At 46.0% G+C, this 57,671-nt stretch carries 54 protein-coding genes and 1 tRNA gene (1 of these 55 running past the window's edge); 34 read left to right on the top strand and 21 right to left on the bottom strand.

All coding sequences use genetic code 11. From position 1 onward, the window contains the following. A protein-coding gene (locus LC073_RS10975) for a hypothetical protein (protein WP_226646946.1) crosses the window boundary here: on the bottom strand, nucleotides 1–296 show its 5' end (the start). Its footprint begins 1,117 nt before the window's first position; the window shows 296 of its 1,413 coding nt (coding positions 1–296); its start codon is at nucleotides 294–296; its stop codon lies off the left edge, out of view. A gap of 175 nt (nucleotides 297–471) precedes the next feature. On the opposite strand from LC073_RS10975, the gene pepB reads away from it, so the two are divergent. From pepB to LC073_RS10950, 5 genes are all read left to right on the top strand, one after another. Next, nucleotides 472–1,749: an aminopeptidase PepB gene (gene pepB, locus LC073_RS10970; protein ID WP_264190514.1), complete on the top strand. Its 1,278-nt coding sequence runs from the start codon at nucleotides 472–474 to the stop codon at nucleotides 1,747–1,749. Between the two features lie 241 nt (nucleotides 1,750–1,990). After that, nucleotides 1,991–3,145 (top strand): DUF3667 domain-containing protein, encoded by a 1,155-nt coding sequence (locus LC073_RS10965; protein WP_226646942.1) that lies wholly within the window; start codon nucleotides 1,991–1,993, stop codon nucleotides 3,143–3,145. 111 nt (nucleotides 3,146–3,256) lie between these two features. Then, nucleotides 3,257–4,399, top strand: coding sequence for a DUF3667 domain-containing protein (locus tag LC073_RS10960; RefSeq protein ID WP_226646940.1), 1,143 nt, complete (start codon nucleotides 3,257–3,259; stop codon nucleotides 4,397–4,399). Nucleotides 4,400–4,477: 78 nt separating this feature from the next. Continuing rightward, nucleotides 4,478–5,563 carry a DUF3667 domain-containing protein gene (locus LC073_RS10955; RefSeq protein ID WP_226646938.1) on the top strand — a complete coding sequence of 362 codons (1,086 nt, stop codon included), beginning with the start codon at nucleotides 4,478–4,480 and terminating at the stop codon, nucleotides 5,561–5,563. A gap of 290 nt (nucleotides 5,564–5,853) precedes the next feature. Further along, nucleotides 5,854–6,045, top strand: coding sequence for a hypothetical protein (locus LC073_RS10950; RefSeq protein ID WP_226646936.1), 192 nt, complete (start codon nucleotides 5,854–5,856; stop codon nucleotides 6,043–6,045). 11 nt (nucleotides 6,046–6,056) lie between these two features. On the opposite strand, the gene LC073_RS10945 is transcribed toward LC073_RS10950, so the two are convergent. Further along, on the bottom strand, nucleotides 6,057–6,332 hold the full coding sequence (locus LC073_RS10945; RefSeq protein ID WP_226646934.1) for a hypothetical protein: 276 nt from the start codon (nucleotides 6,330–6,332) through the stop codon (nucleotides 6,057–6,059). A 487-nt stretch (nucleotides 6,333–6,819) separates the two neighbouring features. On the opposite strand from LC073_RS10945, the gene LC073_RS10940 reads away from it, so the two are divergent. Next, nucleotides 6,820–7,239, top strand: a complete 420-nt coding sequence (locus tag LC073_RS10940) for a DJ-1/PfpI family protein (protein WP_226646932.1) — start codon at nucleotides 6,820–6,822, stop codon at nucleotides 7,237–7,239. A gap of 30 nt (nucleotides 7,240–7,269) precedes the next feature. Here the strand turns inward: LC073_RS10940 and LC073_RS10935 are convergent, their stop codons facing one another. Further along, nucleotides 7,270–7,683: an SRPBCC family protein gene (locus LC073_RS10935; RefSeq protein WP_226646930.1), complete on the bottom strand. Its 414-nt coding sequence runs from the start codon at nucleotides 7,681–7,683 to the stop codon at nucleotides 7,270–7,272. 177 nt (nucleotides 7,684–7,860) lie between these two features. After that, nucleotides 7,861–8,874, bottom strand: coding sequence for a zinc-dependent alcohol dehydrogenase family protein (locus LC073_RS10930; protein ID WP_226646928.1), 1,014 nt, complete (start codon nucleotides 8,872–8,874; stop codon nucleotides 7,861–7,863). Between the two features lie 353 nt (nucleotides 8,875–9,227). On the opposite strand from LC073_RS10930, the gene LC073_RS10925 reads away from it, so the two are divergent. The 6 genes from LC073_RS10925 to LC073_RS10900 all read left to right on the top strand — a co-directional run bounded on the left by LC073_RS10925 (nucleotide 9,228) and on the right by LC073_RS10900 (nucleotide 14,545). Beyond that, nucleotides 9,228–9,719, top strand: a complete 492-nt coding sequence (locus LC073_RS10925) for a hypothetical protein (RefSeq protein ID WP_226646926.1) — start codon at nucleotides 9,228–9,230, stop codon at nucleotides 9,717–9,719. A 258-nt stretch (nucleotides 9,720–9,977) separates the two neighbouring features. Beyond that, complete coding sequence (locus LC073_RS10920) at nucleotides 9,978–10,127, top strand: hypothetical protein (RefSeq protein WP_226646924.1); 150 nt, start codon at nucleotides 9,978–9,980, stop codon at nucleotides 10,125–10,127. A 1,356-nt stretch (nucleotides 10,128–11,483) separates the two neighbouring features. Next, a complete protein-coding gene (locus tag LC073_RS10915; RefSeq protein WP_226646922.1) occupies nucleotides 11,484–12,065 on the top strand; it encodes a restriction endonuclease subunit S in 582 nt (193 codons plus the stop codon). 4 nt (nucleotides 12,066–12,069) lie between these two features. Next, complete coding sequence (locus tag LC073_RS10910) at nucleotides 12,070–13,494, top strand: N-6 DNA methylase (RefSeq protein WP_226646921.1); 1,425 nt, start codon at nucleotides 12,070–12,072, stop codon at nucleotides 13,492–13,494. 81 nt (nucleotides 13,495–13,575) lie between these two features. Next, nucleotides 13,576–14,040, top strand: a complete 465-nt coding sequence (locus tag LC073_RS10905; protein ID WP_226646920.1) for a hypothetical protein — start codon at nucleotides 13,576–13,578, stop codon at nucleotides 14,038–14,040. 43 nt (nucleotides 14,041–14,083) lie between these two features. Beyond that, nucleotides 14,084–14,545 carry a DUF6998 domain-containing protein gene (locus tag LC073_RS10900; protein WP_226646919.1) on the top strand — a complete coding sequence of 154 codons (462 nt, stop codon included), beginning with the start codon at nucleotides 14,084–14,086 and terminating at the stop codon, nucleotides 14,543–14,545. Nucleotides 14,546–14,644: 99 nt separating this feature from the next. Here the strand turns inward: LC073_RS10900 and LC073_RS10895 are convergent, their stop codons facing one another. From LC073_RS10895 to LC073_RS10885, 3 genes are all read right to left on the bottom strand, one after another. Continuing rightward, nucleotides 14,645–15,190 (bottom strand): PIN domain-containing protein, encoded by a 546-nt coding sequence (locus tag LC073_RS10895; RefSeq protein ID WP_226646918.1) that lies wholly within the window; start codon nucleotides 15,188–15,190, stop codon nucleotides 14,645–14,647. A gap of 90 nt (nucleotides 15,191–15,280) precedes the next feature. Then, on the bottom strand, nucleotides 15,281–15,913 hold the full coding sequence (locus LC073_RS10890; protein ID WP_226646917.1) for a hypothetical protein: 633 nt from the start codon (nucleotides 15,911–15,913) through the stop codon (nucleotides 15,281–15,283). A gap of 114 nt (nucleotides 15,914–16,027) precedes the next feature. Then, the gene (locus LC073_RS10885) at nucleotides 16,028–16,711 is read right to left on the bottom strand and encodes a hypothetical protein (RefSeq protein ID WP_226646916.1); all 684 of its coding nucleotides are present in this window, start codon (nucleotides 16,709–16,711) and stop codon (nucleotides 16,028–16,030) included. A gap of 1,243 nt (nucleotides 16,712–17,954) precedes the next feature. Here LC073_RS10885 and LC073_RS10880 point away from each other — a divergent pair. Further along, nucleotides 17,955–19,034 (top strand): tyrosine-type recombinase/integrase, encoded by a 1,080-nt coding sequence (locus LC073_RS10880; RefSeq protein ID WP_226646915.1) that lies wholly within the window; start codon nucleotides 17,955–17,957, stop codon nucleotides 19,032–19,034. A 107-nt stretch (nucleotides 19,035–19,141) separates the two neighbouring features. Here the strand turns inward: LC073_RS10880 and LC073_RS10875 are convergent, their stop codons facing one another. After that, a complete protein-coding gene (locus LC073_RS10875) occupies nucleotides 19,142–21,061 on the bottom strand; it encodes an ankyrin repeat domain-containing protein (protein ID WP_226646914.1) in 1,920 nt (639 codons plus the stop codon). A 140-nt stretch (nucleotides 21,062–21,201) separates the two neighbouring features. Between LC073_RS10875 and LC073_RS10870 the strand changes: the two genes are divergently transcribed. Together LC073_RS10870 and LC073_RS10865 are read left to right on the top strand one after the other, a co-directional pair. After that, nucleotides 21,202–21,435 (top strand): helix-turn-helix domain-containing protein, encoded by a 234-nt coding sequence (locus LC073_RS10870; protein WP_226646913.1) that lies wholly within the window; start codon nucleotides 21,202–21,204, stop codon nucleotides 21,433–21,435. A 510-nt stretch (nucleotides 21,436–21,945) separates the two neighbouring features. Then, complete coding sequence (locus LC073_RS10865; RefSeq protein WP_226646912.1) at nucleotides 21,946–22,227, top strand: hypothetical protein; 282 nt, start codon at nucleotides 21,946–21,948, stop codon at nucleotides 22,225–22,227. Between the two features lie 464 nt (nucleotides 22,228–22,691). On the opposite strand, the gene LC073_RS10860 is transcribed toward LC073_RS10865, so the two are convergent. The 4 genes from LC073_RS10860 to LC073_RS10845 form a co-directional block, all read right to left on the bottom strand. Continuing rightward, nucleotides 22,692–24,530 carry a hypothetical protein gene (locus LC073_RS10860; protein ID WP_226646911.1) on the bottom strand — a complete coding sequence of 613 codons (1,839 nt, stop codon included), beginning with the start codon at nucleotides 24,528–24,530 and terminating at the stop codon, nucleotides 22,692–22,694. Continuing rightward, nucleotides 24,527–25,111, bottom strand: coding sequence for a hypothetical protein (locus tag LC073_RS10855; RefSeq protein ID WP_226646910.1), 585 nt, complete (start codon nucleotides 25,109–25,111; stop codon nucleotides 24,527–24,529). Before LC073_RS10855 ends, LC073_RS10860 begins: the two co-directional genes overlap by 4 nt. A gap of 96 nt (nucleotides 25,112–25,207) precedes the next feature. Then, on the bottom strand, nucleotides 25,208–25,630 hold the full coding sequence (locus tag LC073_RS10850; protein WP_226646909.1) for a hypothetical protein: 423 nt from the start codon (nucleotides 25,628–25,630) through the stop codon (nucleotides 25,208–25,210). 97 nt (nucleotides 25,631–25,727) lie between these two features. Beyond that, a complete protein-coding gene (locus LC073_RS10845) occupies nucleotides 25,728–26,510 on the bottom strand; it encodes a hypothetical protein (protein ID WP_226646908.1) in 783 nt (260 codons plus the stop codon). Nucleotides 26,511–27,314: 804 nt separating this feature from the next. On the opposite strand from LC073_RS10845, the gene LC073_RS10840 reads away from it, so the two are divergent. Genes LC073_RS10840 through LC073_RS10825 form a run of 4 tightly spaced genes read left to right on the top strand, consistent with a single transcriptional unit; the run spans nucleotide 27,315 to nucleotide 35,024 of the window. Then, a complete protein-coding gene (locus tag LC073_RS10840) occupies nucleotides 27,315–33,851 on the top strand; it encodes an RHS repeat-associated core domain-containing protein (protein ID WP_226646907.1) in 6,537 nt (2,178 codons plus the stop codon). Nucleotide 33,852: 1 nt separating this feature from the next. Next, nucleotides 33,853–34,248, top strand: coding sequence for a hypothetical protein (locus LC073_RS10835; RefSeq protein WP_226646905.1), 396 nt, complete (start codon nucleotides 33,853–33,855; stop codon nucleotides 34,246–34,248). 45 nt (nucleotides 34,249–34,293) lie between these two features. Further along, entirely contained in the window at nucleotides 34,294–34,659 is a 366-nt protein-coding gene (locus LC073_RS10830; protein WP_226646903.1) for a hypothetical protein, read from the top strand. Nucleotides 34,660–34,679: 20 nt separating this feature from the next. Beyond that, nucleotides 34,680–35,024, top strand: coding sequence for an Imm50 family immunity protein (locus tag LC073_RS10825; protein WP_226646901.1), 345 nt, complete (start codon nucleotides 34,680–34,682; stop codon nucleotides 35,022–35,024). A gap of 232 nt (nucleotides 35,025–35,256) precedes the next feature. On the opposite strand, the gene LC073_RS10820 is transcribed toward LC073_RS10825, so the two are convergent. Next, nucleotides 35,257–35,622: a helix-turn-helix domain-containing protein gene (locus LC073_RS10820; protein ID WP_226646899.1), complete on the bottom strand. Its 366-nt coding sequence runs from the start codon at nucleotides 35,620–35,622 to the stop codon at nucleotides 35,257–35,259. A gap of 169 nt (nucleotides 35,623–35,791) precedes the next feature. On the opposite strand from LC073_RS10820, the gene LC073_RS10815 reads away from it, so the two are divergent. The 6 genes from LC073_RS10815 (at nucleotide 35,792) to LC073_RS10790 (ending at nucleotide 41,974) form a co-directional block, all read left to right on the top strand. Further along, nucleotides 35,792–38,839, top strand: coding sequence for a CHC2 zinc finger domain-containing protein (locus tag LC073_RS10815; protein ID WP_226646897.1), 3,048 nt, complete (start codon nucleotides 35,792–35,794; stop codon nucleotides 38,837–38,839). A 5-nt stretch (nucleotides 38,840–38,844) separates the two neighbouring features. Then, nucleotides 38,845–39,867: a site-specific tyrosine recombinase XerC gene (gene xerC, locus LC073_RS10810; protein ID WP_226646895.1), complete on the top strand. Its 1,023-nt coding sequence runs from the start codon at nucleotides 38,845–38,847 to the stop codon at nucleotides 39,865–39,867. Nucleotides 39,868–40,672: 805 nt separating this feature from the next. After that, the gene (locus LC073_RS10805) at nucleotides 40,673–40,963 is read left to right on the top strand and encodes a hypothetical protein (RefSeq protein ID WP_226646893.1); all 291 of its coding nucleotides are present in this window, start codon (nucleotides 40,673–40,675) and stop codon (nucleotides 40,961–40,963) included. Beyond that, nucleotides 40,882–41,181, top strand: a complete 300-nt coding sequence (locus LC073_RS10800) for a hypothetical protein (RefSeq protein WP_226646891.1) — start codon at nucleotides 40,882–40,884, stop codon at nucleotides 41,179–41,181. Before LC073_RS10805 ends, LC073_RS10800 begins: the two co-directional genes overlap by 82 nt. A 62-nt stretch (nucleotides 41,182–41,243) precedes the next feature. Further along, nucleotides 41,244–41,609: a hypothetical protein gene (locus LC073_RS10795; protein WP_226646903.1), complete on the top strand. Its 366-nt coding sequence runs from the start codon at nucleotides 41,244–41,246 to the stop codon at nucleotides 41,607–41,609. Nucleotides 41,610–41,629: 20 nt separating this feature from the next. Then, nucleotides 41,630–41,974 carry an Imm50 family immunity protein gene (locus tag LC073_RS10790; protein ID WP_226646901.1) on the top strand — a complete coding sequence of 115 codons (345 nt, stop codon included), beginning with the start codon at nucleotides 41,630–41,632 and terminating at the stop codon, nucleotides 41,972–41,974. Nucleotides 41,975–42,206: 232 nt separating this feature from the next. On the opposite strand, the gene LC073_RS10785 is transcribed toward LC073_RS10790, so the two are convergent. Continuing rightward, nucleotides 42,207–42,572: a helix-turn-helix domain-containing protein gene (locus LC073_RS10785; protein WP_226646899.1), complete on the bottom strand. Its 366-nt coding sequence runs from the start codon at nucleotides 42,570–42,572 to the stop codon at nucleotides 42,207–42,209. A gap of 169 nt (nucleotides 42,573–42,741) precedes the next feature. Between LC073_RS10785 and LC073_RS10780 the strand changes: the two genes are divergently transcribed. The 6 genes from LC073_RS10780 to LC073_RS10755 all read left to right on the top strand — a co-directional run bounded on the left by LC073_RS10780 (nucleotide 42,742) and on the right by LC073_RS10755 (nucleotide 48,962). Beyond that, nucleotides 42,742–45,789 (top strand): CHC2 zinc finger domain-containing protein, encoded by a 3,048-nt coding sequence (locus tag LC073_RS10780; RefSeq protein WP_226646897.1) that lies wholly within the window; start codon nucleotides 42,742–42,744, stop codon nucleotides 45,787–45,789. Nucleotides 45,790–45,794: 5 nt separating this feature from the next. Continuing rightward, the gene (xerC, locus tag LC073_RS10775; RefSeq protein ID WP_226646895.1) at nucleotides 45,795–46,817 is read left to right on the top strand and encodes a site-specific tyrosine recombinase XerC; all 1,023 of its coding nucleotides are present in this window, start codon (nucleotides 45,795–45,797) and stop codon (nucleotides 46,815–46,817) included. 805 nt (nucleotides 46,818–47,622) lie between these two features. Beyond that, on the top strand, nucleotides 47,623–47,913 hold the full coding sequence (locus LC073_RS10770; RefSeq protein WP_226646893.1) for a hypothetical protein: 291 nt from the start codon (nucleotides 47,623–47,625) through the stop codon (nucleotides 47,911–47,913). Further along, on the top strand, nucleotides 47,832–48,131 hold the full coding sequence (locus tag LC073_RS10765) for a hypothetical protein (RefSeq protein WP_226646891.1): 300 nt from the start codon (nucleotides 47,832–47,834) through the stop codon (nucleotides 48,129–48,131). Before LC073_RS10770 ends, LC073_RS10765 begins: the two co-directional genes overlap by 82 nt. Nucleotides 48,132–48,238: 107 nt before the next feature. Then, nucleotides 48,239–48,640 carry a hypothetical protein gene (locus tag LC073_RS10760; protein ID WP_226646889.1) on the top strand — a complete coding sequence of 134 codons (402 nt, stop codon included), beginning with the start codon at nucleotides 48,239–48,241 and terminating at the stop codon, nucleotides 48,638–48,640. Beyond that, nucleotides 48,627–48,962 carry a hypothetical protein gene (locus LC073_RS10755; RefSeq protein WP_226646888.1) on the top strand — a complete coding sequence of 112 codons (336 nt, stop codon included), beginning with the start codon at nucleotides 48,627–48,629 and terminating at the stop codon, nucleotides 48,960–48,962. The genes LC073_RS10760 and LC073_RS10755 overlap by 14 nt, the downstream gene beginning before the upstream one ends. A 105-nt stretch (nucleotides 48,963–49,067) precedes the next feature. On the opposite strand, the gene LC073_RS10750 is transcribed toward LC073_RS10755, so the two are convergent. The 7 genes from LC073_RS10750 to rpsU all read right to left on the bottom strand — a co-directional run bounded on the left by LC073_RS10750 (nucleotide 49,068) and on the right by rpsU (nucleotide 55,339). After that, nucleotides 49,068–49,256: a hypothetical protein gene (locus LC073_RS10750; protein WP_226646886.1), complete on the bottom strand. Its 189-nt coding sequence runs from the start codon at nucleotides 49,254–49,256 to the stop codon at nucleotides 49,068–49,070. A gap of 248 nt (nucleotides 49,257–49,504) precedes the next feature. Continuing rightward, nucleotides 49,505–49,581, bottom strand: a tRNA-Ile gene (locus tag LC073_RS10745). Between the two features lie 307 nt (nucleotides 49,582–49,888). Beyond that, the gene (locus LC073_RS10740; RefSeq protein WP_226646884.1) at nucleotides 49,889–50,308 is read right to left on the bottom strand and encodes a diacylglycerol kinase; all 420 of its coding nucleotides are present in this window, start codon (nucleotides 50,306–50,308) and stop codon (nucleotides 49,889–49,891) included. 89 nt (nucleotides 50,309–50,397) lie between these two features. Further along, the gene (gene rpoD / locus LC073_RS10735) at nucleotides 50,398–52,281 is read right to left on the bottom strand and encodes an RNA polymerase sigma factor RpoD (protein ID WP_226646882.1); all 1,884 of its coding nucleotides are present in this window, start codon (nucleotides 52,279–52,281) and stop codon (nucleotides 50,398–50,400) included. 195 nt (nucleotides 52,282–52,476) lie between these two features. Next, a complete protein-coding gene (dnaG, locus tag LC073_RS10730; RefSeq protein ID WP_226646880.1) occupies nucleotides 52,477–54,453 on the bottom strand; it encodes a DNA primase in 1,977 nt (658 codons plus the stop codon). 24 nt (nucleotides 54,454–54,477) lie between these two features. After that, nucleotides 54,478–54,924: a GatB/YqeY domain-containing protein gene (locus tag LC073_RS10725; protein ID WP_226646878.1), complete on the bottom strand. Its 447-nt coding sequence runs from the start codon at nucleotides 54,922–54,924 to the stop codon at nucleotides 54,478–54,480. Nucleotides 54,925–55,123: 199 nt separating this feature from the next. Then, complete coding sequence (gene rpsU / locus LC073_RS10720) at nucleotides 55,124–55,339, bottom strand: 30S ribosomal protein S21 (protein WP_020411530.1); 216 nt, start codon at nucleotides 55,337–55,339, stop codon at nucleotides 55,124–55,126. A 173-nt stretch (nucleotides 55,340–55,512) separates the two neighbouring features. On the opposite strand from rpsU, the gene tsaD reads away from it, so the two are divergent. Genes tsaD through folK form a run of 3 tightly spaced genes read left to right on the top strand, consistent with a single transcriptional unit; the run spans nucleotide 55,513 to nucleotide 57,481 of the window. Beyond that, on the top strand, nucleotides 55,513–56,547 hold the full coding sequence (gene tsaD, locus LC073_RS10715) for a tRNA (adenosine(37)-N6)-threonylcarbamoyltransferase complex transferase subunit TsaD (RefSeq protein WP_226646876.1): 1,035 nt from the start codon (nucleotides 55,513–55,515) through the stop codon (nucleotides 56,545–56,547). Between the two features lie 50 nt (nucleotides 56,548–56,597). Continuing rightward, nucleotides 56,598–56,987 (top strand): dihydroneopterin aldolase, encoded by a 390-nt coding sequence (gene folB / locus LC073_RS10710; protein ID WP_226646874.1) that lies wholly within the window; start codon nucleotides 56,598–56,600, stop codon nucleotides 56,985–56,987. Between the two features lie 2 nt (nucleotides 56,988–56,989). Continuing rightward, on the top strand, nucleotides 56,990–57,481 hold the full coding sequence (gene folK, locus LC073_RS10705; RefSeq protein WP_226646872.1) for a 2-amino-4-hydroxy-6-hydroxymethyldihydropteridine diphosphokinase: 492 nt from the start codon (nucleotides 56,990–56,992) through the stop codon (nucleotides 57,479–57,481). Nucleotides 57,482–57,671 lie beyond the last annotated feature (190 nt).

Genomic DNA, 57,671 nt, shown 5'->3' with positions numbered 1-57,671 from the left:
GCTAAAAGTCCCAGGCTCGAGATTAATAAACTGGCCGCAGCCGCCAGGGCTATGATCGCCAGGGGCCCCGGTTTTAGGGCATAGAGGAAGTAAAAAATTCCCATCTGCCAAAAAGGCTTGGCGCTGTTACTGGCGCCGATATACTCCACTGGTTCGCGGCACAGTGGGCATTCAGGACCGAGGCCCTGATAATTGGCACTGGAGCCCGGAATGCATTCGCTACAGTATTTGCGCTGACAGGGTTGGCACTGCCAGGATGCATCGGCACTGGAATGGTAGTGGCAGGATTTAGCCATGAATTTTCCCTAAGATCTTCTCTTCCTGAAGGTTTATTGTGTTTCTGCTAACAGTTTATCCGTCGTGTTCGTGGCGGCGCAATCGTCGAGTATTTTTGATGTACTGTTAGAATGCAGCGTGAATCCCAATTAAATTGGCACACAAGTTTCAAAAAGGTTTTGTATGGCAAAGGTTATGCGCGTTCATTTGATGGAAAGCACTGCGGGGGAACCCTGGGGTGAGGCGGCATTGCTCAGTTTTAATGGTGGTGAAGCCCATATCCATATCGGTGCAGCTAAAGGCGATGCATTAGTAGCGGCCCAACGCGCGGCGCGGCGCCTCGATGGTATGGGGATAACTGAGGTGGCGCTTAGTGGTGAGGGCTGGGATATCGAAAGCCGCTGGGCTTTCTGGGCTGGTTATTTTAATCCGCGCATCAGCAATAAAATCGACTGGGCTACCGAGGATGCGGGGGAGCTAAAAGAGCTGGCTGCACGTGAGAAAGCTGCGCGCTGGGTTCGCGAGATTACCAATGGCACGCCGGATGATATTTCCCCTAGGGTGTTGGCGGAGAGCGCTGCGGAAATGTTGCAAACACTTGCACCAGGCGCGGTTAACTATCGCATTGTGGCGGGGGATGATCTGCTGCGCGATGGTTTTGTCGGTATCCACAATGTGGGCCGCGGCAGTGTGCGTGAGCCAGTCATGCTACAGCTCGACTACAACCCCACGGACGATGCGGATGCGGCGGTAGATATCTGCCTGGTGGGCAAGGGCATTACCTTCGATTCCGGTGGCTACAGCATTAAACCCTCCAATAACATGGCCACCATGAAATCCGATATGGGCGGCGCTGCTATGGTGACTGGAGGCCTCGCCCTGGCGATTGCTCGCGGCCTGGAAAAAAGGGTGAAGCTATACCTTTGCTGCGCGGAAAACCTGGTTTCCGGCCATGCCTTTAAACTGGGCGATATTATTAAGTACAAGAATGGTGTCACCGTCGAAGTATTGAATACCGATGCGGAAGGTCGCCTGGTATTGGCAGACGGCCTACTCGCCGCAGGGGAAGATAACCCGCGTTGTCTTTTGGATGCTGCCACCCTGACCGGCGCCGCTAAAATGGCTGTGGGCCGCGATTTTAATTCGGTCTTCAGCTTCGAAGATAAAATGGCTCAAAAAGTCCTGAATGCGGCTGCACAGGAAAGTGAGAGGGCCTGGCGCTTGCCGCTGGAAACCTTCCACCTGGAGCAAATCCCCTCTAATTTTGCCGATATCTCCAATATTGGCCTGGAAGGTACGCCTGGTGCTTCAACTGCAGCTGCGTTTCTTGCCTATTTCGTACCGGAAGAGGGGAGAAACTGGGTACATATGGATCTCTCCGGCTCTTACCAGCCAAGCGCTAATGACCTTTGGGCGGCTGGCGCCAAGGGGCATGGACTGCGGACCATCGCACGCTTTCTGCTGGATAACTGATGCCTAGCAATTACTGCCAAAAGCCTTGCAAAACGCGCCTAAAATAGGCGCGTTTCTGTTTTATCTATCCCTGGACCCGTGAGTCTACAAAAAATTTCTTATTCGAATTGAAAGTCAGGATAATTGGTCGGTTTCTTATAACTGAGGAGTTTTTATTTTTATTCGTTAATTGATGCTTGGGTTCGAGCGTATGTTCTGTGTAAGTCAGATAATAATTTTTAATGTCGATAGGTAATAGGTAATGAGTAATACGGCATCTGCAAATTATACAGCTCAAAAATCAAATTTTTGTGCCAATTGCGAAACCGCGCTTTTGGGCCCTCACTGCTATGCATGTGGCCAGCCGGTAAAAGGTATGGTGCGTCATTTTTCTTCCATCGTTGGAGACCTGTTTGACACTCTTCTGGCACTCGATTCACGCACATGGAAAACAGTGCCCTCGCTGTTTTTTCGACCGGGATTTTTAACTGCTGAGTATTTCTCTGGTCGTCGGGTACGCTATGTAAGTCCCGTTCGGTTGTTTATTTTCCTTTGTATTACCAGTTTTTTTGTTACTCAGATTAATAGTGATTGGGCGATTAACTTCAGCAACTCTGAAACTGTAGCCGTGGATGTTGAGTCTGCTGGAAAGGGTTATGATAATGCCGTAGAAAATATTCGGAAACTTAAGCAAGAGCATGCCAATGAAGACATCGTAATTGTCAACCTGGAAGAGCTTGAATCTGATCTTATTAAAGAGCAAGTTGAACTTAAAACGGACCTCAATGAGCTTAATAATAGCCTGAACGGAATTGAAGGCGAGTCTGTTGATTCCGGTAATTTCACTAAAGATAAAATTGCCTCGGGGCTCAATGAAACCATTGCAGAATTTGATAAAGAGTTTTTACAAGTTAAATGGCTTCCTGATTCTGTGGAAGGCTGGATTAATAGGAAGGTTGATAGTGCCCATAAAAATGTAGAGCGGGTGACTGAGGACCCGAACCGATTTAAAAAGGCATTTCTGGGAGCACTGCCTTCCACTTTGATCATCATGCTGCCATTTTTTGCCATGATGCTGTGGATGCTATACCTTTTTAAACGTAGGCTTTATATGGAGCATTTGATTGTAGCATTGCACAGCCATGCTTTTATATGCTTGGGTATTTTGATAGCCAATCTATTTTACATTTTAGGTGAGCAACTAGCTGGTTATAGTACAATTGCTTCATTTTTCGATGGACTTTTGGTAGCACTAGTTATTTGGGTACCTATCTACCTATTTTGGATGCAAAAGCGTGTTTATCGGCAGGGTTGGATAATAACCCTATGTAAATACTCTTTTTTAGGTTTGGCCTATTTGAGTTTGCTGTCTGTCGGAGCCGCTTTAACAGTATTTTGGAGTTTGGCTGAGTTATAAGAGTAACCAGAAATAAATAATTGCATTTTTTGCGAGTGGTTGCGCACAAGGAATCTGTATTTTTTAATGCTGGTGAAGTAATGCAGAATAAAATGTCGAGGGAAGTGGGTTTTGAGTAGTACGATATCAACGACAGGTTTCGATTGTAAAGACAATGAGTGTGCCAATTGTTCTACAAAGTTACTAGGTTCTCATTGCTATGCTTGCGGTCAGCCAGTGAAAGGTATGGTAAGGCATTTTTCATCTGTAATTGGCGACTTTTTAGATACGCTGTTAGCCTTTGACTCAAGGACATGGAAAACCTTGCCTGCTTTATTCTTCCGGCCAGGGTTCTTAACTGCGGAATACTTTTCTGGCCGCCGGGTACGTTATGTAAGTCCTGTGAGACTCTTTATCTTTCTCTGCATCACTAGTCTTTTTATTGCTCGCCTGAGTGATGATTGGTCAATTACATTTTCTAATAATGATATACCTAAGGAAGCTTCCCTGTCAGGGAGTTCAGAGGTCGATCAGGCCGTAGAGGGAGATCAGTTGGTCGAAATTAAAAACCTCAGTCATGGGGGTTTACTAGTAGAACTAAAAGAGAGTGAGAAAGTTTTAGTTGAGGCTAGAAGAGAGGTTATAAATGAAGTAAATAAAGGGCATGATAAAAGATATATAGACCCACAAAATAATCCAGGATTTACTGGGCAGCCAAGTGTAAATAATAATTTTAGTGATCCAGAGAGTAAGTTGATCCGGATGGATTTAGATGGTTTGCCAAAACCAATGAAAGATTGGATTGATGATAAGATTGAAAGCGCTAATCTAAATATAAAAGAAGTCGCTAAAAATCCAAGCCGGTTAAAAAAGGCATTCCTTAACACTATTCCTTATGCCATGGTAATAATGTTACCAATATTTTCTATAATTCTGTGGTTGCTCTATATTTGTAAGCGTAGACTATATATGGAGCACTTAATTGTAGCCTTGCACAGTCATGCCTTCATATTCTTAAGTATCCTGATTGCCAATGTCTTATATTTGGTGAACAGTAATTTACTTGTTTTTCCGGTTATAGCTTCAATTTATAAATATCTTATGGTGGGGTTAACTATTTGGGTGCTTATCTATCTATTTTTGATGCAAAAACGTATCTATCGACAGAGTTGGTTTATGACCCTGTGTAAATACTCCTTTGTTGGGTTAGCCTATCTGTGTTTATTATCTATGGGTGTGGCTTTCACTATAGTCTGGAGTTTGGCTGAGCTGTAGTGATGGCTTAGTGAACTCCTTACGATATTAATAAGTTGGACATTTAAAAAGTAAAGCTCGCTCTAAAGGAAAAATGGCATGGATGTTCGACGCTCAAAAATAGCTTCAGCAGAAAGAAGCGATTATTGCGCGAATTGCAATACAATTCTCTTAGGGCGTTTCTGCCATGGCTGTGGACAGCCGGTAAAAGGTATTGTAAGAAATTTTTATAGTGTGATTTATGATTTCCTAAATACCCTTGTAGCTTTTGATGCACGTATATGGAGGACGCTTCCGGCTTTATTGCTGTCTCCGGGGTTTCTAACTATAGAGTATCTATCCGGGAAGCGAGCCCGATATGTCAGTCCGGCAAAGCTGTTTATTTTTCTTTGTGTAAGTGCCTTCTTCTTGATTCTTATTAGTAGTGATTGGAGTATCGATACAGAATACTTGGCGACCAGTGAGCAAACCAGAGATGACACTGATTTTCTTAATTCTGGAGGGCAGAATGGCCTTTCCAAAGAATCTATAAGTGGTGAGCCCAAAACTGGAAAACACTTTGAGTGGCCTTTACCTGGGGGGCGCTCAATTGATTTTATAGGTGTGGGAAGCAAGCAGGAAATTTGGGCAATATCGCTGCTTAAGACTTTAGGAACTTTTAGGAATACTGTTTTGTCTTTTGGGTTTCTTCCACAATCCGGGCAGGAATGGTTTGAGGGAGAATTTTCTAAGGCGCGTCAAAATGTTGAAAGAGTCTCTAAAAATCCTACCATTCTTGCTAAGGCCCTTTTTGGCGCCCTGCCGTCTACTCTATTATTTATGTTGCCAATATTTGCAGGTATGCTCTGGCTCTGTTATTTCAGACAGGGAAATCTCTATATGGAGCATATTATTGTATCGATGCACAGTCATGCCTTTCTTTGCTTGATACTTTTATTGGAAACTCTGACTTTTTGGGTTGAGGAATGGCTGGAGCATTACGCCTGGATAGAAGCCTTATGCTATGGTGTTATGCTCATGCTTATTTTCTGGATTCCGATCTATCTACTTAGAATGCAAAAGCGAGTCTATGCCCAAGATTGGGGAGCTACATTAATTAAGTTTTTTAGTTTGGGGATTGTCTATCCGATTCTTTTGATGCTGGGAGCGCTATCCACAGCCTTCTATAGTTTGGCAGAAATATAAGGGCGGCTGGTATACAAATGATTCTCTGGGGTAAAGTCTGCTCACCTATCACAGAGCCTGTTTAATTTGGCTGGGCGTTATTCCAGAATCCGAATTGACAGAGGAATTCGAGCGAACCAAAGCTTATAAAAACACTCGTAAACCAGAGGTTATCGAAAAGCCTATTGATGATCCCCTGATCTCATCTGGGACTCTGGTACCGGTTTATCTCCGATTGCTGTGGATATCACCAGGTTAAATGATAGCTGCGGGCAGTTTTGCTCGCCTGATTGACCCCGGTACTTTGGCTAATGATATTTAAGCTAGCTGCCGGTGCAACAGTTATTCTCGTGTTTACCTTGAATTACTGGGTATTTGACCCAGGTGAGGTTTTGGAAGCAACCGCAGATTATAAAAACATGGTGGAGGGGTGTGATGAAATAATAATCTCCTGGTGTTTGGAAGCAGGTTTAGATTTTCAGTTTATTAATGGCAGACAATAAGATGTATGGAATTAACGAGCCATGTGAACATTAATTACCTCACAATTCTCTTTGTTTACTGTAGCCGTTGGCATACCAATGCCCTTAAGGTTGATATCGGGATTCTTCGGCACAATGATGTACATACGATAGTAGTTATGCAGTAAATAGTCTTTCTCATCCACGCTTAACCAAGGGTATTCTCCCGCAATAGCGGCTACCCCTCTTGCCAGAGCAATGCCATCAGTACAGTTATTTGGTGTGGTGGTGGCCATAACTATGGCGAGTAGTGCGGATGAGAAGATCATAAATCCTGTTCTTTGGCCGAAGTCGGAACTTATTGGTGGTGCTAAGCCATTTAACTGAGAGTATAACGAACTTGGAACCTTACCTGTAGTGGTCCTAATAAGTATTATCTTTACCCCAATCAGCCTTGAAGAGTGATCGTCCTAGGCCGGTCACGCTAATGAAGTTATGTATTTTCCTGATTATTATTCATCAAAGAAAGCCCACTATTGTATTTTTTAGGGGCACTATCTCTATGTAAATACCTTCTTTGATAGCCCCTGGTAGAAATTACAAAAATCAGGTCTATTCAGGAGAATGGGCTCCTGATGCTTAGCAATTGACCTTGAATCGTTACATGACAGCAAAAGATGAAAGGGCGGTTCGCGACTGTTAGCAGTTGATAACAGTAAAACTATCCACACTCGCAGTCTAGCTGTCTGTATTTGTTGTAATTGTGTCTCGTGAGACATATCTTAGGCTGTAGAATGGATGTATAGAGGTGACACTATGGGCTGGAAGAATGGTTTTTTTGCCGATGGATTTCAAGCCCTAGATCTTTGTGGTTCCCTGGATGCCTCTAAGGAAGCCAACGGTTTTGTCAGTGAAGATTATTCGCGGCGCCTGCTCGGCCTTTCTACTGGAACAGTCGATACTGTGTATGGTCAGTCATTCTCGGTAGACTGCGATATTATTGAGGCACCCATAGTCGATTACCTGATAAATTGTGGTGGCATTGGAATACGGCTGCTGGAGTTGAGATCAAAGCAGCTCAACGCCCTGAGGTTAATCGCAGAAAATGCCACCAGAGTGGTGAGTATCTGTATCGGTGCCTTTGTACTGGTAAAGGTGTTTCCAGAGCAGAGTCATAGAGTTACTCCACATTGGCAACATTACCGGCAATTGGCTCAACAGGTGGCCAATTATTAGGAGAAAGGAGTCCCCTTTATATATTGAACGTTATCTCACCTTACTCTCAACATGCTTTTTAAAATTGTTTAATATGTTTTGCCATCCTTGCCGCTGCATTTCTACTGAATGAGAGTCCTCTGCGTCAAATAATTCAATGACCCTTACTCCCTGATCAATTTCACAAAAATCAATCCTTACTTTTCTCTTGTCTGGCATTACAAATTCAATGCGCTTAAATTTTTCGATATTGGTGAATTTTCCTTCAAAATTAAAGCCTATAGTTCCATCTTTGGATTCCATTCGATATACGAAATTACCATTTATTTTTAGGTCAGCTATAGCATCTGGGCAGCACCAGTCATCAGAGGCAAAATTCCATTTCTGAATATCTTCCGGTGTGGTCCAGGAGGACCAAACATTCTCCATGGGTGCATTAACAGTAGTTTCTATTGAAATTTCCATTTATTCTCCTTTTAGAGTTATTGGTAGGGTTTTCGTATTTTTAAGAAAGTTGATATATTATTTATCTTAATGAAGTTGGGTTCATTTCACTTAATTCTCAAGTTAATTATTAATAATAAGCGCTGCAAAACTGTAGGAAACTCATTACGGAATTAATTCGTTAATTTTTTTGATTAATTACCACTCCACACAAATCTTACCAAAATGTGATCCACTAGATTGGTATTCAAAAGCTTTCTCCAGCTCAACAAATGGGAAGGTCTTGTCGACAACCGGATGTACTGCGTTGCTCTCAAGTGCCGCGACATAATCCTGCTGCTCACAGCGGTTGCCTACAACCAACCCTTGTAATCGAGCCTGTTTCCCCATCAATAAGGCCGTTGGAATCTGTCCTTCTCTGCCGGTTAACACCCCAATCAGAGATATATGGCCCCCAACCCTAACTGACTGAATTGATTGTTCCAAAGTGGCGGGACCACCCAGCTCGATAATGTGATCGACCCCTTTGCCATGGGTTAACTCGAGTACTTTTTCTGACCACTGTGTGTGGGTTTTATAGTTAATGCCGTGAGTAGCCCCTAGTTTCTTGGCACGTTCCAGCTTCTCATCAGAGGAAGAGGTAACAATGACTTTGGCGCCCAGCATATTGGCTATTTGAATTACAGCAATGGATACACCACCGGTACCAAGGGTCAATATGGTATCTCCAGGTTTTACCTTGCCATCGCTTACCAAGGCTCTCCAGGCCGTCAGGCCTGCCGTGGTAATGGTTGCAGATTCAGTGTGGCTCCAGCCCTTGGGTGCAAGGGTAAATGCCGTGGAATCACGTACTACATGCTGGGCTGCCATTCCATCAATGCCATCCCCAGGTGTATTGGCAAAACCCCAAACACTGTGACATGCAGGCCCTGCCTGCCATTGAGGGAAAAAGCAGGAAACCACGGAATCACCGATCTTAAATTCGGTGACACCCTCGCCAACGGACTCTACGGTGCCAGCGCCATCTGACATCAATATGCGACCATTCTCTGTGGGTATACTGCCATCGGCGACCAGTAAATCATGGAAGTTGAGTGAGGAGGCGCCAATAGCGACCCGGATTTGCCCTGGTCCCGGTTTGCCGGGGTCATCAATTTCGCTCAGAGTGATGTTCTCCAAGCCTCCGGGCGCATTAAGCGTCAATGCTTTCATAATCCTCACCTTTTTGTTGAATAACACGATCTTTTTAGCCCGACCGATGATGGTCTGTGATCATGGGGTTAAAATTGGCAGTTCTCAAGTAGTATGGGATGACTATTCGAAAGTCCTTACTGAGTTCAGATGCTACTAAGGAGTGCCAAAAACATATTCCGATGCTGATGATCTCATCGAATTTTTATGAAAACGGTATAAATAACTGAGGTTAAAAATCCATGGGGGCACTTGGTATTAAACCAAACCTGCAATCGGTATACTTTATATGCAAATAAAACATCCTGTTGGCTGATCTAAATTAATCTTATGCCCCCCGACAGGGTAGATAATTAATCGAAATGGATAAAGTTATGAAAAAGTCTTTCATATTTTTTATCAGATATTTAGGAACATTAGCTGTATTTATATTGACAGCTTTTAAAGTTTCAGCGGAAGACTGGTCCTACAAGGATGATAGATCCTCCCCTGAAACCCTGATAGAGAGCTATTACTATGCAATTAATCACCGTTATTATGCTCAAGCCTATAGCTACTTAATCAATCCTCCTGCAGATTTTAATCAATGGAAAGATGGCTACGCCGATACTAAATCCGTAAAAGTTAAATTTGGAGAGACGAGTCCAGATCCTGGAGCAGGACAAATTTATTGGGCTTTGCCAGTGGCATTATTAGCTGAGAAAATGGATGGGAAAGAGGTCGTGTATTATGGATGCTATATCATTCATATGATAAACCCTGGGATGCAGGGTGATCCTCCCTATAAGAACATGGGTATTTCCAGAGCCACTTTAAAAGAAACTAACCAGCCTTTTGAAAAAGCTGTTCCAAAAGATTGTGATTGAAAATTTTTAGAAACTATTTCAAAACTTCTAGGGAAAAAAGAAGGAAGAAGATGTAGAAACGTATTTGAATTGGATTTTTAGGCAAAGTGATTGTGGTGTCCTTCTTCACAGTCGATAATTGTTACTAAGAGTTCTAATGATCTCACTAGTAGCAATTTGGTGATATTAATTTAAGTTTTCCTTTGAAAGAAAGTCAACAAGCCCTCAACTATTGTAAATAGAACTGAGATAACTTTATGTCAGTTTATGTAATCCTATTTGGAAAAGGAAAAAGAGTTAAAGGGTGAAGGTAAGGAGCTATTTTCAAAGCCCGACAGTGTAATTTTTTCCGGCGTTGCGCCCGAAAGTGCAAAACTACCTTGGACATTTGATGGCATCGGGCTGATAGCTAAACTGGTTCGGGTTTGAAGAAGCTATAAACTTAAACAATTTAGTTCCAGGTAGGGCTGGCTGTCGTCAACCATCTTAAATGGCCGTATATGTATTTTACTTGAAACCAAGAGGCTTTATCTGATCAGTCGGGCCACTTATTTTATGCGGTGAAAATGATTAGGAGTGGGATTTACTTTGCTGGTGATGAATAGGATTTTGTAAATATTGAATTGCAGGTAGGGGATAGCTAGTTTGAGGGCTCACCTCAGTACTGAACTATCCCTGAGTTTCCAGCACATCAGCATGTATTCTGTGAGTTTTATGAGGTGCTGATCTTTCTCTACTTATTCACAACTTGTCAGCGTACTGGCTGAGTGAAATGATGCAGGCAGTAGGAAGGTAAGGTGGTGGGCCCTCCGGGACTTGAACCCAGGACCTGCCGATTATGAGTCCCCGTTAGCAAGCGCTAACTATTGCAGATCATGCGGGCTGTAAGTTGGCTTGTAGTGTAATACAACGACATTCCTTACGAAGCTAGATCGGTATTGGTACAGCAACAATTAGAACCTTTTAACTGAAAGTTATACAAAGGAAATTTGATTGAGCTATGCCACTGGCGTGAATTTAATCCAAAGTAAATGTTACCTTTGAGCTAGTCCTTATCAAGATGATAAAGATTTTGTGTTATCTGTTATTAACTGATACGTCAACGAATAACCAGTGGTGCTGCATTTTCATACACCAGAAATTGGAAAACAGCAGGTGCCGGCACAGTTTTACTTGTTAGATACAGTAAAATCGGTCAAAAAATAACCAAAAAAAGATTTGTGCGCCATTATTTATGCAGTACGGAGCCCTACTGCTAGAAGATCTTATCTTTTCTGGGTTAGAATCAGCTCTCACCAATGAAGTACGGGCATGTACTGCAAGGTGAGAGTTGAAGGAAGAAGGGGTTGCCTCCCCTTCAGTGTATGAACCCACAAACGACATGAGGGAACGATGAAACTTTACACTAAACGGTCAATACGTAGTAGCTCTATTACGATGACGAAAATGCTAATTTTTTGGATGTTACTGGGGAGTAGTGAAGTAGTACTCAAGTATGAGATAGAGGTCGTATCAACTGAATCAATAAGAGTTCACTCTAATCTACAGGTCACCAGAGATGATGAATAGTGATGTTTAGGTCCTAATATTTTGCTCATAAGGTGTGTTGAGTCACTGCACACCTTATTGTCTGCATGGGGCTTATTTACATATTTGATATCCAATACAGTTAACAAGTTCTGAGTTACATAACTGATACTCTAAGTAGAAATACAATTAAGAAAGCGTTGAGTGAAATAGGTCTGCGATAGATATAAATAATGAAATTCATAATGAGATACTTTGATGGGTAAACAGGTTACTTTGTCAGAAGTTGCTAGTATTACTTTAGGGCAAACTTTCAGACGTAAAGCTGAAGCTGCAGATGGTGAAGTAAAACTAGTGCAGATCAAAGACTTACAAGAAGGGCGTCTTTCGGATATAGATCATTTACCATTTGCGGCCATCGATAAAATGAAGTTGAAAGTAACCCTTGCTAAAGGGGATATACTTTTACCATTGAGAGGTGAAAGAATTGTTGCATCATTAGTTGATTTTAATGATTTAAAAAATAAAGTAACTACCACAAATCAGGTTGCTATTATCAGGGCATCTTCAGCAAAATTGAATATAGAGTACTTATTGTGGTTTTTTAATTCGAAAATAGGTCAGCAATCTATAAAAAAAATAAGATTTGGGAGTACAGTACCAAATATTAGTCTTAGTGTACTGAAAGAGCTTGTGATCCCTTTGCCGAGTTTAAATGAGCAGCACGAAATCATTGAAATATATAAAAATTGGTTTAAACAGAAACAAATAATGCATGAATTAATTTGTAATGGAGAATGTTTAATCGATAAACTATGTCTGAAAATTTTAGGGGTGTAGTACCTTGACTAAAATTGATTTAAGTGGATTGGAAAGTAGAATACTAGGTCTATTAAACCCATTTAAGAGTCGGGTGAGCTCATCTGAAGTTATCCTTCCATTTCTTTCTTTATATGTTTTTCGATATCTTACATCAGAGCAGCACTCATTATTTATTCCAAGCTCAGTTGATTATCTGCAGATACTAAAAAATGATAATAAAAAAGTTACAGATAAACTATATGAAAGTTTAGATAAATTAAGGGAGTGCTACCCGCAAATATGGTTCAATGGTAATTATATATTTGATTTTTCGCCCCCAAAAAATATTTCTGACAATGAGTGGGGTGGGCTTATTTTATGGACATTAAAGCACCTAAAAACAATTGATATCGAGAGTATGTATTATTTGGATGCCGATGTTTATCCAAAACTATTTCAAAATATAATTAATCATTTTTTCCTGGAAGATTTCAACTTTCTTCCTGAACACTTTAGCTCCCCAGAAATAGGCAAGCTTATGGTCGAGTTACTAAAGCCATCTGCAGGCCAAAAAATATATGATCCAGTATGTGGAACAGGGGGATTCCTTACAAGTGTAATCAGCTACTTGAAAAATAAGGGTGAAAATCCTGAAAATATTCAAATCCTAGGGAGGGAAGTAAATGATAAAATATGTAGAATTGCTAGGCTGAACATGATGGTTCATGGGGTAGATATTTCTAGTATTGAATTTGATGACACTTTACATAGTTTCTACTCCGATACAGACAATAGAAAATTTGACGTGATTCTTGCAGATCCACCTTTTTCTTTAAAAACTAAAGATTTAGTTGGTTATCAAAATAATTATGGCTTTAAATATAAAGGGTTGTTACCTTCAAATGGTCGCGCTGACTTCGCATTCATACTTCATGCTTTAGATAGCATAAATGAAAATGGAGTAATTGCGATAATGATTCCAGAAGGAGTTTTGTTTCGAGGTGGAGCAGAAGGCAATTTAAGAAGATTACTGGTTGAAAATGGAAATATAGATGCAGTTATAAGTCTCCCTCAGAACTCTCTACGCGGAACTAGTGTAAAAGCTTATATCCTTATTATGAGAGAATCAAAACCAAAAAGTGATATATTTTTTTTAGATACCGACTCTGTTAGCACAAGAAAAAATGTTAATAATAACCTTTCAAAATCTGTAATAAGTAAAATAGTTTCTGCATATGAATCTAGAGAAAGTGTAGATGGATTTTCAGCTGTGGTTGATGACGCTAAAGTTATTAACCAGCATGGGAAGCTGCTTCCTAGCCTCTACGTAAAAGCAATCGAAAATGATTCAGATGAAAAATCTTTATCTGAAATTTTAAATGGGCAAGAAAAACTGGAAGAGAAGTTATTATCTCTTCAGAAAGAGATGAAGAGACTGATATCTAATTGCACCATCTATGATAAATAATTTACATGTTATAAAGTAGTTTCTATCAAAATTATTTTGGTATATTTAAGATCTGTTAATTTGTTATATGGTTTTGAGAAAATGGAAGAGAGAATTAAAAAAATAGATACCGTAAAAAAATGTGAGATATTTGCTCAGAATGCAAAGGCAAAAGGGCGAGAGGATTTAGCTAAACAGGCTATCGAACGCTCGTTACAAATACGAGCCGAGGAACATGGAGCAAACATGCCTGCAGAAATTGAAGCGCTACAAGCTGTCTATGCATATGAAGAAGTATTGAGTGCAAAAAATGGTAAACGAACGAGAGCATCAAGAACATGGCCGATGATAGAGCGACACGGGATTATTGGCGCTGTCGAGAGAACAGTTAATAGACCTAGAGAGTCAAAAGCCTATCACGCTTTGGTAGAGATGGGTTTAGAAGGGTATGCTTTTGAAGCTGTGATAATTCGCCACCAAACGGTGTTTTCCCAAGAAACTGTAGAAATCTCTAAACAACGTTTAAGTGATTGGACTATGGCTGCGGTGGCAGGCCTAGAAGATTAGGTTCAAAATCCATCGAAAGAATTTATGGGATAAGTAGATCTAGATGAATCACAAAAAATTTCAAAGTCTCGTGCAACAACTGTATTCAACCGTTAGTGAATTGGAAGCTATGTTTCCTGGTAGACACTTTACTCCCGATGGCCATATGGTGGGCAGTATAGGTGAATGTTTGGTAGCAGATGCTTATGATCTAAAATTAATGCCGGCATCAAACAAGGGGTACGATGCTGTTACAGCTACGGGAAAGCAAATAGAAATAAAGGCTACCCAGTCAAAGTCTGCTTCATTTCGTAGTGAACCAGAATACGCAATAGTTATCAAGATCTTATCAAGTGGTGAGTTTGAGGAAATATATAATGGACCAGGTAGATTAATATGGGAAGAGTTCAGTGGAAAACCTCTACCATCAAATGGGCAGTACCAAATTTCACTAAATAAGCTTAAGGTATTAAATAATAAGGTTGATGATTTAAAACGTTTACCAAAGATTCCCAAAAATCCTTAAAAAAATACTAACCTAGGATTTTTCAGTAGTCTGAGTATCTTGCCCAGACCCCATGGCACTAAACAAGCAGAGGGAGTGATGATTGGGTGCATCAATGTGTTAGCACTGGTACTCCACAGATTCTCCATTTAGAATCACTTTTTTCTCTTGAACTAATTTGTTGACTTGCCCCTGAACTGCTATTTCATTGTTCTGTAACTTTAAGCAAACAGCTATGTGGTTTTTCAATGAAGCTAATGTTTTGGGGCGCTTTTCTTTGGGAGATTTTTTAAGCACTGTTAATAACTTTTGAGTAGAATCTTGGGTTATAAAATTATTTATGTGCTTGCAGGATCTACCATTTGATTGCAGATGAGAAATTAATGGTGCGAATCCATTATCATTCGTGACAACTTCAAACGTGACATCTTTACCCGCTTCATGATCATATTTGCCCAGATAATATGCCAAATGGAAATCTAGATTATTTGGTCGAGTATCTTTTATTTGAATAACTGTTAGATTAATAGGGGCCTCGTACTTAGACGTACCAAAATCTAATTTTGGCTGTTTTGCACCAAGGAAAACAATAACTTTTTCATATTGGGACAGGTCTATTTTCTCCATGCTCCCAATGTTTTCATAGTCAATAAATACCCACTTCATTATGAGGCTTCCTCTGAATTAAAGTCGAGCTCTTTGATAACTATTAAATGTAGCGTATGATTTGTCCGACGTGCAACACGTTATGAGATCTTAATTCTTATTCGTTAATGCGAGAAAGAATAGTAAAAACCATAGTATTAATGAGAGCTTGATTGAATCAAACCAACTGGCGCCAGCATGGATTACCCATGAAACATTGCCTGCAATAAAAAATGCCCAAAATATCATTGCCAGTACCGTAAATGCGAAATATTTCACTTCGTTTACGAAAGTAAATCGAATAACTATCGAGCCTATGAAACTTGCTATAAGCTGCGACAGTTTCCAAAAAGGCGCATAGGCTAGAATGCCAAATATGGCGCAAATTGTAGATAAATTCTCTTGGTTTATAATGTAATTTATTGTGAGTTTAGAATCTATGAGATTTACTGTAGGGTTAAAAAGGCCTCCATGTAAAGAAATAGGAATATAGAATGCCATATACATTACGAAGTAAGAAAAGCCGTAAAAATATACCTTACCTATAACAGATTCTAATTTGGCTCGATTTTGAGTTCTCCATTCTTCGATGTCCGAAGGTGGTGGTTCTGGTATTTCCCGCTCAAGCACCTCTGGAACTATAATCGGTTTGATCTTAAATAATCCCTGGAAAAACGGAGTAAGAACATTTGCGATCATGCTTAAGATTATTGCTACGACACCTCCAAGTATTGCTTCTATCATTTAGAAAGATATCCTTGCGTAGTTAAAATTTAGCAGTCTGTATTACAATGATCGTAACAAATTTGGAGTATAAGTTTAGTCCGGAAGTAATGTTAATACATAGTAAGTTTTATCTTAAACAAATTTATCATTCAGAAATTTACCGTCAAGAAAATTCTGTATGTGAATATAGAAATCCCATTTTGCTAGATTATTTTTCTTTTTAGCGGTATTCAGTTCCGGCTGGAAATGGTAAATGAGATGAGATTCCAAAGAATCGATTAATTCTAAGGAAAGTGATTCAGGTTGCATCCAGTCCAAAGATATGTATTCGTCATCATCATGAAACCATGCTGTGCAGCGATATATTTTCTTAACCGTATTGGTATATTTTGGGCTATGTAATTTTAGAGCTGCTGGATGTCCACCTAAAAATCTTGAACTTTTTTTTGTTATACCAATATATGCAAGCTCTTCTTGGTCCTCACTATTAGTATATGTAATTAAATATATTGGTAACGATGGATCTGGAGGCAATCCTAAATAGTTTATTATTAGCTCTTGCTCTTCATGATCTAACCACCCACCTTCAAGTCCATTGATTAGTTCACTTGCCTCATTAAGATAGTCTTGAGTAATTTTCCTGCTTTCTTCAAGGCTTTGCCACTTCATATTTGTTGCCAAGTAAAGGGGGGAAACTTCTTCTATAGAAAGCCATACAGACCATTCATTTTTAGGCTTATCAACGTAGCCAGCGGTATAAAATCTTACAGGAAGAGGATGATTTCTTTTAATCCATGAAGATAGAGGTTTAAACATAACGCTTCCTTAAATACTTAATAGGAGTGTAGAAAACACTAATCTAGTTATTTTTATGTGTTTGCAAGAAAGATTAAAAAAACTCTTAAAAATACTTTGGGCCTCAAACTGATTAGCCCCCTAAGAGGCTGTTTAAGTTACTACGAATGCCAGAAGATTTATAAAAGACCATCTCAATGAAAAATGTATGCTGTCTTTTTGGTCATATACAGCCATGGCGATTCAGCATCGAAATCAAGACTACCATAAAAATCGTTACCTTCAATAACTGGCTGTTCCTTTATTAGATCAATTGATACCATGGTGCAATTAGCGTTCCTCTACGTAACATCTTTTAGATATTTTTTGGTAGTTCGATAAAATACGATCAACAAATATTTCATTTTCTAGTTATGATTCACAGCTATCCAAAGAATTGATGTAAGTTGAAGCTAGTCTAAGGAAACTTGATTATGGTAAGTGTGGAACCCCTTATGTATTGGACTCATACCGTTAGACCTATCTATTCAACAATAAGAAAGTCAATATAAAGTTACTACTATCGTCAGCCGAAGGGAAAGATGAATTAACAATTACAGTCGATCTGCGACTGACACTTATAATGCATAATCTGAGGGCTAGTTAATCAGTTAATGAAGCATGAGAATCGCAAACTGGTGCCAATGAATGGCCATTGGTCGATACCGAAAGCTACGCCACATAGTAAGATTCATACCCACGATTCTGGATTCTGGATTCATGGCTAAATAGTTAACCTGAATTGCATCCAGAGATACGAGTAGAGAGGACTACTGTTCTTGTACACCCCAAGACTAGTACTTCGCGAACAAGGTTGAAGAGTTCTGTGATATCTGACTTTACCACATGGAGTGGTTCGCACTAGGTATTGTCACGGAAAAATTAGACCACTACACACTAACCTTTATATAGCAGATATTACCTTAAATTTATTGTGAAAGGAATTAGATTGCAAGGCGTCAAATTAACGACAGACTTGTTTTTCAATCTAATATAGGTGAGAGGTAGTAATACAATCTTGTTTTTTCCAGGTGGCTAATAACAAGTTAATTTTGGTGCGTCTCTTCTTCTGCTTTAATGACACTTTAGTATTGAATAAATTTATAATAATTTTGAAGAACTAAAAAGTTTCTCCTAGATCAGGTAAGCCTGTTGAAATGCAGAGTAAATAATAGCGAAGGTATACGACTTGGTAAGAGTCAACAATATATAGGAGCTATTAATTATGAGTGTATTCAAACGAAACGGAAAGGGAAACTATTACATCCAATTTAACCATAACGGTAAAACTTATTGTCGCAGTTCAAAGACCACTAACAAGCGAATTGCTGAAAGAATGGAGCGGGAATGGAAAGAAGAGATTCATCGCATTGAAGAACTTGGTGAGCGTCCACGTATTACCCTTCGTGATGCTTTTGCAGAATACGTAAAACAAAAGGAAGGTACTGGAAGCAGCCTTTATACAACAACCAATGTAAAGGTTGTGTCAGAACGCATGGATGTCAGTTTACACTTGGATGAACTGCGTGATTGGCACCTTACCAAATTGAAAAGCTTGAGAGAGCAGGAGGGTGCAGCTGGTCAAACAATTAAACATAATTTTCAGGTAATTAGGGCATCTATTGGCTGGGCAAGGGATCATGGCTATATGGTTAAAGATCTAACCTTTCCGAAGGTTAAGTTACCAAAGCACCGATTGAGATATCTATCGCGGGAAGAAGAAGGCCGGCTTCTGCATGAGTTAGACCCTAAAAGACAACGTGCCTATAGACCGGACTATGAGTCCCGGCCTATTGCTGAGAATCGTCGTTATCATGATAATTATGATCTTGTAGTGATCTTATTGGATACGGGAGCACGCTATAGCGAGATAGCAAATATAAAATGGTCTGCTATTGATATAGGGAATGGTTGTATAAACCTTTGGCGTCCAAAAGTAAGAAATGAATCCATCGTCTATATGACAACCCGTGTAAAAGTTATCTTCGAAAGGCGTTTTAACGAGCGTGTGTCAGACGAATTTGTTTTCACTAATAAGAATGGACAGGCCAGGGGATATCAAGCAAAGGGAATTCGTGCCGCAATTAAGCGGGCAGAGATAGATAACTTTAAGATTCATGATCTTCGTCATACTTGTGCTAGTAGATTGATACAGTCCGGTTTATCTCTCTATGAAGTGGCGAATGTACTGGGGCATACCGATATTTCAACCACTCAGATATATGCTCACCTAGAGAGAAAGGATGTTAGTGTGAAGGCCAGAGACACTCTTGAGCGACTACAAGCTGGCTGCTTTTCACCTTAAAGTAATACTTGCTAATAAGTATCATTATTTTAGTTGTCACTTTTGATACAACCTTAGCTAGTAGGTGTAAGCACACTCTATCTACGGAGTGTGCTATAAGGCCAAAATTAATTCTGCACGCTAATTACCTTGTATGGCCCCTCTGCTCGATCATTGTAAACCAATTTATTTGTTACAATGTCAGTGATGTGGACATCAATGCGGCTATATTTTCCTTCTCCATTCTGGATCTGCAATACAAATTTCTCAGTTAATGGGATTTCCAATTTTTTGTTATACATCAAATCAATCCCGCTGTATGAGACATTTTTAAGCTCATCTTTGTAAACTATAGAGCCATATTTCTTTAAGCATCCATATATAGGCTGAATTGAGTAGCCCACATTACAACTAATTTCTGCTATATATGGGTGTGTTGCAGCTATTTTCTCTGCTTCTGCAACTCGCTTGGTTTCTATAACCTCTTCTTCATGAATATTTTTTCTTAGATTATCAAATTCTTTTTCGACAGAAAATCCATGTTTATTGAATACGGCTTCTAGCTGAACATTTTTGTATCTGATGGCTTGATCTATTCCGTTAAGCTCTTCTATATCTTTTCCATTTCGAATTGTATTTTTTGTTATTGGGTTTGCTCCGTGCTCTAATAATATATCTACTATCGAAGTTATACCATGCCTGGCTGCAATCATTATTGGAGAATAACCCTGTTCATCGAATACATTGTTTAATTCCAATCCTGACTCAACTGCCGTCCTTATGAATTTTTGAGCTTCTAGTATTTTATGCTTTGGACTCTCTTTATGAAGAGAGTTTAGGGCTATGAGAATAGATGAGTCTTTGTCCCTATTAATGTTTTTAACCGAAGCACCCTTACTTACTAGGTAATTCGCCAACTCAAAATCTGAGTTTTTGAGTGCACCATGAAGAATGGTTCCATTTCCGTAGTAATCTTCATCAAGAGTGAAGGATAAATCAATTCCGGTTTCAACTAATTCTATAATTACAGGTCGCCTAACTTCTTTATCGATCAAATAATCATTTCGATGCACTGCATATGTGGCGGCCTCTGACCGTGCTGATCGTGACGGAAGGGTCTCAAAATAGTGAAAATATGCAAATGTTGCAAGATTGAGATCTTTTTTAGCTATACTCACTAAACAATCATCAGCATCTTTCTGGCTTTTGCTACCCTCTCGCAGTCCTTTACACAGGAATTCCCAACCAGTTGCCATTGGAAAGTTTTGAAATTTACTATGTGCTTCCGCAATAAATGGATATTTGGATAGTTTTGGATCTAGGCTATAATAATATGCGGCTATAATATAAGGGGTTGCTTTCCAAAACTCACGAAATCCAGTTAACTTTTCTTTTTTATAAGCGAATTCAATTAAGTTTATTGCTTCTTCTGTATTTTTAGTTAAACCATGCTGACCGAAAATCTTATACAAAGAAAGATTGGCAGCAAGTGTTGGTGATTTTCGCCCACCTTCTTCAAAAGCTGTTATTAGGTATTGTAATTTAGGGCTTAATTTTGAATTGATATATTTTTCTTTTTGGGATGCATTGGCTAGTTTGGGTGATTGTTTAATTAATCCGAGTAACCAGTCACTACTGACCCATACCTCCGACTTATCTCCATCAGGGTAGGTAAAATTACTGCCATTGGAATGTTTTATTTTTACTGAATAGAATGGAAAACCAAGTGTGGTAGGCTTTTTATGAAACTTTCCTAGTTGGATAACCTCTACCGTCAGGTCAGAGCTGGCCGTTTCTGCTGAGCACTCACCTTCTTGAAAAAACTTACCTATCAGCTGTGATACATTCTCATCTTCAATTTCTCCTATTAGATCGCTAACCGTAAATGCACTGGACCCAGTCTTACAAGCAATGATATGAGCTTCTTTAGGTATAACAATTTTGTCCCCAATAATTGAGTCATAATTGGCTTCGCTTCCAACCTTATCGCAGCCTAATCCTAGTGTAGAGATGATAACTAATAGTGCTTTTAGAGCTAAATTCTTCATGACCGTGTTTCCTACTTAATATTATCTGCTTTGAGTAATTAATGATCATATTTTGCTGTGTTCGATTCCCATGTCGGACTAGTTAATTGCTTTGTCCCTGTTTTGGGTACGCCTATTACATGTTCCCATAATGGGGACAAATGGAAAAGTCTATTCATTCAAATGACTATCTGCGTCTAATTGCTTGGCTTAAGGCAGGAAGGCTTGCGCGTGGCTATTCGATGAGAGATTTGGCTGTAATGATTAACGAGCCCCACTCGTTCATCGGTAAGGTCGAGACCGCAGAAAGAAGGCTTGATGTGGCTGAATATGTCCAATATTGCCATGCCTTGGGACTCGAACCTTGTGAAGGGTTGAAGTTGTTTAAGAAATAACCACCGCGATTTGGGTTGGTTAGTCACTAAGCCCTATCAGGGATGAGACGGTATTTCCAAGAGTATGAAGCCCCCCATTTGCTCGCCGAGTTTTATTGGTTCTTTTGTCATACCAGCCTAAAAACACACCCTTTGGGCTTCTAGCCTCTATTCTATTAGGTAAGTTGCGGAGTCGTCCCGCTAACTTTCCATTTGGGTGCCGAACCATTATCTCCTTCATATTGATCTCCCGTTCGTTATTGTTGAGTAATTGATCATCTTCAAATCCATTCCCTAGATCAACGAGTGCCTTCTGTTGTCCTGATTGAAGAAAGAATTGATGCTTATTCAATGAAAAAAGTAGCAAGATCACCCTGGAACAGATCAACTCCATAGCTTGTAACATTAAAGAGCGATACCCCTACGATGATATATCTATGGATCTAGTCGCTATCGAGTGTGGTGAGTTGTTTGAAGATATTGCGGGTATGGAATCCATATCAATAACAGAGATGCAGGAGCTAACCCATTATGTTTGGTCAAATCTTTCAGAGAAATGACTATCCGGTGAAAGCAACCCAAGTTGGAGTGGACATGAAAACAAGTGGAAAAAATCCAAAGAAAAGCAGCGCTGGCCTATCTAAGATGGCAATGGCCACCAAAGCCTATGAGCGCATGAGTAAAGTGGAAGGAGTAAAACGGAAGGAAATCATTGAAGAGTTTGTTAATAACTGTGGTCTTACCCCTGCTGGCGCCGCTACCTATTACACATTAATCCGCAAGAAGTGCTCAAAAAATAACCAGCCAGCTTAGCCCAAGTTGCCTATTTTTATCGAAGTTGGGCCCCTACCTGTGACAATCCAGATCCACAAACTTTTGGTATAACTTAGGGTTGAGCTGAGTTCTTGGTAATAATTTAAGATGGTGACTCATTAGTGCTTGATCTTGGCCTAGTAGAAACATTGACCTTGATGAGCAGATGTCTGCAACCAACCTGCAAAAGCGCTTAACTCATTGATTTATAATGATTTATTTGTCAGTTTCATTAGGTGATAAACTTAGGCGCTTTTGGCTATCTCTTGATTGGGTTAGGCTTGGTATCCAGCTCTAGAAGCAAGCTATGAAAGGAAGCCCAAATAGCATGTTATTCGGCTTTACTATTGTCTCTTTGGGATATTTCACTTAACGAAAGCGCCTAACTTATTGATTTATATGGATTTCATTATCCATCTCATTAGGTGAGAAATCTAGGCGCTTTTGATGGTTTCCCAAATGGGTTAAGCAGCTTGGCGGTTAACCTTGGGGTCCTGTAGTTTTTCTAGGAGCCTGTTGAGTGGCTTTTCTCGATGAGGATATCTCTTAACTAGATTTTTAAGGGAAATAGTGATTCTCTTTTTACGAATATCATGCTGTTGGCCGTTTACTTTACGTAACGAAGCGATGCAATCATACTCAGCCTTCCTACCGTCTCCGAGGTAAATATCAAGACGATTTATATACCAGCGTATTGCTTCTGCTAGGTGATCAAATTTGGGTTGCTTTCTAGGGTATATTTTAGGGTTTTCCTTATCTGGTGATATGGCTGACTTAAAGGAATATCGAGAATGCCTCTCAATGGCCCTGAAATATTTAGGGTCCACCAGCACTACACAGGGTTTACCCCTGAAACGATACCCACTATTTCGCCCAACTGCCTGATGGAGTTTATCTAGCATTAACGCAAGGTTGATTACTCTCTCTTCTATTTCCCCGTCAAATTGCTCATAAAGGCGCATAGTCTCTTCTGGTGTTGGTATACTGATTTCTATTACCGTTGCAAGCTCACTAAGGCTATTCAGTCCTTTATTGTTACATAGGTTTGTAGAGCACCCTTGACCGTTAGCAATATATTCAAACTCGAAACCCAAGCGGGTTAATCGCTCCATTATTAGTGGTAGAATACCATCGAATTTAGCCCATACTAACCGGGTTGAAATTAAGTGAATATCTCCACCTTCTAGCTTAGAGGTTGACGGAAAAAGTTGATCGTGAATAGTAATTTCAGGCCGCTGACGAGAAATCAGCTCGACTATAAGTAGTTCAGTGGTGGTAATGATAGATAGGTTTTTCTCTAGCCCATAACCAAAGCGAAGAAACTCAGGCTTAATATAATAAATGCGATCATCTTTCTTGGGTATGTGTACATCAACTGAAATGCCATCAATTTTCCTATCGCGAATATTAGAATGGAAGGTAAACAAGGTCATGAAGTCATCAAGAATAGGATCGTCATAAAAAATTACAATATTTTCAGGGATAGGGAGAGTATAGCCTTGCGTATGCTCTCTCATATTTAAGTAGCCTAGACGTTGAAGGCGGGCATGGGTCATTACTACTAAATTTTGAGAAGTCCAGTCGACAGGGTGGGTATGACTCGGTTGCTCAGATGAAATGGTTGAAAGATCACTCTCTGTTATATTTGGATTAACTTTATTAATTAAATTAATGGTCGCTTCCATATTAATTTGCCCTAGATCCCAAGGGTTTTTTCTGGGGTGCACTATAGGCTTAATGCCAAAATTTTTTTCTATTTCATATGATTTGCTTTTTAATAAGAAAGGTTTTAATCCACTTTTATTGAGTTCATTAAATTTCTCTTCAGCTTGCTTGTTGGAATGGCAAGCAAAAATTAATTTTATGCCAGTATCACATAGAATTTTTGCTAAATAGGATTTGCCTACACCCTCAACACCATATACAACATTATTTAATGAAAAATTCTCTCTTATTTTATGTAGTAGTTGGTGGGTCTCATCTTGGGAGCGTGGTCGTTCCACCGTGGATTCAAGATTTCTATGTTTGTATGATAAAATTTCGAAAAGACTTTCAGATTTTGGCTGATAGCCCTCAAGGTTGACCCAGAGTGTTCCGCATTTTTTGCAGCTAATAAAAGGAATACCTTTTTCATTAATGTCAGCAAACTCTGAAGGATTTGAATCCTTATGCTTCGGACATAAAACAGAGCGAATATGGCGGTTTATTTTTCCTGCTAATATTTTCCCTTCCTTATATGTTATTATGGTATTGGGGTCTATAATGTCAGTTGATGTGTTTTTGATTTTTTTAGTGGGCTTCAAATTTTTATGCTTGCGAGCTTTTTTTCTGTTTGAGGCAAAAATTTGTCTATAGGTAATTTGCTTAAATTAAATGGATGTCCCGGGTTGTATTCTATGAATGCTAATTTTTGCCTAGATCTTGGGCAGTTTGGGAGTGCCTGAAATTGTGTCAAATTGAATGAAGAAGGATCACAATAGTAAAAAATTTTCTTGAGAACGTTGACCCGTTTTGACATATCACTGGGGTTATAGGGTTCATTAAAAATTAAAACTACTTTAAATTTTTCAACCCCTTTGCGTTTTCTGTGACTAAATGTAGAATACATAATATATTCAAAATCCCCAAGTTTTTCTCTGACAGCTGAGACACTTGATGATCCATCAATATCTAAAATCATTCCGTATATTTTTTTTATAAACTTTGCCCGTCTGCCGCCTTTAAATTCAGCCATTGAAAAAAGAAGGGTCCCAATATTTTTCTTTGAAGCTATCTTGTGACCATTATTGAGAATTTCTTCAACAAATTCTGGCCATGTGGTCGGGTATCTTATTCCTTTTGGCGAATTAATTTTATATAGTAAAGTAATGGTTATATTTTTCATGCTGCTAATATATTTTTGGAGCGAGCGATAAGCTCCATGGTAAATGGTGATTTCTTGGGAGGAATCGAGTACGAATTCGTGCCCGTTCTATTTTGGTTATATGTCCCAGTTGTGACCGGAAGGATTAAACTGTTTTAGTAGCTCAAAAAAATCCCGGAAGAGTTGTGGGAAATTCCGCATTGAAATAGTTCTATCTCTTTCAATGAATGCATAATCTGCTTTGGGTAAATTTTTAAAATTTAGCGATATGCTATGTAGAAGATAATATATTACAAATGGGGCGGCCCAATATCCAATTCCGAGAATATCAATACCTTTACTATTTGCACCATTTTTCGATACAGAAATTTTAGGAGGTTGGAAGTGCCCACAAATACCTACACCCTCTGACGAGGTTATAAATAATTTAAAACTGAGATCTGTTTCTAATTGGGTTACCCCTATGGTTTCACCATTTGTACATGTCAATTTTGAAAGGGAAGATGGCGGTCTGATTAAGGTTTTTAAATCCTGGTACATTTGGGCTCCTAAACGTTCAAGTTGAGGGGCCATTACATATGGATTTTTACCCCCTTGCTTACCAGGGGGTGTTGTTTGACATGTTTATATACTTATGTTATTGGGTCTTAAGATTTATGAGCCACTCTTTGAGTGCTTTTTTCGTTGTTTCTTCCCTTTGGATTAAAGTGTCGTAGTCACTAATATTTGTAAGGGAGGATTGTGCTGATTTTATAATGGAAGAGAAGGTGGATCTGACTAGTGCTTCAAGACTTGGCTCTAACTGCTTAGAGTTCTTTATGAAGTCCGAAATAATCTTTAAGATTTCAGGTTTCATCTTATTGATGACAGCGTTAATCTCCTTCCGTTGTTGACTGGGTTCACCGACCTCTCTTGCGCGAAGGATAGAGAAATAGGTTAAATTTTGTTGGTGAATTTCAAGCGCTTGCGCTATCGATATTCCCCGAGAAATTTCAGAAATTATAGAGAAATCGACGGTCTTAGATTTAAGCTCCTGGGATACTCTTAATATAGCAGTTGCATACGCTTCGTCAGCCATCACACTATCTACTTTTCCGAACCAGTTTAGTTCAGCCAGCGCTAAAATGAATACAGAGTGATAGGTTTGAGACTCGTTGTCGAGTTGTTGATAAGTAACTTTAGAAGTTATCTTGCTTAATTCATTGAAGTATTTGCTGATATCACTGAGTTGAAATGTCGGGTTATTTCCAAGATTGCGGAGGAAGTCATTTTTTTCTGATGAGTATGTGATTATATTCGATAGGTGCCCATCAGCTATGTCAAAAAGGTCTATTAACTCTTCCACGTATTTTTCAGGAAGTGATGTTTCATAAAGGAGACTTTTACGGTTTTCGGTCAGTAAAATTTCTAATATTTCCATTTCTTGTGAACATTATTGCTTCTAAATTAACAGAGTACATGGATTCTCTTAAAATGTCTTATTTCCTTTCGTAGTATGTCAGTCAATCTCGTCTGTATTTTAATGTGTAAGCTTTTATTCTAGTAAGATAAAGTTATTGGCTTTCAGATAACTTTTCGAGATTGGTAAGTTAATTTATTTTTGGAGGGGGGTGGTGATGACTAATAATAGATCTATCTAATGGTGAGTCTTATGTGAGTTTGGTTAAAATTGTTTGATGGGAACCGTTAGGGTTGAAACCTCTAGTTCAATATGCAAGGTTAATTTAATTTTTGGGGTCCTAGGCCGTTATTATTTTTATAGCATAAGCTAATTCAAGCGGCAGGTTAATAGTGTAACATTTCTATTTCTTATAATTTGTTATTTCTGTCTCGGTATGCTCTCAAATCGCAGTTGGCACTTTGATGTTGATTGATAACCGCGGTAGTGTTAGTGGTGACGTCTTATTGGAGTATTCCTCTATTTTTATTTCTATTGGTTGATTTATCGGGGGTTAACATAATTCTATTGCCCATATGTAGTGAAATATATTTGGGTATGATAAGTGTGTATTGATTATAAGGAAGTACCAAAACCTCTGCCGTTTCCTTCATATATTGGCGCCTTCGTTAGAAGTATAAGTGTCATAATTGTCATGTTAAGTTGTTGGTTTTATTTTTATATTTAAATTGATATTTACCACTGTTAATATTGTGAAAAATTTTTAGATAGATCTAATTTTCCGATCTTATTTCATCCCCTGAAATTTCTGCCTGACTAATTATTATGAAATATCTTTCATTCTGGCTTCGCTTTTTTCTTGTTGGTCCATTTGTACTATTTACTGCAGTCGCAGTACAAGCGTCCAGCTTTTATGTTGATTCTATTTCTGGTCATCAGGTAAAAATTGCTTGGAGCCTTGATAGTAGTGCGAGTAAGACCATTATCAAGCGAAATGGTACAACTATCTTAGATAGCGGCTGGGTATCAAGTGGAAAGAGTGGTTGGTGGACAGACACTGTCCCATCCGGTGGAGGATATACTTATCGCTTTACAGCTATGAAGTGTTTGGAGTGGTTTCGTACTACCTGTATTGAGCCTGATGTGATCTTTACAGGCTCTACAATTGCACGTGTTATTCCTAATAAACCATCAGCTATCTCATTTTCTGGTAGAGAGGACGGTAATAAAGATACTAACGGAGCTTTTTCTATCAACTGGAGTGCAGCTAGTACTCCTCCCAATATAGATGGCTATCAATGGTGCCAGGAAAAAGATGGTCAATGGCAGTCTGAATCAAGCTGTCCTAAAGTGGGTAAGAGTACACTTTCCAGAAATATTGGCGATGTGCCATTAGATGATGGCTCTTATCGGTATCGCATTAGGAGTTATGCGATTGGTGATTCATCCACGGAATACAGTGGTTGGAGTACCTCATCTACCACGATCGTCACCAAGCCGCCGGGTAGTGTGGCCACGATTACCGATCCTAATAGCAAACAAACTACTAATTTTTATGTCCGCTGGGAGGCAGTTACAGGAGCGGATTACTATATTTTGGAGTGCAAGCCCCCTAGCGGTAGTTTTGGTGATAGTGAATGTAGCAATTCCAATGTTACTGGTGCTTCGGATCTTATTCAGTTAGCCGAGGGTAGCAGCGGTACCTATATTTTCAGAGTAAAGGCTTGTAGTACGGATAACCTATGTAGCACTAGCTGGTCACCAGAAAAAAGTGTACCCGTAGATATTCCTTATACCCCGCCGGGGAATATTCAAATTTCCGCCCCCCAAAGAGCTGAAAAACTGGATTACGATGTCACTTGGACAAAACTGACTACTGATTTTACTCATTATGAGCTGAAGAGAGCCCGTAAGATTAATCCTGAATCGGGTTGCGCGGTTGAATCTGATGGACTCTGCTGGAAAACGGTACTTGCCAGCACACAGACCAACCTGTATGCCGCCCGTGGCGGAGAGCCGGATCAATATAAGTATAAAGTTCGAGCGTGGAACCACGATGTTTCGTCTGGCTGGGCTCAGAGTGATTTTATTGATGTCCACAATTTAGAAGGTATTGATGAACCACCGGCTGTTACGACTCAACTTGCAGATACACCTGGGACAATCCCATATCGAACAAAGGTTTCAACAAAGGGGGATGCGGTTGTTTCTATCCCTATCCAGGTTGCACCAGGGGTGAATGGTTTAGAACCGGGTCTTTCTGTAGGTTATTCAGGGGCTCGCTATCGCTGGCGGTCCAATGAGACATTACCAGAAGATACCCTCGGCTATGGTTGGCGGCTGGCTGGTATCAGTGAGATTCGTCGTTGTGTGAAGGATCTTCCATCAGGTTCAGAGATATCATTTGATGATACTAAGGACTCACTATGTTTAGATGGTGAGCCACTGGTTGTCGTTTCAGGGGACTACTTTAAGAAAGATTCAAGCTATAGAACCCTTCGTGAGAGCTTTCAGTACATAGAAATGAAAGAGACTGATGATGGGAAGTATTGGTTTCAGGTTAAAACCAGCGATGGAAAAATAATTGAATACGGAACGAGTGACGATAGCCGCCTTAGAGTGGGTAATTCCTCAGTCTTTGCTTGGTCAATCAATAAGGTAACAGACGCATTTGGTAACAGTATTCAGTATAAATATCACCGGGATGAGATTCAGGGAATCAATTACCCACTGGAAATTGTTTATGGAAATAATGGTGATGCCAAAATTGAATTCCAATATGGAACTCGTACAGATGCACCACCTCAACCGATAGGGCCTGATGAAATTCAGCAAGAACAGCTGGTTTTATTGCACCATATACGTGTTCACTTAGATGATACTTTACAGAGAGAATATCTTTTCATATCGGAAGAAGAACCGGCCATTCCAGAGCAAGAGCATTCACGGCGCCTTAAACAGGTACAGCTTTGTGCTTATCATCAAAATGGTGCTGGTCGATCCTGTCTTAACCCATTAACGTTATCGTGGTCTTCTTTAGAAGGTAATTCAATCGACTCAACAACAGGTATAGAAAAGGTAACAGATGGCATAGGTCGAAATACCCATTTTAAATATGAGCGACTGGGTGATATCCAGAATATGGATTCCAACCCTTTTGGCACCCCAGCTGTACCTCAGTATGCCTCTGAGTGGTCCGAAGCCAGTGGTAATAATCGTGGATTGGTCAGTGAGGTGCATCGCTCAAATGGACTGGCTGGTAGCTGTGAACAGATGGATACAGATCCAAGTGACGGCTATCATCAGGGCTGTCACGTCACCCTCTATGATTACCAGGGGTATGGGCTTTCAAGCACTATTGGCTGGGGCTTTCTAGGTTATTATGCGCAATATAGCTATGATACTGCTTCCGGTATCTCCACTTATCGACAGCTTCGTCAGGACTTTCCACATTTTGGTAAGACAGCGAGGCTGCATCAATACGAAGGTGTCTATCCCACCCATCGAGAGCTGTTAACTCAACAGCATTTCCGGCATCAATCAATTCCTTTGACTATAGGATCAAATAGTACCCTTTATTCTTATGTTGAACAGAGCTTAAAAACCATATTGGAACAGGGGCAGGTCCTGGGATATGAATCCAAAGAAACTGAAATAGAATCAGCAAGCTATGGTGCTTTTGGCGAGGTGATCTCAGGTACTTATCAAAGCGTTCGCATAGCTAAGAGTGCAAGCTTTAGTGATGATCAAAGTTTTTGGGGGGAAGTTAAAAAAGCTAACCTGAGCAACATAGAGCGCAGCAGTGAAACCACAATTACTTTTTACAATCGAACAAACCCATGGCTAATAGGCTTTGTTAATGCTCGTCAGGTTAGGCATTACGATGGTGATATCGGTGATTCTGCGGATAGTGTTCAGGAGTTGGTTTACACTCCTTATGGTTCAACTAATAAAACGGGTAGTGTTACAGCGTATCCTGGAGATGAAACTTATGAGCTGATCGTTGATTATGGCTATGATGCCAGTGGAAATCTCGTGAGTGAGGTCACGAGTGCGCCTGATAACGCCGATGATAGGTTGGATGTTAAATCAAGTAGCTCTTTGGCTTCTAATTTTGTTGATAACCGATATCCGCAAACCCTAACTAATTCACTAGACCAAAAGATCACCATAGGATACGACCCGCGGTTTGGTAGCGTAACCAGTGTTACTGATGCGAATGGCCGCAAGGTTAGCACCAAGTATGACTCATTTGGTCGAGAGTCTGAGCATACAAATGCGGACAGTGTGGTATTTAATACAGACTATGATTTCTGTGGAAGTGTATCCTGCCCCGTAAGTGGTAGCATGCTGGTTCCCTATAGAGTTCAAACCCGGTCAACCATTACCCCCACCAGTAATCAGTATTACGATCTTTTAGGCCGTCTCATACAGTCAGACACAGAATCTTTTAATAGCAATAACTGGTCGCGTCGCGAGTTTGAATATGACGCTCAGGGGAGGCTTTATATTGAAACAGAGCCCTACTTCCCTGGTGAGCTCCCCCATTTTACCCAGTTGACTCTCGATAACCGGAACCGGGTAACTGCAGTTAAAAGGCCCGATGGCAATATTACTGATATTGTTTACTCGCCAATAAGTAGCGACCGCCAAGTAAAAGTTACTGTAACGGAGAATATTTTAACGTCTAACCAAAGTGTGAGTGACACCCAGGTAAGCGAACAGTATTACAGTTTGGCCGGAGACCTAGTCAAATCTGTAGACGATGCTATGGGGGAGATGGTGCATACTCGTTATACCTATGATGGTAGCGGGCTAATAAAAACTGTCACTTTAGGTAGTGGGGGCCTGGATGACCCAGCTACTGAGTCTAGCTTTGAGTTTGATAGAGCGGGTTATCGGGTTCAGCTTACCGACCCGAATACAGGAACTGTCAAAAGTCTTTATAACGCCCTTGGCCAGTTGGTATGGCAAGAGGACAATAAAGGGCAAGCGATTGACTATGACTATGACAGTCTAGGTAGACTGACAAAGCAAACTGATGAAACCGGAATTGCGGAGTGGTTCTATGATGCGCCGAATGCAAAGGGGAGCTTGGAAAGTCGAAGTTATACCGAAGGTGGCGTTGAGGTTTTTCTTGAATCTTATAGTTATCGCGGTGATAGCAAGCTTCAAAGTGTAACTACCCGTTTAGTGGGTGGCAGTGACAATAAGAGTTACGAGCATAGCTACGGCTATGACACCAGTGGACGCCTGAACCGAGTGACCTATCCCAATGGGGTTGAAGCTTATTATCACTACAACGGTGCCGGTTATTTGCAGAGTCTTAGTGATGATTTGGCGGGCAGTAACCCTCTACGAACTTTTACTGATATTAATGCCCGTGGGCAAGTCCAAGAAGAGATCTATGGTAATGGTTTAATCACCAATCGTAGCTACAACGCCCATACCGGACGCCTGGAGTCCATTAATACTGGTAGCGGCAAGATACAAAACAGGGAATATCGCTGGCGCTCCAATGGCACATTGGAAAGCCGGCTGGCATTTTCCGACTCCAACGCTTTACAGCGACAGGAAGATTTTACCTACGATGGCCTCAATCGACTGCGCCATGCCACTATGGTGGCGGGTGGAGACCGGGTGCTCAGCACTCAGTACGACACACTGGGCAATATTCTCTCCAAAACTTCCAGCGTAAGTAGTGACACTCAGGTGACCGGCTACCAGTATGGGGATTTTGGTAATGCGGGCCCTAATGCAGTGAGTAGTGTCACCATTAATGGGGTCTCACAGAGCCTGTATTACGATGCCAACGGCGCCATCGAACGCTACGATGCCGCCAGTGGTGATGACAAGTGGATCAGTTGGAATACGCGGCAACTGCCCACAGAAGTCGTGCTGGGCAGCAGTCAAAGCGATAGTACACCGACTGCCAGAGACCGCTTCCAATACGGCCCTGATGGCCAGCGCTACTACCGCGAATCCAGTTGGATGGAAGGTGGGCAACTCAAAACCGAGAAAGCCTTTATTGTAGGTAGCTACGAGGAGCAAATTCCTGCAGGCGACAGTATCCTCGCTATCCACAAAACCCAGTTGGCGAGCAGTGTGCAGCATATCGCCATTAGCGATCTAACGGGCACCAGCGGCGAATACCAGTACCTACATCGAGATCATCTAGGCTCCATTGAAAAAATCACCGATGAAGCAGGCCTTGAGATCTTAAATCTCGCCTTCAATCCGGATGGCAGCCGCCGCCAGGGCGATTGGAGTAGCGATCTGGATCATCAGCAATTGCAAGAGCTGCTCGCGGTACAAGGCCTTACTACTAAGCGCGGCTATACCGGTCACGAGCATCTGGATAGAACTGGTCTGATTCATATGAACGGGCGTATCTACGACCCGACACTGGGCCGTTTCCTTAGCCCCGACCCGATTGTGCAGACGCCTACCTATAGTCAGAGCTGGAATCGCTATAGCTATGTGTTTAATAATCCCCTGAGTTTGACGGACCTGACAGGTTTTTCAGGAGAAGAAGAAAAGCCGGAGTTTGAGGGGGATAAGACGCCGGATGATCCACCTCCACCTATAGATGAAGTAGTTGTTACTGGAGAGCGCCCAACTTTGAATGGGTACTGGAGAATGTTTTTAGGTTATGGAAATATAGCTGGTAATACTTATTCAATGTGGGCTGAGTCAGCAGACACCTTGCTGGGTCGAATTATGCGGGAGTTGAAAATAGAGATGGAAGCTGCGGATGAGGAATTGGAAGCTCCTCTACTTACTACTCCTATTCTTCTATCGCAACCTGGACATGATGGCCCGATTTCTTCTGGTGCACAAAAGATAGGTAGCTATTTTAGTGACCATTGGCGCGACTTGACTGATGGATTATCGGGCTTGGTCAATTCAAATGGAGTAGCCCAAGTAGGACTGTTGAGTGGCTCACTAATTGGTTGTGGTATTTCTTTTTGCATGGAAGGTAGTGGTACTTTAGGTTTTTCCATTGACCTAAATGATTTTCTTAACTCAAAAATCTATTTGCAATTTTCTGGTGCATTTGGAGTAGGAATAGGAATCGGTGGTGCTGCTACTAGAGGGGTAAGCTTTGGCAAATCACCGACTCAGTTGGTGTCTGGCTTTTCTACATCTTCAAATCGTACTGCCATTGGGTTTGCTGCTATACCGTGGGATGTTGGTGGGCCAGCGGGTTCATATGCAGTGGATTATGCAAATGGGGCGATTTCTGCTGGTGGATTTTTGGGAGCTGGTTTAGGGATTGGAGGTGGAGTGGCGCTGGGGGAACGAGGAAGTTTAAATATTGCCACGCCTTCTCTAAGGGATATTATAGTGTTAGGGCAATAAAATGAGATTAATTCTAGTTTTGCTTGTATCTGTTAGTTTGGGAAAGTTGGCCTATATATATAATCCTGAACTGGGAGTTAATCTGCTTTTGTTTTTATTCATAATATTTGGAGCGCTCCCATATATAGCACTAGTGGTAAGGTCTAATTACTTTAGAAATAAGATTAAATCTTGGGCAGAAAATAATAATGTAGAGGTTTTAGACATAAAAAACGCAAATCTATTTAAAGGTAGGCTGCGTTGGAGAGTATCAGATATTCAAGATGTATTTCTTTTGAGGGGACGTGATGCTGAGTATTGGATCGCTTGTGGATCATGGTTTTTAGGATCATTTAAGTGTGAGTTAAAGATTTATAAAGAAACTGATGGACATTTAAAGGTGATTTTTACATCCTGAAATGCAGTCTTTGCACAAAAGGGCTCAATATCCGGAAGAGGGATAATGACCGGAGCTCTTGTATTATCCGGCGGTCTTCTTGCTGATGACGTGACAGGAATAGGTGTTGCTGATGATGTTGTAATTCCTTTCATTCTCGTTGGAGGAGCTTTAGCTGCTGCAGTGGTGAGTGGCTGGAATGCACTCTCTGAATCTGAATCGGGTGGCAAAAAAACAGTTCCCGGAAGTACAGGGCCTCCTGGAGGGTATGTTGAAGGTCCCAGAAGGGGCAGGGAGTATGGCCCAGATGGTAAGCCAGTGAGGGATTATGATAAACCCCACCAAGGGTACGATAGACCCCACGTACATGAATGGCCGGGTGGAAAACGAGAGCATCCAGGCAGAGACTATTCTCCTTGGCCTCCAGAATAATCTATGAGTGGCGATATTTTATGAAATCTATTGAGGGGCAAGATAAGGTTGAAGAATATTTTGGATACTGGCCTAAATTTTGTGATGCGAAAATTGAAGAATTTGTTCTAGAGCCTGCCACGAAAAAAATTAAGATTACTATTTTCTATATTGATTCTGATATGGGAAAAAAGGGAAGAGTGGTGCTTATATTTAATGGTACTTTAAATGTTCAAATTTCTGATTGCTTAGATGAAAACGTAGTGGATGAAATTTCTATACGGAAGGTAAAAGAAGGCTATAGTATAGGGATTGTCGCTTGTTACGGATTAAATGGTAAATTCACCTGTAAGTCAGTTAGCACCAGTATTGAAGCGGTGAAGTGATATAGTAAAAGTAGTTGGTGAGCCGTCAGTCTGACATTCAATTATTGTCCACAAGTTTTATCAGAAATGTGTATACCCCTGGCAGGTTGGCTCTGCCGGAGGGTAGCCGACCTGGGTTAAACGTCGGGCTTTATATCTATAAGGCTCCGAGATTGGGCCCTACGATTTACAGTAAGCAAAACCACTAAAGCCCCGGTAGAGTACTCTGCCGGGGCTTTGTCGTTATGGCCTATCAAGCCTGCTTCTTCAGCTTGGCATTCTCGATAAACGTATCGATCACCTGAATTACCTGCCGCTTGGTGGCGGCGTCCAGCTTCTCAATCTGTTGCATCCGTCGCAGCAATCTGGAATCCGGCTGCTTGACCTTCTTCACTGGTTTTACACCGAGTAGCTCGTCCGTGCTGACCTTGAGGGCCTGCGCCAGGTCCACCAGCAGGTTGGCCGGCGGGTGTTCGCTCTCGGTCTCGTAATAGGCGATGACCCGCCGCGTCGCGCCGATCTCTTCCGCCAGTTCCTTCTGCGTATAGCCGGCAGCCTTGCGCAACTGCGCCAGGCGTTTACCAAAGTCGGCCAGGTTCTCGTTCATGTATTTGGGCATGGGCAGACTCGTCTCATTGACTCGCCTGCTAGTGTAAGCCCGGTTCTCGTACATGCCGGTTGTCCTGTGTTCGTCAATGTCCTAAGATCGTACATTCAGGTGTCCCGAGGATCAACCGTAAAAAAGTTGAAAAAGGGGCTTGACAGGGTTTTGGTAAAACGGGGGAAATATGGCGCGCATCGCAGACCAGGAGATCGAGCGGATCAAGTCTGAGATCTCCCTATTGCGTCTGGTTGAAAGTCAGGGCTACCAGCCCAAGAGGCAGGGAAAGGACTATGTTGTCTCTTGCCCGTTCCACGATGAAAAAACCCCGAGCCTGATTATTAGTCCTAAATCCAACCTGTTTAACTGCTTCGGCTGCGGTGCTTCCGGCAGCGTGATCGACTGGGTGATGAAAACCCGGGGTGTGAGCTTCCGCTTTGCCTGCGAGTTATTGCAAAAGGATCTGGGCCTGATTACCGAAACCGGCACCAGGACAGTGAAGCAAAACACCACCATCAAACTGGATATGCCCCTGAACGCGGATGCCGATCACCAAATGGCGTTGGCGCAGGTCATGGATTATTACCATCAAACACTGAAACAAAGCCCGGAAGCCCTGGCCTACCTGGAAACCCGGGGCTTGGGTGATAGGGAATTGATCGAGCGTTTTAAGCTGGGCTTTGCCAATCGCACCCTGGGTTACCGCTTACCGGAAAAAGCCTATAAAGCCGGTAAAGAAATTAGAGGCAAATTACAGGCTGTCGGTTTACTGCGAGCCTCTGGCCACGAGCACTTTAACGGTTCGTTGGTAGTGCCGATCTTCAACCGTGACGGCGACCTAGTGGAAATCTATGGCCGCAAGATCCGCGATGATCTGCGCAAAGGAACCCCCAAACACCTGTACCTGCCCGGCCCCCATGCCGGGGTCTGGAACAGCGAAGGGCTGGAGGGCCAGCGGGAAGTGATTCTCTGTGAAGCGCTGATCGATGCCATGACCTTCTGGGTGAATGGCTACCGCAATGTCACCGCCAGCTACGGCACCTCCGGTTTTACCGATGACCATTTGCAATGCTTTAAACACTGCGGTGTTGAGCGGGTACTGATTGCCTACGACCGGGACGAAGCCGGCAACAAAGCCGCAGACCAACTGGCTAAACGCTTGAGTGAGGCCGGCATCGACGGCTTCCGTATCGAATTACCCAAAGGCATGGATGTGAACGAATACGCGTTACAGGTAACGCCTGCGCAAAAAAGTTTAGGGATAGTGATCAGAAAAGCTATCTGGCTGGGCAACGGCAAAGCCCCCGAACGACAGTTGGAGATCGAATCGCAAACCGGCCAACCGGTTGTTGTAGAAGCGGATAGCGTTGCAGCTGAAAACGAAGCCAGTATCAGTCCTGCTTTAGCCGCCCAACCCACAGAGCTGCAAGCATCAGCATTACCAGCATTAACACCAGCACCACCAGCGGAAGCCGTCCCCGAATCCCCGCAAAGTGACATCGCCGCCGAAGTGACCGAGCAGGAAATTACCCTGAACTTCGGACCTCGCCGCTACCGCATCCGCGGCCTGGGAAAAAACAAAAGCTACGAAGTGCTCAAGGTAAATCTACTGGCCAGTTGTGACGACGGCCTGCACGTAGACACCTTCGACCTGTACAACGCCAAGCACCGGCAGCAGTTTATCAAGCTGGCCGCGCTGGAACTGGCGCAGGAAGAAAACACCCTCAAAAAAGACCTGGGCAAGGTGTTGCTCAAACTGGAACAGCTACAGGAACAACAGCTGGACGGTGACAAGGCGGAAGCAGAGCAGCCGAACCGCTTAAGCGATCAAGAACAGCAGCAAGCCCTGGAACTGCTGCGTGATCCCGACCTGTTGCAGCGCATCCTGTCCGACTTCGAACGCTGTGGCGTAGTGGGGGAAGAAACCAACAAACTGGTGGGTTACCTCGCCGCCGGCAGCCGCAAACTGACCCGGCCCCTGGCGGTAATGATCCAAAGTACCAGCGCCGCCGGCAAAAGCTCATTGATGGAAGCCGTATTAAACCTGGTGCCAGAAGAGGAGCGGGTACAGTACTCCGCCATGACCGGGCAAAGCCTGTTCTATATGGGGGAAACCAACCTCAAACATAAAATCCTCGCCATTGCCGAAGAGGAAGGTGCAAGCCAGGCCAGCTACGCCCTAAAACTGTTACAGAGCGAAGGCCAGATCACCATCGCCAGCACCGGCAAAGACGACAGCACCGGCAACCTGGTGACCCGTGAATACAAGGTGGAAGGTCCGGTGATGTTGTTCTTAACCACCACCGCCATCGATATCGACGAAGAGCTGTTAAACCGCTGTGTGGTACTCACGGTGAACGAATCCAGAGCGCAAACCCAGTTGATCCACGCCGCCCAACGCCAGCGCCGCACCTTGGCCGGCCTCACCGCCAGCCTGGAAAAAGAACACCTGGTAAAACTGCACCGCAACGCCCAACGGATACTCAAACCCCTCGCCGTGATCAATCCCTACGCCGATCAACTCACCTTCCTCGACGACAAAACCCGCACCCGCAGAGACCACGAAAAATACCTGACCCTGATCGACAGCATTGCCCTGTTGCATCAGTACCAGCGTGAAGTGAAAACGGTGAATAGCAATGGCAAGACCATTGAATACCTGGAAGTGCAACTCGGTGATATCGACATCGCCAACCGACTGGCCCATGAAATACTGGGCCGCACCCTCGACGAGCTACCGCCACAAACGCGCAAGCTGTTAAAGCTGATCCAACAGATGGTAACCAATGAATGTAAACAGCAAAGCCTGGAACAAAAGGACTATCGCTTTAGCCGCCGGGATGTTCGGGAATACGTGCAATGGAGTGATACCGCCTTAAAGGTCCACGTCGCCAGGTTGGTGGAAATGGAATACCTGTTAGTGCATCGAGGTCGCGGCGGGCGTTATGACTACGAGCTGTTGTTCGATGGTAACGGAACAGAATCGCACTTAATGGGCTTGATCGATGTAGAAAAACTGACCTATGAAAGCAATCGGTCAGGGCAAAAAGAAACTTGGTCAGAGCAAAAGGAAAATCAGTCAGAGTGTGGTCAGGGCCTGGTCAGGGGGCAGTCAGGTAACGAAAAAATGCCACAGCCCAATGCTGACAAGGCGTTACGAAGAAGTGGACCGAAAAACTCAAAAAGCACTTCTTGCACTGAAAAAAATACTCCTGAATCCGTCGTACTCGCCTGATCGTAATGGACAATAAAAGCCTCCGCTTCCTTAGCCGCCTGTACCTGGAACACCTGCAAGTGATGCACTACTCCCCGCGCACCGTGGGCCAGCAAACCACTGCACTGGATCAGTTCGCCAACTGGTGCGAAGAGCGGGGCATCAGCCGCGCTAACGAAGTCACCAAACCGATCCTGGAGCGCTACCGCCGCCACCTGCACCACTCCAGAGACCGCAGCGGCAAACCCTACAGTGCCAGAAACCAAGTCGCCCGGCTGATCCCCATCCGCGGCTTCTTTAAATGGGCCACCCGGCAAAATTATTTACTCTACAACCCCGCCAGTGAGCTGGAGCTGCCGAAGATGGAACGGCGCCTGCCCAAGGCCACCTTAAGCGCCGAAGAAGCCGAAACCATCCTCGCCCAACCAAACATCACGACCCCGGAAGGGCTCAGAGACAGAACTATCCTGGAAGTGCTCTACAGCACCGGCATCCGCCGTATGGAATGCGTCAACCTGCAAAAAGCCGACCTCAATGCCAGCCAGGGTGTACTGGCCGTGCGGCAGGGCAAAGGCAAAAAAGACCGCTTCGTCCCGATTGGCGAAAGGGCCATCGAATGGCTGCAACACTACCTCGAAGCCATCCGCCCCGGCTTTGTGATGGAACCGGACAGCCAGCAAATCTTTATCGAAGCGAACGGACAACCCTTAACTCCCGACCGCCTCAGCCGCCTGGTCAGCAAGTACATCCAGCAAGCCGACATCGGCAAAACCGGCTCCTGCCACCTGTTCCGCCACACCGTCGCCACCCTGATGCTGGACAACGGCGCCGACATCCGTTTTATCCAGCAAATGCTTGGCCACGCGCACCTGCAAACCACCGAGATATATACCCATGTCTCGATCGTCAAACTGAAACAGATTTACGCAGTAACCCACCCGGCCAAGCGAACGCAAAAAAAGCAGCGAGCCGATTGCCTGCCAATAGAAAACGAAAGAGCTGCATTGTTGGACGCACTGGATAGTGAGTGCGAAGCCGACGACGAGTAACGTAGCGGGCTTTACGAAAACAGTTTCTACGTAGAAATTTTTACGGACAAAAGCAGAGGAGAGTCTGGAGGCAAGATACGTGGATTGTGTTACAAAACGGTCCCCGACACTGTGGCACCAATCCGCCTGTCACATGGCTTGCTAAAAACGGCAGCAAGCCAAAGCGCCAGGCTCGCCCCCTGCCAGCGAAAAATAGCAACCGTCCGTTCAGCCTTCGCCACAAAAGACGTGGCTCCGGGCAGCGCTTGCGCACTGCACAGGAAAAAAAGGTGGCTGCAAAGGCAAGCTTGCGTCTGTCACCCCGCTTGCAGAAAAAAACGCAAGCAGGCCGCCAGCCACCAGCTTCCCTTAGCGGCCGCTATCTAAGCCATGCCTCCCCCGGCGCGCCAGCGCGCCTCCCCGCCCGAAAAACTCCTGCCCGCCGGCACGGGCAAGCCCTGTGCCGGCTGGGTGGACGGTGCCTTCAATAAACACTGTACCAACGTCAGGTCTTTAAGGCGGGCAGGCCGGGCTGGTCGCAGGGTTTTTACCCCCCTGGCCCCCCAAGGGGGGAATCCATAAGGCCGCGGCAAGCCGCGAAAAAACTTTATCTCTCCCCCCTAAATCCCCCCGCTGGGGGGACTTGAGCCAGTGCCACCCGGAAAGACCGTGTCTGCTGTGTGTCTCCTCAGCATAACCCCGTGCTCGCCCCCTCAAGGCCAAGCCGCTACGCGGTGCTCCGCAAACAACGCTGCGCAGCCTTGACCGGCCTGCGCGCAGGGTTCTGCGCGTTCGCCACACAACATCCACTCAAGGAGGCATGGCCATGCCATCGCAAAAAGAGATCCAAGAACAAATAAACCTACTGTCGTATCCGCTCGACAAAATCCTCAACACCGCCAACAGTCTGCTCAAAACCGGCACCACCGGAGCCAGCACCGGCGAACAGATCGCCGCTGCGTTCGTGCTGGAGCGCATGGAATACCTGCCGCAAGGCTGGAGCGTTATCGAAGCCTGGGAGCGGCTTGATACCGAATGGCAGTACTACGTGAAGCTGCTGCAACAGGAATGCCGGCACCTGATCGAAGCCATCGAAGAAGCCGCACCACCGTTCTAGCCAGTAACCAGGAGGGGCAAACGCCCCTCCGCTTTAACCGCCTGTCGGCGGCCAGGCGCTGGCGCGCCTGCGCGGCTGAACAGAAGGGGCCGTTGCCTCTGGAAAAACATCCGGCTAAGGTAAAACCCGCGTCGGGGCAAAAAAATGGTGAAGAGCCAGTGGTGCCGGGAAAAATGGTTGCTAAGTCGTTGATTGCGCTAGGAAAAATGGAAAGTTAAGGTGCGACCGGCCTCGGGGTGATGTCTTTGCACAAAAGGGCTCAATATCCGGAAGAGGGATAATGACCGGAGCTCTTGTATTATCCGGCGGTCTTCTTGCTGATGACGTGACAGGAATAGGTGTTGCTGATGATGTTGTAATTCCTTTCATTCTCGTTGGAGGAGCTTTAGCTGCTGCAGTGGTGAGTGGCTGGAATGCACTCTCTGAATCTGAATCGGGTGGCAAAAAAACAGTTCCCGGAAGTACAGGGCCTCCTGGAGGGTATGTTGAAGGTCCCAGAAGGGGCAGGGAGTATGGCCCAGATGGTAAGCCAGTGAGGGATTATGATAAACCCCACCAAGGGTACGATAGACCCCACGTACATGAATGGCCGGGTGGAAAACGAGAGCATCCAGGCAGAGACTATTCTCCTTGGCCTCCAGAATAATCTATGAGTGGCGATATTTTATGAAATCTATTGAGGGGCAAGATAAGGTTGAAGAATATTTTGGATACTGGCCTAAATTTTGTGATGCGAAAATTGAAGAATTTGTTCTAGAGCCTGCCACGAAAAAAATTAAGATTACTATTTTCTATATTGATTCTGATATGGGAAAAAAGGGAAGAGTGGTGCTTATATTTAATGGTACTTTAAATGTTCAAATTTCTGATTGCTTAGATGAAAACGTAGTGGATGAAATTTCTATACGGAAGGTAAAAGAAGGCTATAGTATAGGGATTGTCGCTTGTTACGGATTAAATGGTAAATTCACCTGTAAGTCAGTTAGCACCAGTATTGAAGCGGTGAAGTGATATAGTAAAAGTAGTTGGTGAGCCGTCAGTCTGACATTCAATTATTGTCCACAAGTTTTATCAGAAATGTGTATACCCCTGGCAGGTTGGCTCTGCCGGAGGGTAGCCGACCTGGGTTAAACGTCGGGCTTTATATCTATAAGGCTCCGAGATTGGGCCCTACGATTTACAGTAAGCAAAACCACTAAAGCCCCGGTAGAGTACTCTGCCGGGGCTTTGTCGTTATGGCCTATCAAGCCTGCTTCTTCAGCTTGGCATTCTCGATAAACGTATCGATCACCTGAATTACCTGCCGCTTGGTGGCGGCGTCCAGCTTCTCAATCTGTTGCATCCGTCGCAGCAATCTGGAATCCGGCTGCTTGACCTTCTTCACTGGTTTTACACCGAGTAGCTCGTCCGTGCTGACCTTGAGGGCCTGCGCCAGGTCCACCAGCAGGTTGGCCGGCGGGTGTTCGCTCTCGGTCTCGTAATAGGCGATGACCCGCCGCGTCGCGCCGATCTCTTCCGCCAGTTCCTTCTGCGTATAGCCGGCAGCCTTGCGCAACTGCGCCAGGCGTTTACCAAAGTCGGCCAGGTTCTCGTTCATGTATTTGGGCATGGGCAGACTCGTCTCATTGACTCGCCTGCTAGTGTAAGCCCGGTTCTCGTACATGCCGGTTGTCCTGTGTTCGTCAATGTCCTAAGATCGTACATTCAGGTGTCCCGAGGATCAACCGTAAAAAAGTTGAAAAAGGGGCTTGACAGGGTTTTGGTAAAACGGGGGAAATATGGCGCGCATCGCAGACCAGGAGATCGAGCGGATCAAGTCTGAGATCTCCCTATTGCGTCTGGTTGAAAGTCAGGGCTACCAGCCCAAGAGGCAGGGAAAGGACTATGTTGTCTCTTGCCCGTTCCACGATGAAAAAACCCCGAGCCTGATTATTAGTCCTAAATCCAACCTGTTTAACTGCTTCGGCTGCGGTGCTTCCGGCAGCGTGATCGACTGGGTGATGAAAACCCGGGGTGTGAGCTTCCGCTTTGCCTGCGAGTTATTGCAAAAGGATCTGGGCCTGATTACCGAAACCGGCACCAGGACAGTGAAGCAAAACACCACCATCAAACTGGATATGCCCCTGAACGCGGATGCCGATCACCAAATGGCGTTGGCGCAGGTCATGGATTATTACCATCAAACACTGAAACAAAGCCCGGAAGCCCTGGCCTACCTGGAAACCCGGGGCTTGGGTGATAGGGAATTGATCGAGCGTTTTAAGCTGGGCTTTGCCAATCGCACCCTGGGTTACCGCTTACCGGAAAAAGCCTATAAAGCCGGTAAAGAAATTAGAGGCAAATTACAGGCTGTCGGTTTACTGCGAGCCTCTGGCCACGAGCACTTTAACGGTTCGTTGGTAGTGCCGATCTTCAACCGTGACGGCGACCTAGTGGAAATCTATGGCCGCAAGATCCGCGATGATCTGCGCAAAGGAACCCCCAAACACCTGTACCTGCCCGGCCCCCATGCCGGGGTCTGGAACAGCGAAGGGCTGGAGGGCCAGCGGGAAGTGATTCTCTGTGAAGCGCTGATCGATGCCATGACCTTCTGGGTGAATGGCTACCGCAATGTCACCGCCAGCTACGGCACCTCCGGTTTTACCGATGACCATTTGCAATGCTTTAAACACTGCGGTGTTGAGCGGGTACTGATTGCCTACGACCGGGACGAAGCCGGCAACAAAGCCGCAGACCAACTGGCTAAACGCTTGAGTGAGGCCGGCATCGACGGCTTCCGTATCGAATTACCCAAAGGCATGGATGTGAACGAATACGCGTTACAGGTAACGCCTGCGCAAAAAAGTTTAGGGATAGTGATCAGAAAAGCTATCTGGCTGGGCAACGGCAAAGCCCCCGAACGACAGTTGGAGATCGAATCGCAAACCGGCCAACCGGTTGTTGTAGAAGCGGATAGCGTTGCAGCTGAAAACGAAGCCAGTATCAGTCCTGCTTTAGCCGCCCAACCCACAGAGCTGCAAGCATCAGCATTACCAGCATTAACACCAGCACCACCAGCGGAAGCCGTCCCCGAATCCCCGCAAAGTGACATCGCCGCCGAAGTGACCGAGCAGGAAATTACCCTGAACTTCGGACCTCGCCGCTACCGCATCCGCGGCCTGGGAAAAAACAAAAGCTACGAAGTGCTCAAGGTAAATCTACTGGCCAGTTGTGACGACGGCCTGCACGTAGACACCTTCGACCTGTACAACGCCAAGCACCGGCAGCAGTTTATCAAGCTGGCCGCGCTGGAACTGGCGCAGGAAGAAAACACCCTCAAAAAAGACCTGGGCAAGGTGTTGCTCAAACTGGAACAGCTACAGGAACAACAGCTGGACGGTGACAAGGCGGAAGCAGAGCAGCCGAACCGCTTAAGCGATCAAGAACAGCAGCAAGCCCTGGAACTGCTGCGTGATCCCGACCTGTTGCAGCGCATCCTGTCCGACTTCGAACGCTGTGGCGTAGTGGGGGAAGAAACCAACAAACTGGTGGGTTACCTCGCCGCCGGCAGCCGCAAACTGACCCGGCCCCTGGCGGTAATGATCCAAAGTACCAGCGCCGCCGGCAAAAGCTCATTGATGGAAGCCGTATTAAACCTGGTGCCAGAAGAGGAGCGGGTACAGTACTCCGCCATGACCGGGCAAAGCCTGTTCTATATGGGGGAAACCAACCTCAAACATAAAATCCTCGCCATTGCCGAAGAGGAAGGTGCAAGCCAGGCCAGCTACGCCCTAAAACTGTTACAGAGCGAAGGCCAGATCACCATCGCCAGCACCGGCAAAGACGACAGCACCGGCAACCTGGTGACCCGTGAATACAAGGTGGAAGGTCCGGTGATGTTGTTCTTAACCACCACCGCCATCGATATCGACGAAGAGCTGTTAAACCGCTGTGTGGTACTCACGGTGAACGAATCCAGAGCGCAAACCCAGTTGATCCACGCCGCCCAACGCCAGCGCCGCACCTTGGCCGGCCTCACCGCCAGCCTGGAAAAAGAACACCTGGTAAAACTGCACCGCAACGCCCAACGGATACTCAAACCCCTCGCCGTGATCAATCCCTACGCCGATCAACTCACCTTCCTCGACGACAAAACCCGCACCCGCAGAGACCACGAAAAATACCTGACCCTGATCGACAGCATTGCCCTGTTGCATCAGTACCAGCGTGAAGTGAAAACGGTGAATAGCAATGGCAAGACCATTGAATACCTGGAAGTGCAACTCGGTGATATCGACATCGCCAACCGACTGGCCCATGAAATACTGGGCCGCACCCTCGACGAGCTACCGCCACAAACGCGCAAGCTGTTAAAGCTGATCCAACAGATGGTAACCAATGAATGTAAACAGCAAAGCCTGGAACAAAAGGACTATCGCTTTAGCCGCCGGGATGTTCGGGAATACGTGCAATGGAGTGATACCGCCTTAAAGGTCCACGTCGCCAGGTTGGTGGAAATGGAATACCTGTTAGTGCATCGAGGTCGCGGCGGGCGTTATGACTACGAGCTGTTGTTCGATGGTAACGGAACAGAATCGCACTTAATGGGCTTGATCGATGTAGAAAAACTGACCTATGAAAGCAATCGGTCAGGGCAAAAAGAAACTTGGTCAGAGCAAAAGGAAAATCAGTCAGAGTGTGGTCAGGGCCTGGTCAGGGGGCAGTCAGGTAACGAAAAAATGCCACAGCCCAATGCTGACAAGGCGTTACGAAGAAGTGGACCGAAAAACTCAAAAAGCACTTCTTGCACTGAAAAAAATACTCCTGAATCCGTCGTACTCGCCTGATCGTAATGGACAATAAAAGCCTCCGCTTCCTTAGCCGCCTGTACCTGGAACACCTGCAAGTGATGCACTACTCCCCGCGCACCGTGGGCCAGCAAACCACTGCACTGGATCAGTTCGCCAACTGGTGCGAAGAGCGGGGCATCAGCCGCGCTAACGAAGTCACCAAACCGATCCTGGAGCGCTACCGCCGCCACCTGCACCACTCCAGAGACCGCAGCGGCAAACCCTACAGTGCCAGAAACCAAGTCGCCCGGCTGATCCCCATCCGCGGCTTCTTTAAATGGGCCACCCGGCAAAATTATTTACTCTACAACCCCGCCAGTGAGCTGGAGCTGCCGAAGATGGAACGGCGCCTGCCCAAGGCCACCTTAAGCGCCGAAGAAGCCGAAACCATCCTCGCCCAACCAAACATCACGACCCCGGAAGGGCTCAGAGACAGAACTATCCTGGAAGTGCTCTACAGCACCGGCATCCGCCGTATGGAATGCGTCAACCTGCAAAAAGCCGACCTCAATGCCAGCCAGGGTGTACTGGCCGTGCGGCAGGGCAAAGGCAAAAAAGACCGCTTCGTCCCGATTGGCGAAAGGGCCATCGAATGGCTGCAACACTACCTCGAAGCCATCCGCCCCGGCTTTGTGATGGAACCGGACAGCCAGCAAATCTTTATCGAAGCGAACGGACAACCCTTAACTCCCGACCGCCTCAGCCGCCTGGTCAGCAAGTACATCCAGCAAGCCGACATCGGCAAAACCGGCTCCTGCCACCTGTTCCGCCACACCGTCGCCACCCTGATGCTGGACAACGGCGCCGACATCCGTTTTATCCAGCAAATGCTTGGCCACGCGCACCTGCAAACCACCGAGATATATACCCATGTCTCGATCGTCAAACTGAAACAGATTTACGCAGTAACCCACCCGGCCAAGCGAACGCAAAAAAAGCAGCGAGCCGATTGCCTGCCAATAGAAAACGAAAGAGCTGCATTGTTGGACGCACTGGATAGTGAGTGCGAAGCCGACGACGAGTAACGTAGCGGGCTTTACGAAAACAGTTTCTACGTAGAAATTTTTACGGACAAAAGCAGAGGAGAGTCTGGAGGCAAGATACGTGGATTGTGTTACAAAACGGTCCCCGACACTGTGGCACCAATCCGCCTGTCACATGGCTTGCTAAAAACGGCAGCAAGCCAAAGCGCCAGGCTCGCCCCCTGCCAGCGAAAAATAGCAACCGTCCGTTCAGCCTTCGCCACAAAAGACGTGGCTCCGGGCAGCGCTTGCGCACTGCACAGGAAAAAAAGGTGGCTGCAAAGGCAAGCTTGCGTCTGTCACCCCGCTTGCAGAAAAAAACGCAAGCAGGCCGCCAGCCACCAGCTTCCCTTAGCGGCCGCTATCTAAGCCATGCCTCCCCCGGCGCGCCAGCGCGCCTCCCCGCCCGAAAAACTCCTGCCCGCCGGCACGGGCAAGCCCTGTGCCGGCTGGGTGGACGGTGCCTTCAATAAACACTGTACCAACGTCAGGTCTTTAAGGCGGGCAGGCCGGGCTGGTCGCAGGGTTTTTACCCCCCTGGCCCCCCAAGGGGGGAATCCATAAGGCCGCGGCAAGCCGCGAAAAAACTTTATCTCTCCCCCCTAAATCCCCCCGCTGGGGGGACTTGAGCCAGTGCCACCCGGAAAGACCGTGTCTGCTGTGTGTCTCCTCAGCATAACCCCGTGCTCGCCCCCTCAAGGCCAAGCCGCTACGCGGTGCTCCGCAAACAACGCTGCGCAGCCTTGACCGGCCTGCGCGCAGGGTTCTGCGCGTTCGCCACACAACATCCACTCAAGGAGGCATGGCCATGCCATCGCAAAAAGAGATCCAAGAACAAATAAACCTACTGTCGTATCCGCTCGACAAAATCCTCAACACCGCCAACAGTCTGCTCAAAACCGGCACCACCGGAGCCAGCACCGGCGAACAGATCGCCGCTGCGTTCGTGCTGGAGCGCATGGAATACCTGCCGCAAGGCTGGAGCGTTATCGAAGCCTGGGAGCGGCTTGATACCGAATGGCAGTACTACGTGAAGCTGCTGCAACAGGAATGCCGGCACCTGATCGAAGCCATCGAAGAAGCCGCACCACCGTTCTAGCCAGTAACCAGGAGGGGCAAACGCCCCTCCGCTTTAACCGCCTGTCGGCGGCCAGGCGCTGGCGCGCCTGCGCGGCTGAACAGAAGGGGCCGTTGCCTCTGGAAAAACATCCGGCTAAGGTAAAACCCGCGTCGGGGCAAAAAAATGGTGAAGAGCCAGTGGTGCCGGGAAAAATGGTTGCTAAGTCGTTGATTGCGCTAGGAAAAATGGAAAGTTAAGGTGCGACCGGCCTCGGGGTGATGTCTTTGCACAAAAGGGGGCTGGCTCGGCGATACTTGCAGGAAGGTTGATAGGTCTTCCATCTAGTGCATTTGCAGAATGGGCTATGCATTTAGCTAAAGGTGGCGCACTTGCGGCGACACTATCTCTGACTAGCTCTGCTGAAAACGGACATGTTTTAGTGAGGGTTATGGACGAGGTTGAGTTGGCAGCAGCTTTATCAACTCAAAGCTTTTCAATTGATGGTAATCCATCTGGTTTTACTCAAAAACAATTCTGGACCAACATTACTCAAGCAAGAGCTTTTGTTACTGCATTGGGAAAAATGGGTGAAACCACAAGCGGATTGACAGCAGTTTATACACGGGTATCAGATGCAACTTTCTCCCTTGGTGTTAGGGTTAATGAGCCTGGTATAGGTACGTTCCTGTCATATGATGCGATTTCCTTGCAAGCGGTAAATGCTGACGCTAAAAGATATGGAATACATGTAATTGACAATTATTGATGCGATGAAAACTTTTATTGTAACCGCCCAGCTTGAGTGTTTTGTTTCTTCTGTGGATGAATACAAAAGTACTCATGCAGTAAAAAAGGGCTTGCGCCCCAATTTTCTCTATAAGAATCATTACCATACTGGTGTTATATCTAAGTGCAATGCAGATATAGCTCCCGGTGAATCAGGTATGCTTCAAGCTAAATTTATTTTAGATGAAGAATCCGTTGCTCTTTTGGTGGTTGGGGACAAAATAGGAATTTATGAGGGCCCAGAAAACAAACTTGCAGAGTGTAATATTTTGGAAGTATGTGAAGTGGAGCCGCTAAGTTAAGAGTTCAGCATCCCCAGGCTTATAACGAGGATGATTTTTTGTTTGCTCGCTAATCAGTACTAAGCACCCAGAAAATAAGAAACATAGAGCGCTAACTATCAGTAGTTAGCGCTCTAATGGCCGCATGGCATGTTCGACCTGACGCTGAGCGATAATCGCATCGATCACCCGAATCACCGTGTCCTTGTCTTGATCATCAAAAGTCTCCAGCAGCTTGAAGCGCTTAAATAGCACTTCATTGTGGATGGGGCTTTCCTCCATTGGCTGGCCCATCACCAGATAGTCCAGCGACATCTCAAAAAGAATAAAAGCATTCAGTGCTTCTTGAATTACACGATTTTCCTTACGAGGCCTTTCCCCGCATCAATAGTGGGCCAATAAATACCTGAGCTTTTAGCAATCGGCGGGCCCTAGGAAGCTACGAATATTTCCTTAGTTAATTTTTGTAAGGTGGCGAGTAAGTGATCGCTTCCCCTGAAAGCTAAGGATAGCGGGGGATTTGAATCAGCAAGAAATGGATGAGATTCATGGGGGATTAAAAATGGTGGGCCCTCCGGGACTTGAACCCAGGACCTGCCGATTATGAGTCGGATGCTCTAACCAACTGAGCTAAGGGCCCACACTTTGCCTGCAGGTATCGTTGCAAGCGGTTGGGCAAAGTACAAGATTTTTCCTTTTAAATCAATGCCTTTGTGGCAGAGATTTCTTCCTGTCGAGTCTGCATAACAACATCAATCTCAGTGGCTATTATTTGATCGAATTTTTCTGCTGAGTTTCTTGATCTAGATAACAAGAGTTGAGCGTCACCACTTTAATTTGTTGGTACGCTTGTTCGGTTTGCTAGCGCCAATTGGTACTTCTGTTCAAATTGTAGAAAGGGAGGCTAGGCCTCCCTTTCTTTCGTCAATAATCTTTAACTAGTGCGGCTAAATCGGCAGTTTGGGGATCACGATACAACCCCAGACGATAAACCACATTAACAGAGCCATCGCTACGGCGGCAGAACCGGTGTCTTTGGCAATCTTAGCCAGTGGGTGCCTTTCGGCTCCTATGCGGTCCACAGTTGCCTCTATAGCGCTATTGATCAGCTCCAATGGCAATACCACCAGGCTAACAGCTATCAGTACAGCGCGTTCAGCCGGCGTGTCTCCTAGCCATAAGGCAAAAGGGACAAAGAAGACAGCGAGGATAACTTCGATACGAAAGGCCTCCTCATTGCGCCAGGCGGCGGTGAGACCTTCGCTTGAGTATTTGGCGGCGGCAATCAGGCGGGCAATGCCTTTCTTGCCTGGTTTGTTGGCGGTTCCTTCAGACTCTAACGGTTTATTGGCGACTTCTTTTTGCATGCTGCACTCCTGCCATCCGTAGGCCCTTGTGGGCGGTCATGATTGTGTCACAAAAAAAGCCCGGTCGAACCGGGCTTTTTAGTGGGGGCTTAATCGTCGAGGAAGCTCCGCAGGTGTTCCGATCGGGACGGGTGTCGCAGCTTGCGCAGCGCCTTGGCCTCGATCTGGCGGATACGCTCACGGGTTACATCGAACTGCTTACCGACTTCTTCCAGAGTGTGGTCAGTGTTCATGTCGATACCGAAGCGCATACGCAGTACTTTGGCTTCGCGCGCGGTCAGGCCGGAGAGCACGGAGCGGGTGGCATCGTGCAGGCCGGTCTGGGTGGCGGTGTCCACCGGAGAGGATTGGTTCTGGTCTTCGATAAAGTCTCCCAGATGTGAGTCTTCATCATCACCGATAGGAGTCTCCATGGAAATGGGCTCCTTGGCGATCTTGAGGACCTTACGCACCTTGTCTTCCGGCATATCCATACGCTCGCCCAGCTCTTCCGGAGTAGGTTCGCGTCCCATTTCCTGCAGCATCTGGCGGCTGATACGGTTGAGTTTGTTGATAGTCTCAATCATATGCACCGGAATACGGATGGTGCGCGCCTGGTCTGCGATGGAGCGGGTGATGGCCTGGCGAATCCACCAGGTGGCGTAGGTGGAGAACTTGTAGCCGCGACGGTATTCGAACTTGTCTACCGCCTTCATCAGGCCGATATTGCCCTCCTGGATCAGGTCCAGGAACTGCAGGCCGCGGTTGGTGTACTTCTTGGCAATGGAAATCACCAGACGCAGGTTGGCTTCCACCATCTCCTTCTTGGCGCGACGGGAACGGGCCTCGCCAATAGACATGCGGCGGTTGATCTCTTTGATCTGTGCAATATCCAGATTGGCGCGCTCTTGGCATTGGGCCAGTTTGCGCTGTGCGCGGACGATATCGTCTACTACATGGCGCAGTGCGTCGGAGTAGTCGCGCTTTTTCTTAATGATCGCGGGGATCCAATCTTCGTTGGTCTCGTTGCCGGGGAATTCCTTGATAAAGGTCTTGCGCGGCATACGAGCACGCTTGATGCACAGGTTCATAGTGACGCGTTCCTGCTCGCGTACACTATCGAGGATATCGCGTACTTCACCGTAGAGTGGGTCGAACTGACGTGGAGCTAGCTTAAAGTAGCGGAACACCTCTGCGACGGCTTCCAAAGCAGTACCAGCTTCCTTGGAATCGCGGCCGTGGGCGGTGATGGCCTCATCGGCGGCTTTCTGCGCGGCGATCAGCGCATTCATGCGTTCGGCCAGTTCCTCTGGGTCGAGGCCGCCGGCGCTCTCTTCCTCTTCCTCAGCGGAAGAGTCGTCCGCGTCGTCGTCGGAGTCATCGCCCTCTTCGCTGTCGCTGTCGGAAGACTCGCTGCTGCTCTCGCTGGCTTCAGCGGCTTGGCCGGCTTGGGCCCCAGGTGGTACGTCTTCGGCGGGGTCGAGCCAGCCGGAGACGACATCGGGGATACGGCGCTCTTCCTTCTCGATCAGTGCGTATTCATCAATGATGTGCTGAACTGCGCCAGGCCAGTAGGCGAGAGCAGCCATCAGTTCGCGTAGGCCCTCTTCGATACGCTTGGCAATGGCGATTTCGCCCTCGCGCGTGAGCAGCTCTACGGTGCCCATTTCGCGCATATACATGCGTACCGGATCGGTGGTGCGTCCTACATCGGACTCAACCGCAGCCAGTGCGGCGGCGGCTTCGGCGGCGGCAATTTCGTCAGCGGAGCTGTCACCCTCAGCCATCAACAACTCTTCGGCATCCGGAGCGCTTTCGAACACGCGGATACCCATGTCGTTGATCATGCCAATAATATCTTCCACCTGATCGGGATCGGAGATGTCTTCCGGAAGGTGGTCGTTTACCTCGGCATAGGTGAGATAGCCCTGCTCTTTACCGCGGGCGATCAGTTCCTTGATGCGAGAGGTCTGTTGATGGGTTTTGTCGGTCATGCATAACCCTGAATTCTGGGGATAAAAATACGGGACAAAGACGCGGGATTATAGCGTATTTGCATTAGCAATAACCACTCTAGCTGTCAAGTAACGGCTTTAGTGCGAAGTGTAGGGTGCTGGGGTTCCCGATCCCGCCCGGCGGGGTGAGTGAATATAGTGTTGAGACCGCAGTTTTCAAGGGGTTAATGCAGATTAATTGTCTTTTTTACGCCAATTGGCCAATAAAGCCAGTTGTTCTTCCTGGCTGAGCTGAGTACCGGCCTTTAACTGGGCTAAAAGATTGCGATTGCGCTGTTTGGCATCGGACTTTTCCAGGTGGCGCAGACAGTCGCTGAATTCGGCCAGAGGATCGTACTCTAGATTGCTATTTCCTTGGGCTAGATGGCGAACCCCGGATACCAAGGGCGATATGGCCAGTTTTGCCAGTATATCGCTGGACTCAGGGCCGTGGTGGGCGCGCCAGTGGCCGATTAATTGGCGAAAGTTAAGCTGTGGTCGGCTTTTGAAAAGCTCTACCAGTTGTGCAAACAGGACCAGGTCTGGGTTGCCGGTGCTGTGAAACTGTTGCAAGTCTTCAATCTCCGCGGCCAACTCCGGGTGGTGCAGTATCAACGCGACCAGCATACGCTCGGGGGGCAGACGGTACTGGCCAGTGCGGCGCGGGCTGCCCGTAAAAACTGGGGATTGTCCTGAATGGGCCTCGCCTTCACGGGGCCAGGGTTCAGGTGGGGTGCGGTGCTGGAGTTCCTCATTCGGGTCGGCAGTGAGGTTTGGGGCAGGATTGGCGGTTGCCGGCTGTGCCTGTGCCCGCTGCTGTATCTGGGCATTGCGGGTTTTTTCCGCGCGAATCACCTCCTGCAGGGTCTCCTTGTCGAGACCGGTACGCGAGGCGAGCTGCTGGAACATCAGTTGGCGGTAAACGCCCTCAGGCAGTAAATCCAGCAGGGGAGCGGCCAGCTTGGACAGGCGTGCGCGGCCGTCCATAGTCTGTAGGTTGATGTCTTCGCTGAGCAGGTCGAAGAGGAAATCCTCCAGGGGGCGTGCCTGCTCTTCTATCAGCTGTTGGAAGCGTTCGCCGCCCAATTGGCGAACCAGGGTGTCTGGGTCTTCTCCTTCCGGCAGCAGCAAAAAGCGCAGGCTGCGCCCATCCTGCATATGGGGCAGGGCGGACTCCAGTGCGCGGCGCGCTGCGGCGCGACCGGCGCGGTCACCATCAAAGCAAAAAAGCAACTCACTGGTATGGCGGAAGGCTAGCTGGATATGCTCCTCACCGCAGGCGGTACCCAGGGTAGCAACGGCGCAGCGAATACCGAACTGAGCCAGGGCCACCACATCCATGTAGCCCTCTACCACGATCAGGCGTTCCAGATTGCGGTTGGCCTGGCGCGCCTCCCACAGACCGTAGAGTTCGCGGCTCTTGTGGAAAATCGGGGTTTCCGGTGAGTTCAGGTACTTGGGCTTTTCGTCTCCCAGCACCCGCCCGCCGAAGGCAATAGTGCGACCGCGCTGATCGCGGATGGGGAAGATAATGCGGTTGCGGAAGCGGTCGTAATGGTGGCGCCCACCGGGTTTGCTGCTGCCATCGCTATCCTGGCGACGGATAACGAGCCCGGCCAGCTCCAGCTGGTCGGCTATCTCTGCGTTGTCTGCAAGAGCATTTAGCAAATTATCCCAGCCGGGAGGGGCTAGACCGATGTCAAAGTCTCTTGCGATCTCTCCTGATAGACCGCGATTGCGCAAGTAGGCTATGGCGTTGCCAGCTGCGGGGTGGCTGCGCAGCTGTTCCCGGTAGAACTCGGCCGCTTTTTCCGCGAACTGGTAGAGGCTCTGACTTTCCCGTTGGCGTTTCTCCTGCCCCGGAGCCAGTTGTTCTCGAGGTACTTCCAGACCGCGGGTGGCCGCCAGTTTTTCCACAGCTTCGGGAAATGGCAGGCGATCGTACTCCATCAGGAAACCGATCGCGTTGCCGTTGGCGCCGCAGCCGAAGCAGTAGTAGAACTGCTTGTCTGGGCTCACGGTAAAAGAGGGTGTCTTTTCGTCGTGGAAGGGGCAGCAGGCGGAGTAGTTTTTCCCGGTCTTGCGCAGTTTGACCCGGCTATCTACCAGCTCGACGATATCTGCGCGGGCGAGCAGATCGTCGATAAAGTGCTGGGGAATCTTGCTGGGCATAGGGTTCCGTATTCGAGCTTGAGGTTAGGCTAACTGAGCCTTAACCAGTTTACTCACTGCGCCCATATCCGCACGGCCCTGCACCTGAGGTTTTACCTGGGCAATCACTTTACCCATGTCAGCCATACCGCTGGCCCCGGTGCTTTGAACTGCCGAGGTGACGATCTCGTTGATTTCTGCTTCGGTCAATTGCTTGGGTAGGAACTCTTGGATAACCTCAATCTCGGCTTGTTCCACTGCTGCTAGCTCATCGCGACCGGCCTTTTCAAACTGGGTGATGGAGTCGCGGCGCTGCTTGGTCATCTTGTCCAGCAGGGCGAGGATGCGGGCATCATCCAACTCTATACGCTCATCCACCTCGACCCGCTTGATCTCAGCATTGATCAGGCGCAGGGTGGCCAGGCGCTCTTTGTCGCGCGCTTTCATTGCGTCTTTGGTGGCCTGGGTCAGGGTGTCCTTGAGAGTGCTCATAGTGAGTGTTCCGGGATTAGCATTGATTGTGGTTTACAGGGTTGAGCGCTAAGGATAGCGCGTCCGCCGTGCATGGAGAATGGGATGGCAGAACGAAAAACGGCGCGCGAGTAGGGCTCGCACGCCGTTTTGGATACCGCTACGGGGCTGAGCCCGTCCGGCTGCCTCGCTGCGACAGGCTTAATGCTGCCTGCGGCTCTTAGTAGAGGCGCTGGAACTTGCGGTTTTCGCGCTGCAGCTTCTTGGCGTGACGCTTAACTGCGGCAGCAGCTTTGCGCTTGCGTACTGCGGTCGGCTTCTCGTAGAACTCGCGACGACGTACTTCAGACAGTACGCCTGCTTTTTCACAGGAGCGCTTAAAACGGCGCAGAGCGATATCGAAAGGTTCGTTGTCTTTGATTCGTACAGAGGGCATTAGGATACCTGTTAAAATTCGTTTCTCTCGGCCATTCCGGCAATGCTCTCGCAGTTGCATCCGGTGGCCGGTTCACAGCGAGGGCGCAAATTCTAAACACTCCCATACGGGATCGCAACCCTATTTTCCAGTATGATAAGCGCCCCTCGAAGTAGTCACGAGAATGAAATCAAGTGCGCGTCCTCGGTATAGAAACCTCCTGCGATGAAACTGGCGTCGCTATCTACGATTCGGAGTCCGGTTTGCTCAGCCACGCTCTGTTCAGTCAGGTTGACTTACACGCCGATTATGGTGGTGTAGTGCCTGAGCTGGCGAGCCGTGACCATGTGCGCAAACTCTTGCCGCTGGTGCGCCAAGTAATGGCAAAGAGTAATACTCAGCCCTCCGATTTGGATGGTGTAGCTTATACTGCTGGACCCGGTCTGGTTGGAGCCCTGATGGTCGGTGCCTGTGCCGGCCGTGCCCTGGCGTATGGCTGGGGTGTGCCCGCTGTGGCGGTGCATCATATGGAGGGGCATTTATTGGCCCCGATGCTAGAGGATAATCCACCCGCCTTTCCTTTTGTTGCCCTGCTGGTCTCCGGTGGTCATACCCAGTTAGTAGAAGTCCGCGGCCTTGGTGACTACGAGCTGATGGGGGAATCACTGGATGATGCCGCCGGTGAAGCCTTTGACAAGGCCGCCAAGATGCTCGATTTGGATTATCCCGGTGGTCCGCGCTTGGCAGCCCTGGCTGAGAAAGGCGATCCAAAGCGCTTTACTTTCCCCCGTCCCATGACTGATCGACCCGGGTTGGACTTCAGCTTTTCGGGCCTAAAAACCTTTACCCTGACTACTGTGCGTCAGCACGCCCTCGAAGATGGCCTGCCGGATGAGCAAACTTGCGCGGATATTGCGGCCGCCTTCCAAGAGGCGGTAGTGGATACTTTGGTGATCAAGTGTCGTCGCGCAATCAAGGCTTCCGGTTACAAAACTCTGGTAATTGCCGGTGGGGTATCCGCGAATAAACTGTTGCGTGAGCGTTTGGAAACTAACCTGCGCAAGGACGGTGCCAGCGTTTACTATCCTCGCCATGAGTTCTGTACCGATAATGGCGCCATGATCGCCTATGCGGGTAGCCTCCGCTTGAAAGCTGGGGAACAGGCTGACTTGGCGGTAGATGTGCGCCCGCGCTGGCCTATGACTGAGTTGTCCAAGACTGAGCTTTAAAAATTTATAAAAGTACAGGGCACCAGGTATCAAAAAGAAAAGAGCGATAAATGGATATTGTTTATATACGAGATTTAAAGGTGGATACCATTATTGGTATCTACGATTGGGAGCGGGAAGTACGCCAGACGGTCAGCCTCGACTTGGAGATGGCTTTTGATATCAGTCAAGCGGCGTGCACAGACAATATTGAGTACACACTGAACTATAAAGCGGTGGCCAAGCGCCTGATCGCTTTTATTGAGAGCAGCGAGTTTCTGCTAGTGGAAACCATGGCAGATCAGGCTGCGGCAATTGTCAGGGAAGAGTTTTCTGTAAGCTGGCTGCGACTGCGTTTGTCCAAACCGGGTGCGGTCAGAGGGTCCAGGGATGTGGGTGTCATTATCGAGCGCGGCGAAAGGCCGGCAAAAGGTGCAGCAGCGATGTCTGCGGGAGTGTAAACGTGGCTCAGGTGTATCTCAGCCTCGGCAGTAATATTAATCGCGCACAGCATATCCGCGCGGGGCTTGATGCCCTCGCCGAACAGTTTGGCGATTTGCAGGTGTCCCGTGTTTTCGAGAGTGAAGCGGTGGGGTTCCCAGGAGATAATTTCTACAACCTGGTGGTGGGGCTACAAACTGACCTGCCGGTAGGGCAGCTGGCTCTCTGTCTACGTGGAATTGAAGACGCTAATGGCCGCCTGCGCTCTGGACCGAAGTTCAGCGCGCGTACTCTGGATATTGATATTCTCACTTACGATAACCTCACGGGTACTATTGAGGGAGTAAAGCTGCCACGTGGTGAGATCGTAAAAAATGCCTTTGTATTGCAACCACTGGCAGAGATAGCTCCAAAAACACAGCATCCGCTTGAACAGAAAACTTACCGTCAGCTGTGGGATGAATATGATCAGGCATCACAGAAATTATGGCCGGTAGATTTTGCTTGGCCCTGACTGATAGTACTTCAGTGAAATAAAAAAGCAGCCAAAGGGCTGCTTTTTTATTTTTGGAGCTGATTCACTCTAGTGGTCCATGCGGAAAATAAGGTTACGTAATTTGAGTTCGCGTATACTTGCCCCATGGATACTCCTGACGTTTTCACAATTACCGCTCATGATGCAGCGACCCTGGAAAGCTGGATTC

Source organism: Microbulbifer variabilis (assembly GCF_020524905.1).
GTDB classification, from domain to species: domain Bacteria; phylum Pseudomonadota; class Gammaproteobacteria; order Pseudomonadales; family Cellvibrionaceae; genus Microbulbifer; species Microbulbifer variabilis_A.
This window is presented reverse-complemented; position numbering and strand designations above follow the sequence as displayed.

Bases quoted from the DNA above. Each gene is read 5' to 3' on its own strand.
- pepB (WP_264190514.1), top strand. From the start codon at position 472: ATGCGCGTTCATTTGATGGAAAGCACTGCGGGGGAACCCTGGGGTGAG.
- LC073_RS10965 (WP_226646942.1), top strand. From the start codon at position 1,991: ATGAGTAATACGGCATCTGCAAATTATACAGCTCAAAAATCAAATTTT.
- LC073_RS10955 (WP_226646938.1), top strand. From the start codon at position 4,478: ATGGATGTTCGACGCTCAAAAATAGCTTCAGCAGAAAGAAGCGATTAT.
- LC073_RS10950 (WP_226646936.1), top strand. From the start codon at position 5,854: ATGATATTTAAGCTAGCTGCCGGTGCAACAGTTATTCTCGTGTTTACC.
- LC073_RS10945 (WP_226646934.1), bottom strand. From the start codon at position 6,332: ATGATCTTCTCATCCGCACTACTCGCCATAGTTATGGCCACCACCACA.
- LC073_RS10940 (WP_226646932.1), top strand. From the start codon at position 6,820: ATGGGCTGGAAGAATGGTTTTTTTGCCGATGGATTTCAAGCCCTAGAT.
- LC073_RS10935 (WP_226646930.1), bottom strand. From the start codon at position 7,683: ATGGAAATTTCAATAGAAACTACTGTTAATGCACCCATGGAGAATGTT.
- LC073_RS10930 (WP_226646928.1), bottom strand. From the start codon at position 8,874: ATGAAAGCATTGACGCTTAATGCGCCCGGAGGCTTGGAGAACATCACT.
- LC073_RS10925 (WP_226646926.1), top strand. From the start codon at position 9,228: ATGAAAAAGTCTTTCATATTTTTTATCAGATATTTAGGAACATTAGCT.
- LC073_RS10915 (WP_226646922.1), top strand. From the start codon at position 11,484: ATGGGTAAACAGGTTACTTTGTCAGAAGTTGCTAGTATTACTTTAGGG.
- LC073_RS10905 (WP_226646920.1), top strand. From the start codon at position 13,576: ATGGAAGAGAGAATTAAAAAAATAGATACCGTAAAAAAATGTGAGATA.
- LC073_RS10900 (WP_226646919.1), top strand. From the start codon at position 14,084: ATGAATCACAAAAAATTTCAAAGTCTCGTGCAACAACTGTATTCAACC.
- LC073_RS10895 (WP_226646918.1), bottom strand. From the start codon at position 15,190: ATGAAGTGGGTATTTATTGACTATGAAAACATTGGGAGCATGGAGAAA.
- LC073_RS10890 (WP_226646917.1), bottom strand. From the start codon at position 15,913: ATGATAGAAGCAATACTTGGAGGTGTCGTAGCAATAATCTTAAGCATG.
- LC073_RS10885 (WP_226646916.1), bottom strand. From the start codon at position 16,711: ATGTTTAAACCTCTATCTTCATGGATTAAAAGAAATCATCCTCTTCCT.
- LC073_RS10880 (WP_226646915.1), top strand. From the start codon at position 17,955: ATGAGTGTATTCAAACGAAACGGAAAGGGAAACTATTACATCCAATTT.
- LC073_RS10875 (WP_226646914.1), bottom strand. From the start codon at position 21,061: ATGAAGAATTTAGCTCTAAAAGCACTATTAGTTATCATCTCTACACTA.
- LC073_RS10870 (WP_226646913.1), top strand. From the start codon at position 21,202: ATGGAAAAGTCTATTCATTCAAATGACTATCTGCGTCTAATTGCTTGG.
- LC073_RS10865 (WP_226646912.1), top strand. From the start codon at position 21,946: ATGTTTGGTCAAATCTTTCAGAGAAATGACTATCCGGTGAAAGCAACC.
- LC073_RS10855 (WP_226646910.1), bottom strand. From the start codon at position 25,111: ATGAAAAATATAACCATTACTTTACTATATAAAATTAATTCGCCAAAA.
- LC073_RS10850 (WP_226646909.1), bottom strand. From the start codon at position 25,630: ATGTACCAGGATTTAAAAACCTTAATCAGACCGCCATCTTCCCTTTCA.
- LC073_RS10845 (WP_226646908.1), bottom strand. From the start codon at position 26,510: ATGGAAATATTAGAAATTTTACTGACCGAAAACCGTAAAAGTCTCCTT.
- LC073_RS10840 (WP_226646907.1), top strand. From the start codon at position 27,315: ATGAAATATCTTTCATTCTGGCTTCGCTTTTTTCTTGTTGGTCCATTT.
- LC073_RS10835 (WP_226646905.1), top strand. From the start codon at position 33,853: ATGAGATTAATTCTAGTTTTGCTTGTATCTGTTAGTTTGGGAAAGTTG.
- LC073_RS10830 (WP_226646903.1), top strand. From the start codon at position 34,294: ATGACCGGAGCTCTTGTATTATCCGGCGGTCTTCTTGCTGATGACGTG.
- LC073_RS10825 (WP_226646901.1), top strand. From the start codon at position 34,680: ATGAAATCTATTGAGGGGCAAGATAAGGTTGAAGAATATTTTGGATAC.
- LC073_RS10820 (WP_226646899.1), bottom strand. From the start codon at position 35,622: ATGCCCAAATACATGAACGAGAACCTGGCCGACTTTGGTAAACGCCTG.
- LC073_RS10815 (WP_226646897.1), top strand. From the start codon at position 35,792: ATGGCGCGCATCGCAGACCAGGAGATCGAGCGGATCAAGTCTGAGATC.
- xerC (WP_226646895.1), top strand. From the start codon at position 38,845: ATGGACAATAAAAGCCTCCGCTTCCTTAGCCGCCTGTACCTGGAACAC.
- LC073_RS10805 (WP_226646893.1), top strand. From the start codon at position 40,673: ATGCCATCGCAAAAAGAGATCCAAGAACAAATAAACCTACTGTCGTAT.
- LC073_RS10800 (WP_226646891.1), top strand. From the start codon at position 40,882: ATGGCAGTACTACGTGAAGCTGCTGCAACAGGAATGCCGGCACCTGAT.
- LC073_RS10795 (WP_226646903.1), top strand. From the start codon at position 41,244: ATGACCGGAGCTCTTGTATTATCCGGCGGTCTTCTTGCTGATGACGTG.
- LC073_RS10790 (WP_226646901.1), top strand. From the start codon at position 41,630: ATGAAATCTATTGAGGGGCAAGATAAGGTTGAAGAATATTTTGGATAC.
- LC073_RS10785 (WP_226646899.1), bottom strand. From the start codon at position 42,572: ATGCCCAAATACATGAACGAGAACCTGGCCGACTTTGGTAAACGCCTG.
- LC073_RS10780 (WP_226646897.1), top strand. From the start codon at position 42,742: ATGGCGCGCATCGCAGACCAGGAGATCGAGCGGATCAAGTCTGAGATC.
- xerC (WP_226646895.1), top strand. From the start codon at position 45,795: ATGGACAATAAAAGCCTCCGCTTCCTTAGCCGCCTGTACCTGGAACAC.
- LC073_RS10770 (WP_226646893.1), top strand. From the start codon at position 47,623: ATGCCATCGCAAAAAGAGATCCAAGAACAAATAAACCTACTGTCGTAT.
- LC073_RS10765 (WP_226646891.1), top strand. From the start codon at position 47,832: ATGGCAGTACTACGTGAAGCTGCTGCAACAGGAATGCCGGCACCTGAT.
- LC073_RS10760 (WP_226646889.1), top strand. From the start codon at position 48,239: ATGCATTTAGCTAAAGGTGGCGCACTTGCGGCGACACTATCTCTGACT.
- LC073_RS10750 (WP_226646886.1), bottom strand. From the start codon at position 49,256: ATGTCGCTGGACTATCTGGTGATGGGCCAGCCAATGGAGGAAAGCCCC.
- LC073_RS10740 (WP_226646884.1), bottom strand. From the start codon at position 50,308: ATGCAAAAAGAAGTCGCCAATAAACCGTTAGAGTCTGAAGGAACCGCC.
- rpoD (WP_226646882.1), bottom strand. From the start codon at position 52,281: ATGACCGACAAAACCCATCAACAGACCTCTCGCATCAAGGAACTGATC.
- dnaG (WP_226646880.1), bottom strand. From the start codon at position 54,453: ATGCCCAGCAAGATTCCCCAGCACTTTATCGACGATCTGCTCGCCCGC.
- LC073_RS10725 (WP_226646878.1), bottom strand. From the start codon at position 54,924: ATGAGCACTCTCAAGGACACCCTGACCCAGGCCACCAAAGACGCAATG.
- rpsU (WP_020411530.1), bottom strand. From the start codon at position 55,339: ATGCCCTCTGTACGAATCAAAGACAACGAACCTTTCGATATCGCTCTG.
- folB (WP_226646874.1), top strand. From the start codon at position 56,598: ATGGATATTGTTTATATACGAGATTTAAAGGTGGATACCATTATTGGT.